Source organism: Propioniciclava sp. (assembly GCF_047602245.1).
Classification (GTDB): Bacteria; Actinomycetota; Actinomycetes; order Propionibacteriales; family Propionibacteriaceae; genus Propioniciclava.
Genome location: NZ_JASGHT010000001.1, coordinates 1,302,538 through 1,360,208, shown reverse-complemented (window position 1 = coordinate 1,360,208; position 57,671 = coordinate 1,302,538). Strand labels below are relative to the sequence as shown.

At 68.6% G+C, this 57,671-nt stretch carries 44 protein-coding genes, 1 tRNA gene and 2 pseudogenes (1 of these 47 running past the window's edge); 19 read left to right on the top strand and 28 right to left on the bottom strand.

The window, feature by feature from the left end:
- The 4 genes and pseudogenes from QM708_RS06610 to QM708_RS06595 form a co-directional block, all read right to left on the bottom strand.
- Nucleotides 1–899: the 5' portion of an amino acid ABC transporter ATP-binding/permease protein gene (locus QM708_RS06610; protein ID WP_415105722.1), read on the bottom strand. 844 nt of this gene lie to the left of the window's left edge; the window shows 899 of its 1,743 coding nt (coding positions 1–899); its start codon is at nt 897–899; the stop codon falls past the left edge of the window.
- Nucleotides 896–2,788, bottom strand: a complete 1,893-nt coding sequence (locus QM708_RS06605) for an ABC transporter ATP-binding protein/permease (RefSeq protein WP_415111328.1) — start codon at nt 2,786–2,788, stop codon at nt 896–898. Before QM708_RS06605 ends, QM708_RS06610 begins: the two co-directional genes overlap by 4 nt.
- A gap of 106 nt (nt 2,789–2,894) precedes the next feature.
- Nucleotides 2,895–3,954 (bottom strand): annotated as a pseudogene (gene cydB / locus QM708_RS06600) (cytochrome d ubiquinol oxidase subunit II).
- A 14-nt stretch (nt 3,955–3,968) separates the two neighbouring features.
- Entirely contained in the window at nt 3,969–5,465 is a 1,497-nt protein-coding gene (locus QM708_RS06595) for a cytochrome ubiquinol oxidase subunit I (RefSeq protein ID WP_415105719.1), read from the bottom strand.
- Between the two features lie 82 nt (nt 5,466–5,547).
- Here QM708_RS06595 and QM708_RS06590 point away from each other — a divergent pair, with 82 nt between their 5' ends.
- The gene (locus QM708_RS06590; RefSeq protein WP_415105716.1) at nt 5,548–5,874 is read left to right on the top strand and encodes a BlaI/MecI/CopY family transcriptional regulator; all 327 of its coding nucleotides are present in this window, start codon (nt 5,548–5,550) and stop codon (nt 5,872–5,874) included.
- A 93-nt stretch (nt 5,875–5,967) separates the two neighbouring features.
- Here QM708_RS06590 and QM708_RS06585 read toward each other — a convergent pair whose 3' ends face one another.
- Entirely contained in the window at nt 5,968–7,380 is a 1,413-nt protein-coding gene (locus QM708_RS06585) for an APC family permease (RefSeq protein ID WP_415105713.1), read from the bottom strand.
- Between the two features lie 193 nt (nt 7,381–7,573).
- On the opposite strand from QM708_RS06585, the gene QM708_RS06580 reads away from it, so the two are divergent.
- Nucleotides 7,574–8,338 carry a VIT family protein gene (locus QM708_RS06580; protein ID WP_415105711.1) on the top strand — a complete coding sequence of 255 codons (765 nt, stop codon included), beginning with the start codon at nt 7,574–7,576 and terminating at the stop codon, nt 8,336–8,338.
- 52 nt (nt 8,339–8,390) lie between these two features.
- Here the strand turns inward: QM708_RS06580 and QM708_RS06575 are convergent, their stop codons facing one another.
- The 3 genes from QM708_RS06575 to QM708_RS06565 are packed head-to-tail and all read right to left on the bottom strand — an operon-like array spanning nt 8,391 to nt 12,867.
- Entirely contained in the window at nt 8,391–10,397 is a 2,007-nt protein-coding gene (locus QM708_RS06575) for an ABC transporter ATP-binding protein (protein ID WP_415105708.1), read from the bottom strand.
- Nucleotides 10,394–12,127, bottom strand: coding sequence for an ABC transporter ATP-binding protein (locus QM708_RS06570; protein WP_415105706.1), 1,734 nt, complete (start codon nt 12,125–12,127; stop codon nt 10,394–10,396). Before QM708_RS06570 ends, QM708_RS06575 begins: the two co-directional genes overlap by 4 nt.
- The gene (locus tag QM708_RS06565; protein WP_415105703.1) at nt 12,127–12,867 is read right to left on the bottom strand and encodes a TetR/AcrR family transcriptional regulator; all 741 of its coding nucleotides are present in this window, start codon (nt 12,865–12,867) and stop codon (nt 12,127–12,129) included. Before QM708_RS06565 ends, QM708_RS06570 begins: the two co-directional genes overlap by 1 nt.
- Nucleotides 12,868–13,224: 357 nt before the next feature.
- Between QM708_RS06565 and QM708_RS06560 the strand changes: the two genes are divergently transcribed.
- Nucleotides 13,225–14,814, top strand: coding sequence for an AlkA N-terminal domain-containing protein (locus QM708_RS06560; protein WP_415105700.1), 1,590 nt, complete (start codon nt 13,225–13,227; stop codon nt 14,812–14,814).
- Complete coding sequence (locus tag QM708_RS06555; protein ID WP_415105697.1) at nt 14,811–15,296, top strand: methylated-DNA--[protein]-cysteine S-methyltransferase; 486 nt, start codon at nt 14,811–14,813, stop codon at nt 15,294–15,296. Before QM708_RS06560 ends, QM708_RS06555 begins: the two co-directional genes overlap by 4 nt.
- A 132-nt stretch (nt 15,297–15,428) precedes the next feature.
- Here the strand turns inward: QM708_RS06555 and QM708_RS06550 are convergent, their stop codons facing one another.
- Together QM708_RS06550 and QM708_RS06545 are read right to left on the bottom strand one after the other, a co-directional pair.
- Nucleotides 15,429–16,799 (bottom strand): glycoside hydrolase family 1 protein, encoded by a 1,371-nt coding sequence (locus QM708_RS06550; protein WP_415105694.1) that lies wholly within the window; start codon nt 16,797–16,799, stop codon nt 15,429–15,431.
- Between the two features lie 4 nt (nt 16,800–16,803).
- Nucleotides 16,804–18,126 carry a PTS sugar transporter subunit IIC gene (locus QM708_RS06545; RefSeq protein WP_415105691.1) on the bottom strand — a complete coding sequence of 441 codons (1,323 nt, stop codon included), beginning with the start codon at nt 18,124–18,126 and terminating at the stop codon, nt 16,804–16,806.
- 265 nt (nt 18,127–18,391) lie between these two features.
- Between QM708_RS06545 and QM708_RS06540 the strand changes: the two genes are divergently transcribed.
- From QM708_RS06540 to lysS, 4 genes are all read left to right on the top strand, one after another.
- Nucleotides 18,392–18,712 (top strand): PTS lactose/cellobiose transporter subunit IIA, encoded by a 321-nt coding sequence (locus QM708_RS06540; RefSeq protein WP_415105689.1) that lies wholly within the window; start codon nt 18,392–18,394, stop codon nt 18,710–18,712.
- Between the two features lie 79 nt (nt 18,713–18,791).
- Nucleotides 18,792–19,091 carry a PTS sugar transporter subunit IIB gene (locus QM708_RS06535; protein WP_415105686.1) on the top strand — a complete coding sequence of 100 codons (300 nt, stop codon included), beginning with the start codon at nt 18,792–18,794 and terminating at the stop codon, nt 19,089–19,091.
- A gap of 4 nt (nt 19,092–19,095) precedes the next feature.
- On the top strand, nt 19,096–21,006 hold the full coding sequence (locus QM708_RS06530) for a BglG family transcription antiterminator (RefSeq protein ID WP_415105683.1): 1,911 nt from the start codon (nt 19,096–19,098) through the stop codon (nt 21,004–21,006).
- 147 nt (nt 21,007–21,153) lie between these two features.
- Nucleotides 21,154–22,620 carry a lysine--tRNA ligase gene (gene lysS / locus QM708_RS06525; RefSeq protein WP_415111325.1) on the top strand — a complete coding sequence of 489 codons (1,467 nt, stop codon included), beginning with the start codon at nt 21,154–21,156 and terminating at the stop codon, nt 22,618–22,620.
- A 138-nt stretch (nt 22,621–22,758) separates the two neighbouring features.
- Here the strand turns inward: lysS and QM708_RS06520 are convergent, their stop codons facing one another.
- Nucleotides 22,759–23,064, bottom strand: a complete 306-nt coding sequence (locus QM708_RS06520) for a cell division protein CrgA (RefSeq protein WP_415105680.1) — start codon at nt 23,062–23,064, stop codon at nt 22,759–22,761.
- Nucleotides 23,065–23,141: 77 nt separating this feature from the next.
- Between QM708_RS06520 and QM708_RS06515 the strand changes: the two genes are divergently transcribed.
- Together QM708_RS06515 and QM708_RS06510 are read left to right on the top strand one after the other, a co-directional pair.
- Nucleotides 23,142–23,900 (top strand): DUF881 domain-containing protein, encoded by a 759-nt coding sequence (locus QM708_RS06515; protein WP_415105678.1) that lies wholly within the window; start codon nt 23,142–23,144, stop codon nt 23,898–23,900.
- Nucleotides 23,901–23,921: 21 nt separating this feature from the next.
- A complete protein-coding gene (locus QM708_RS06510) occupies nt 23,922–24,554 on the top strand; it encodes an aminodeoxychorismate/anthranilate synthase component II (protein WP_415105675.1) in 633 nt (210 codons plus the stop codon).
- A 101-nt stretch (nt 24,555–24,655) separates the two neighbouring features.
- Here the strand turns inward: QM708_RS06510 and pknB are convergent, their stop codons facing one another.
- From pknB to treY, 8 genes are read right to left on the bottom strand one after another with little or no spacing between them, the layout of a single operon-like run.
- A complete protein-coding gene (gene pknB, locus QM708_RS06505) occupies nt 24,656–26,470 on the bottom strand; it encodes a Stk1 family PASTA domain-containing Ser/Thr kinase (RefSeq protein ID WP_415105672.1) in 1,815 nt (604 codons plus the stop codon).
- A 59-nt stretch (nt 26,471–26,529) separates the two neighbouring features.
- Nucleotides 26,530–27,966: a peptidoglycan D,D-transpeptidase FtsI family protein gene (locus QM708_RS06500; RefSeq protein ID WP_415105669.1), complete on the bottom strand. Its 1,437-nt coding sequence runs from the start codon at nt 27,964–27,966 to the stop codon at nt 26,530–26,532.
- Nucleotides 27,963–29,507 carry an FtsW/RodA/SpoVE family cell cycle protein gene (locus QM708_RS06495; protein WP_415105667.1) on the bottom strand — a complete coding sequence of 515 codons (1,545 nt, stop codon included), beginning with the start codon at nt 29,505–29,507 and terminating at the stop codon, nt 27,963–27,965. The genes QM708_RS06500 and QM708_RS06495 overlap by 4 nt, the downstream gene beginning before the upstream one ends.
- Nucleotide 29,508: 1 nt before the next feature.
- Nucleotides 29,509–30,951 carry a protein phosphatase 2C domain-containing protein gene (locus QM708_RS06490; RefSeq protein ID WP_415105664.1) on the bottom strand — a complete coding sequence of 481 codons (1,443 nt, stop codon included), beginning with the start codon at nt 30,949–30,951 and terminating at the stop codon, nt 29,509–29,511.
- 3 nt (nt 30,952–30,954) lie between these two features.
- Nucleotides 30,955–31,443: an FHA domain-containing protein gene (locus QM708_RS06485; protein ID WP_415105661.1), complete on the bottom strand. Its 489-nt coding sequence runs from the start codon at nt 31,441–31,443 to the stop codon at nt 30,955–30,957.
- Nucleotides 31,436–32,143 (bottom strand): FhaA domain-containing protein, encoded by a 708-nt coding sequence (locus tag QM708_RS06480; protein ID WP_415105658.1) that lies wholly within the window; start codon nt 32,141–32,143, stop codon nt 31,436–31,438. The genes QM708_RS06485 and QM708_RS06480 overlap by 8 nt, the downstream gene beginning before the upstream one ends.
- 45 nt (nt 32,144–32,188) lie before the next feature.
- Nucleotides 32,189–34,069 (bottom strand): malto-oligosyltrehalose trehalohydrolase, encoded by a 1,881-nt coding sequence (treZ, locus tag QM708_RS06475; RefSeq protein WP_415105655.1) that lies wholly within the window; start codon nt 34,067–34,069, stop codon nt 32,189–32,191.
- A complete protein-coding gene (treY, locus tag QM708_RS06470) occupies nt 34,062–36,836 on the bottom strand; it encodes a malto-oligosyltrehalose synthase (protein WP_415105652.1) in 2,775 nt (924 codons plus the stop codon). Before treY ends, treZ begins: the two co-directional genes overlap by 8 nt.
- Before the next feature lie 208 nt (nt 36,837–37,044).
- Here treY and QM708_RS06465 point away from each other — a divergent pair.
- The 4 genes from QM708_RS06465 (at nt 37,045) to QM708_RS06450 (ending at nt 42,307) form a co-directional block, all read left to right on the top strand.
- Nucleotides 37,045–37,127, top strand: a tRNA-Leu gene (locus QM708_RS06465).
- A gap of 943 nt (nt 37,128–38,070) precedes the next feature.
- The gene (locus QM708_RS06460; RefSeq protein ID WP_415105649.1) at nt 38,071–39,510 is read left to right on the top strand and encodes a nitronate monooxygenase; all 1,440 of its coding nucleotides are present in this window, start codon (nt 38,071–38,073) and stop codon (nt 39,508–39,510) included.
- A 154-nt stretch (nt 39,511–39,664) separates the two neighbouring features.
- Nucleotides 39,665–40,912 (top strand): M20 family metallopeptidase, encoded by a 1,248-nt coding sequence (locus tag QM708_RS06455; RefSeq protein WP_415105646.1) that lies wholly within the window; start codon nt 39,665–39,667, stop codon nt 40,910–40,912.
- A gap of 45 nt (nt 40,913–40,957) precedes the next feature.
- Nucleotides 40,958–42,307, top strand: coding sequence for a DUF3100 domain-containing protein (locus QM708_RS06450; RefSeq protein WP_415105644.1), 1,350 nt, complete (start codon nt 40,958–40,960; stop codon nt 42,305–42,307).
- A 286-nt stretch (nt 42,308–42,593) separates the two neighbouring features.
- On the opposite strand, the gene QM708_RS06445 is transcribed toward QM708_RS06450, so the two are convergent.
- The 3 genes from QM708_RS06445 to QM708_RS06435 form a co-directional block, all read right to left on the bottom strand.
- A complete protein-coding gene (locus QM708_RS06445) occupies nt 42,594–43,040 on the bottom strand; it encodes a PAS domain-containing protein (protein ID WP_415105641.1) in 447 nt (148 codons plus the stop codon).
- A 220-nt stretch (nt 43,041–43,260) separates the two neighbouring features.
- Nucleotides 43,261–43,455: a hypothetical protein gene (locus QM708_RS06440; protein ID WP_415105638.1), complete on the bottom strand. Its 195-nt coding sequence runs from the start codon at nt 43,453–43,455 to the stop codon at nt 43,261–43,263.
- A gap of 888 nt (nt 43,456–44,343) precedes the next feature.
- Nucleotides 44,344–45,252: a siderophore-interacting protein gene (locus QM708_RS06435; RefSeq protein ID WP_415105635.1), complete on the bottom strand. Its 909-nt coding sequence runs from the start codon at nt 45,250–45,252 to the stop codon at nt 44,344–44,346.
- 228 nt (nt 45,253–45,480) lie between these two features.
- On the opposite strand from QM708_RS06435, the gene QM708_RS06430 reads away from it, so the two are divergent.
- Nucleotides 45,481–45,729, top strand: a complete 249-nt coding sequence (locus QM708_RS06430; RefSeq protein ID WP_415105633.1) for a hypothetical protein — start codon at nt 45,481–45,483, stop codon at nt 45,727–45,729.
- A gap of 134 nt (nt 45,730–45,863) precedes the next feature.
- On the opposite strand, the gene QM708_RS06425 is transcribed toward QM708_RS06430, so the two are convergent.
- The 6 genes and pseudogenes from QM708_RS06425 to QM708_RS06400 form a co-directional block, all read right to left on the bottom strand.
- Nucleotides 45,864–46,706 carry a sugar phosphate isomerase/epimerase family protein gene (locus QM708_RS06425; protein WP_415111322.1) on the bottom strand — a complete coding sequence of 281 codons (843 nt, stop codon included), beginning with the start codon at nt 46,704–46,706 and terminating at the stop codon, nt 45,864–45,866.
- A 281-nt stretch (nt 46,707–46,987) separates the two neighbouring features.
- A complete protein-coding gene (locus QM708_RS06420; protein ID WP_415105630.1) occupies nt 46,988–48,358 on the bottom strand; it encodes a 2-carboxy-D-arabinitol-1-phosphatase in 1,371 nt (456 codons plus the stop codon).
- A gap of 11 nt (nt 48,359–48,369) precedes the next feature.
- Entirely contained in the window at nt 48,370–49,557 is a 1,188-nt protein-coding gene (locus tag QM708_RS06415; protein WP_415111319.1) for a Gfo/Idh/MocA family protein, read from the bottom strand.
- A gap of 11 nt (nt 49,558–49,568) precedes the next feature.
- Nucleotides 49,569–49,919, bottom strand: a complete 351-nt coding sequence (locus QM708_RS06410) for a Gfo/Idh/MocA family oxidoreductase (RefSeq protein WP_415111316.1) — start codon at nt 49,917–49,919, stop codon at nt 49,569–49,571.
- Between the two features lie 115 nt (nt 49,920–50,034).
- Nucleotides 50,035–50,556 (bottom strand): annotated as a pseudogene (locus tag QM708_RS06405) (Gfo/Idh/MocA family oxidoreductase); the annotation flags it as partial.
- Between the two features lie 129 nt (nt 50,557–50,685).
- Entirely contained in the window at nt 50,686–52,137 is a 1,452-nt protein-coding gene (locus QM708_RS06400; RefSeq protein WP_415105627.1) for a sugar porter family MFS transporter, read from the bottom strand.
- A 436-nt stretch (nt 52,138–52,573) separates the two neighbouring features.
- Here QM708_RS06400 and QM708_RS06395 point away from each other — a divergent pair, with 436 nt between their 5' ends.
- The 4 genes from QM708_RS06395 to QM708_RS06380 all read left to right on the top strand — a co-directional run bounded on the left by QM708_RS06395 (nt 52,574) and on the right by QM708_RS06380 (nt 57,570).
- Nucleotides 52,574–54,067, top strand: a complete 1,494-nt coding sequence (locus tag QM708_RS06395) for a CoA-acylating methylmalonate-semialdehyde dehydrogenase (RefSeq protein WP_415105625.1) — start codon at nt 52,574–52,576, stop codon at nt 54,065–54,067.
- Nucleotides 54,068–54,271: 204 nt separating this feature from the next.
- Entirely contained in the window at nt 54,272–55,204 is a 933-nt protein-coding gene (locus QM708_RS06390; RefSeq protein ID WP_415105622.1) for a sugar phosphate isomerase/epimerase family protein, read from the top strand.
- A 33-nt stretch (nt 55,205–55,237) separates the two neighbouring features.
- A complete protein-coding gene (locus QM708_RS06385) occupies nt 55,238–56,245 on the top strand; it encodes a Gfo/Idh/MocA family protein (protein WP_415105619.1) in 1,008 nt (335 codons plus the stop codon).
- 215 nt (nt 56,246–56,460) lie between these two features.
- Nucleotides 56,461–57,570 carry a zinc-binding dehydrogenase gene (locus QM708_RS06380; protein ID WP_415105616.1) on the top strand — a complete coding sequence of 370 codons (1,110 nt, stop codon included), beginning with the start codon at nt 56,461–56,463 and terminating at the stop codon, nt 57,568–57,570.
- The last annotated feature ends 101 nt before the right edge of the window (nt 57,571–57,671 follow it).

Sequence of the window (57,671 nt, the reverse complement as noted above, 5' to 3'; positions counted from 1 at the left end):
GTCTGGGCCGATTTGGTGAAGTCGGCGAACACCTCGTGCAACGCCAAGGGGGTGAGCGCGAGGACGGCCAGCATCGGGCGCTCCAGCACTCCGGCGCGGACGGCGTCCGCGCCCAGGATGAGCCCGGCCAGCACCGCGACGCCCGCCGCCACGACTTGGAGGGCGGTGGCGAGGCCGCGGGTCCAGGCGGCACGGTCGTCGGCCTCGCGCAGCGCGGCATCGGCGGACGCGAGCCGGCCGAGCGCGGCGGCGTCGGCGCCGTAAGCGACCAGGTCGGGTGCGGTCCGGCTGATCTCGTGGGTGATGTCGGCGAGGGCACCGCGCAAGGGAATGGCCGCCGCGTCCTGCCGCGCCGACAGCCGCGAGGCCAGCCAGGGTGCGAGCACCCCGGCGACGAGCGCGGTGCCGAGGATCGCGAGCGCGGCCGGCCACGAGAACGCCCCGAGAATCAGCGTTGCGACCAGCAGCACGAACAGCCCGGACGCGAACGGCAGCAGCACCCGCACCACCAGATCGAGCACGGCTTCGACGTCCGCGACGACCCGGGTGAGCAGGTCGCCGCGGCGGCGTCCGAGCAGGGTGGTGCGGGCGAGTTTGTCGTAGGTCTCCAGCCGCAGCGCGGATTGCACGCGCAGCCCGATGTCGTGCCCGACGAGCCGTTCGAGGTAGCGGAACGCGCCCCGCCCGATCCCGAACGCGCGGACGCCGACCGCCGCGGCCGTCAGGTACATCACCGGCGGATGCTCGGCCGCCCGCGACAGCAGCCACCCCGACACGCCCATCAGTGCGACCGATGCCCCGGACGCCCCGAACGCGAGCGCGACGGCGAGTACCAACCGCGCCCACCCGCGTGGAGTGGAGGAGACAAGACGGCGAAGCAGAGCCAGCGGACTGGTCACGGGGCACCGCCGATCGTGACGATCCGGTCGGCCTCGGCGAGCACGGCGGGGCGATGCGACACGACGACGGCGGCGACGCCGGTCGCGCGCAGGCTGCGCAACAGGGTGGCCTCGGCGTCCGCATCGAGCCCGGCGGTGGGCTCGTCGAGCAACAACAACTGCGCGCCGGCGTCGATCCGGACGAGCGCTCGCGCGGTCGCGACCCGGCGCCGTTCGCCCGCGGACAGCCCTTCGCCGTCGTCCCCGACCGAGCGTGAGGCATCCATGCCGGACGCCCCCGCGCGCGCGAGTGCTTCTGCGACGGCGGCATCGGATGCCGAGGGATCACCCAGGCGCACGTTGTCGGCGATGGTTCCGGCGATCATGCCCGGGTTCTGCCCGACGTAAGCGATGGCCCCCCGCGGAGGAACGGTCACTGCCCCGGAGGTGGGCACCAGGAACCCGATCAGCGCGTTGAGCACGGTGGTCTTGCCGCCCCCCGACGGCCCGGTCAGCGCGACGAACTCGCCGCCCCCGACCTCGAAGGAAACCCCGGACACCGCGGGCCGAGTGCCCCCGGGATACACATGCCCGACCCCGGCAACCCGCACGAGCGGGCCGGCGGAATGAGAGGAAGAACCAGGCGAAGGGCTGCGGCCGGGGAAGCGCCCGGCCTGAGCGTCGCCGCCCTCGGCGATGGTGGGCGAGGTGACCAGAGCTCCAGTCACGGACGAGCCCGCCACTTCCGAAACTGTGCTCTCCTGGCGAAGGATGCCTCTGCCGCGAACTCCCTCGCCTCCACCACCCGAGGCGGAAGGTTGATCGGCATCAGGGGAGGAGGTGGGCTGGGGGTCGCGCGCAGGCGCACTACGAAGCCCCTCGTTCCCATGGGGCGGCCCGACAGCGGAACGCGAGAAAACCGAGGAGCCGGCCGCCCCGTGGGAACGAGAAGCGACAGCGACAAGCGCGACCCCCAGCCCACCTCCGGACGTACCAGCGGCATCGATCAATGCGAACGCCTCGTCCGCGGCCGCCATGCCGTCGGCGGCGTCGTGGTAGTGCACTCCGACTTGGCGGACGGGCAGGTACACCTCGGGCGCGAGGATGAGCACGAACAGGGCGGTGGCGAGGTCGAGGTCGTGGTGCACAACGCGGAATCCGACGGTGACGGCGACGACGGCCACCGACAAGGTGGCCAGCAACTCGAGCACGAGCGCGGACAGGAACGAGATCCGCAGGGTGTCGGTGGTTTGCCGGCGGTGGGCGTCCTCGGTCTTGCGGAGCCCGATGGATTGGGCGCGGGCGCGTCCGAACACCTGCAGGGTGGGCAGGCCGGTGACCAGGTCGGCGAAGTGCCGGGCGAGGCGTTGCTGCATGGCCCAGCGTTTTTGGGTGCGGGCTTCGGTGGCCCAGCCGACGAGCGCCATGAAGACGGGGATCAGCGGGACGGTGAGGGCGACGATGATCGCCGAGGTGACGTCGGCGGTGAGAATGGCGCCGCCGACGATGACGGGCACGGTGACGGCGAGCAGCAGTTGCGGCAGGTATTTGGCGTAGAACCCGTCCAGGGCGTCCAGGCCGACGGTGACGAGGGTGACGAGTCCGGCGGTGGAGGCGCGTTCGTCGAGGGGACGGGCGAGGCGGGCGGCGACGACGTCGCGGCGCAGTTGTGATTTGACGGACGCCGCGGCGCGCTGCGCGAGCAGCGTATTGGTCCAGGCCAGCAGGGCTTTGCCGCCGAAGATCGCAGCCAGCAGCGCGACCGGCCAGACCAGGTCGGGCCACTGCCCGCTGCCCGGGGTGTGGGTGAGGTATTCGAATCCGGGCGCCGCGTCGAACACGGCGGTGATCGCCCGCGACAGCACCCACGCCTGCGCGACGGTGAGCACGGCGGTGATGATCCCGATCAGGACGCCTGTGGCCAGGTAGCGCCGGGTGGCGGCGGCCCGCCGGACCAGGCGCGGGTCGAGTGGACCGCGCCGCGCCGTCCGCTTTGTCTCAGCCATCCGGTCCAGGCTACGCGACCGCCGGGACGTCGTCGGGGATGTTCTTGGTGCTGATCCGCTTGCGGAACACCCAGATCGAACCAGGCCTGGTAGGCCAGCACGATCGGCACGAACACGACGGCGGCGCCGGTCATGATGCTCAGGGTCAGTTCGGTGGACGCCGCGGTCACCCGGTCGAGCGGAACGGTCGAGCCGGAGTTGTCGAAGCCGAGGTTGGGCCACATCCGGATGAAGATCCACACCGCGACGAACAGGATGGTGAGCGTGGTGGTGACGAACGCCCAGCCGTCGCGTCCGGCCCGCACCGAGAGCCAGCTGGCGATCAGTCCGACCGCGGCGACCAGGGCGAGCACCCAGCCGAGCGCGCCGTAGCCGTAGGCGAGGTTGGCCCAGACCAGGTAGATCGCGCCGCCCGCGATGGCCAGCAGGCCGATCTTGGCGCCGAAGGCGACGGCGCGGTCATGCACGACGCCCTTGGTCTTGAGCGCGAGGAAGTTGGCGCCGTGGAACAGGAACAGCACCACCAGCACCACACCGCCGAGCAGGGCGAACGGGCTGAACAGGCTCCAGAAGCCGCCGGTGAAGACGTGCAGGTGGTTGCTGCCTTCGGCGAGCGCCACCGGCAGGCCGATGATGAAGTTGGCGAAGCCGACACCGAACACGAGGGTGACGATGAACGAGCCGGTGACCGCCATCTGGTCGAAGGCGGTGCGCCAGCGGGCGTCTGGGTGCTTGGCGCGGTATTCGAAGGAGACGCCGCGGATGATCAGCCCGAACAGGATCAGGAACAGCGGCAGGTAGAGCCCCGAGAACAAGGTGGCGTACCAGCCGGGGAACGCCGCGAAGGTCGCACCGCCGGCGGTGAGCAGCCAGACCTCGTTGCCGTCCCACAGCGGTCCGACGGTGTTGACGATGACGCGGCGTTCCTTCTCGGTCTTGCCGAGGAAGGGGATGAGCATGGCGACGCCGTAGTCGAAGCCTTCGAGGATGAGGTAGCCGGTCCACAGGACGGCGATGAGGCAGAACCAGACGATCTGCAGGGTGGTGGGTTCGACGGCCAAAGGAAGCATCAGTCCACTCCTGTTCAGTACGCGAAGGAGAGGACGTCGTCCTCACCCTTGATTTCGACGGGCGGGACTTCGGCGGGCAGGCCCAGCCGGATGTATTTCAGCATCAGTCCGACTTCGAGGACGGCCAGGGCGCCGTAGATCAGCGTGTAGAGGATCATCGTGGCGAGCACTTCGCCCGCGCTCACCCCTGGTGACACGGCGGACGCGGTGGGCAGCACGCCGGCGACGATCCACGGTTGGCGTCCGACTTCGGTGAAGATCCAGCCGAAACTGTTGCCGAACAGCGGGGCGAGGAAGGCGGCCCCCATCAGCGTGCTCCACACCAGTCCTGACTTCGGCAAACGCCCCTTGCGTAGCACCCACAGCGAGTAGGCGCCGATCGCGATGCCGATGAAGCCGAGCGTCATCATGGCGCGGAAGGTCCAGTAGCTGGCCGGTACGAAGGGGGTGTAGTCGTTGATGCCGACGGTGCGCAGCTTCTCGGCGTAGGCCTTCTGGAGCGCATTGTCCTCGCTGAGCTGGGCGCCCTGGCGGTAGGCGTCCTGCAGTTCGGTGATGCCGGGTACTTCGGCGTACGGGTCGCCCATGGCGAGCATGCCGAGGACGCCGGGCACCTTGATCGACCAGATCTCCTTGGTGCCGTCGAGGGAGCCGATCGTGACCAGGGAGAACTCGGCCATTTCACCGTTGCCGCCCTCGGTGTGGTAGAGCGCCTCGGCGGCGGCCATCTTCATCGGCTGCACCTGGTACATGACCTTGCCCTGGAAATCGCCGCTGATCACGACGGCCGCGCCGGCGATGAGCAGCACCCAGGCACCGAGCTTGGCCGACCAGCGGTAGGCGCCGGCGTCCTGGTCTTCTTGCTCGGTGCGATCGGCCTTGTTGAGCCGGGCCAGGTGCCAGCCGGACACCGCGAGCAGGAATCCGCCGCCGGTGAGCCAGGCCCCGGCGATGACGTGGGGGAAGGTGACCAGGAAGACCGGGTTGGTGAGCAGGGCGAGGAAGTCGGTCATCTCGGCCCGGTCGGTGAGTGGGTTGTAGGTGGCGCCGACCGGGTTCTGCATGAACGAGTTGGCGGCCAGGATGAAGACCGCGCTCAGCATGGTGCCGATGGACGCCAGCCAGATGGTGGACAGGTGGACCTTCTTGGGCAGCTTGTCCCAGCCGAAGATCCACAGGCCGAGGAAGGTGGACTCCAGGAAGAAGGCCAGCAGCGCCTCGAGCGCGAGCGGTGCGCCGAAGATGTCACCGACGAAGCGGGAGTACTCCGACCAGTTCATCCCGAACTGGAACTCCTGGACGATGCCGGTGACCACGCCCATCGCGAAGTTGATCAGGAAGAGCTTGCCGAAGAACTTGGTCAGCCGCAGGTACTTGTCTTCGCCGGTGCGGTACCACCGGGTCTGGATGATGGCGACCAGCATCGACAGGGCGATGGTGACCGGAACGAAGAAATAATGGTAGACAGTCGTGATCCCGAACTGCCATCGCGCAAGAGCTACCTCACTCATGGCGGGCAATCTACTACGCGGCGACGTACAGAAAGTACTACTTGCTGTCGTAGTGGGCCGAGTCTGTGACTAAGATGACCTCATGCCCATCCTCGGAGACCTCGAACACGCGGTCATGGACGTCCTGTGGGCCGCCCAGGCGCCCACGTCCGTGCGTGACGTGCACGAGGAACTCGTCAGCAGTCGTTCGATCGCCTACACCACCGTCATGACCGTCCTCGACCGCCTCGCGAAGAAGGGGATCGTCGACCGTTCACTCGACGGCCGCGCCTGGCTGTACCGCCCCGCCCGCTCGCGTCTCGACCTGCATGTCGAGACCGTCAACGAGTCCCTGGCTGGCCTGTCGGCCGAGGATCGCGCCGAGGTGCTGCGCAGGGTCGCGGCCGGCGAGGCGTCCTCGGCCAGCTGACCGGACGCCCACGCCCGCCCCACGTGGTCCGCGCGTCGTGATGGTGTGCCCTGGCCGGCGGACGCCGTGGGACCCACGGCGTCCGGAATGCGATCAGTTCCGGGGGCCTGGGGAGTCCAGGTATTCCTCGTGGGTGACCGCGGTGCGGCGGTGCCGGATCTGCCGGTTGATCAGGAAGGTGACCACGCCCAGCACGGCGCCGATCCCGATCAGCACCAGGGCGATGCCGAACTGTTCCATCGGACGCCCCGTCCACGGCCCGACCAGGTAGAAGGTGCACACCCCGGCCACGATCGGGATCCAGGTGGGTGTGCGGAAGTGCTCGTGCTCCACCTTGTCCTTGCGCAGCACCAGGACGGCCACATTGGTTAGGGTGAACACCGCGAGCAGCAGCAGCGCGGTCGTGCCGCCGAGCTGGGAGACCTGGCCCACGAACAGGATCAGCAGCGCCGCGAGCGCAGAGGTGAACAGGATCGAGAACCACGGCGTCCGGCGCACCGCCAGCACCTTGCCGAAGGCGGGCGGCAGGATGTCCTGGCGGGCCATGCCGTAGAGCAGCCGCGAGGCCATCAGCATGTTGATCAGCGCGGTATTGGCGACCGCGAACATCGAGATGAACGGGAAGATCGCCGCGAACGGCAGCCCGGGCGCGCCCATCTGGACGACCGTGAGCAGCGGGGTGGCGCCGGTCTTGGTGAGTTCGCCGACCGGCACGATCGCGACCGCGGTCAGCGAGACCAGCACGTAGATGACGCCGGTGATGCCCAGGCCGGTCAGCATGATCTTGGGGAAGATGCGGGAGGGATCCTTGGTCTCCTCGGCCATGTTGACCGAGTCCTCGAAGCCGACCATCGCGAAGAACGCCACCGAGGTGGCGGCCGACACGGCGAGGAAGACGCTCTTGTCACCGGGGGTTTCGAAGACCATCGTCCGGCTGAAGTCGGCGCGGCCGTTGCTCATCGCGATGAAGCCGACCGCGATCACGATGAGCAGGCCGGACAGTTCGATCAAAGTGAGCACGATGTTGGCCTTCACCGACTCGCCCACACCCCACAGGTTGACCGCGGTGACGAGCGCGATGAAGCCGAGAGCGAGCAGCGTGACCAGGACGCCGTTGTCGCCGAGCCCGAAGCCCTTCATGAAGTTCTCGGCGAAGGCACGGGACGCGGTCGCCGCCGACGTGATGCCCGAGGCCATCACGGTGAACGCGACCATGAACGTCAAGAAGCCGATCTTGAACGCCTTGTTCGTATACACCGCAGCCCCGCCCGCGTGCGGATACTTGGTGACCAGTTCCAGGTAGGCGAAGGCGGTCATCACCGCGACCGTGAAGGCGAGCAGGAACGGCAGCCAGACCGCTCCGCCCACCTCCTTGGCGACGGTGCCGGTGAGGGCGTAGATGCCGGTGCCGAGGATGTCGCCGATGATGAACAGCAACAGCAGGCCTGGTCCCATCACACGCTTGAGTTCGTGCTGATCTTCGGAGTGGGATGTCGCGTCGGACATGCGGATTCGCCTCCTGGGGTCGATGGCGGGTGCCGCCCCATAGCGTCCCTCACCTCCGCGGGCCTGTACAGCGAAATCCCGCTGCTGTTGTCGTGCTGTAACACGGACGGCCAGTGCCCCGGGGTGGCTTCCGGACCGCCAGGCGAGGCTATCCTTGCTTGTCAGACGGGATTTGAAGGAGCATTCTCGAGGCATGACCGATCTCGTCGACTCGACCGCGGTGGGTGCTGCGGACGGCCTCCGCGCACCGGCTGCCCCCGCCCCGGATGTGCATGACGCGGGCGCGCATGCGTCGATGCTCAACCGTCTGCGGGCTGCGGTGCTCGGCGCGAACGACGGCATCATCTCGACCGCGGGTCTGGTGATGGGGGTCGCGGGCGCGACGACGGATTCGTTCGCCCTGGCCGCGGCCGGGATCGCCGGCCTGGTGGCGGGTGCGCTGTCGATGGCGGCCGGTGAGTACGTCTCGGTGTCGGCCCAGCGCGACTCCGAGCGTGCGCTGCTGGCGCGCAAGGCGTCCGATCTGCGTGCGATGCCGGAGGCCGAGCTCGGTCAGCTCGCCCACCTGTTGCGGGGGAGGGGTTTGTCGGAGGCGACCGCGCACGAGGCGGCCGTCGAGCTCACCCGGCACGATGCTCTGGGTGCGCACGCCGAACTCGAACTCCGCCTCGACCCGGACGAGCTCACCTCGCCGTGGCAGGCCGCGGTCTCCTCGCTGCTCTCCTTCGCCGTCGGCGCCTTGATTCCGTTGCTCGCCATGGTGCTCGCTCCGTCCGGGGTGCGGGTGCCGGTGACCGGGATCGCGGTGGTGGCGGCGCTGTTCCTGACCGGATACCTGAGTGCCCGCGCGGGCGACGCCCCGGTGGCGCGGGCGATCGTCCGCAATATCGCCGGCGGCGTCCTGGCGATGACGATCACCTTCGCCGTCGGCACCCTGGTCGGCACCCAGATCGGCTGAAGTGCGCGTGAGTCACCCTGGGCGGACGCCGGTGCCGGCCGTGCGCGAGGGGTCAGGCGGCGTCCAGGTCGTCGGCGGCGCCGGCGAACTGGGACTGGTAGAGCCGCCAGTAGGCTCCCTGGGCGGCGAGCAGCTGCTCGTGGTTGCCCTGTTCAACGATGCTGCCGGACTCCATCACCAAGATCACGTCGGCGTCGCGGATGGTGGAGAGCCGGTGCGCGATCACGAAGGACGTCCGGTCGGCGCGCAGCGCGGTCATCGCGCGCTGCAGCAGCAACTCGGTGCGGGTGTCGACGCTCGAGGTGGCCTCATCCAGGATCAGCACCGCCGGATCGGACAGGAACGCCCGCGCGATGGTGATCAGCTGCTTCTCGCCGGCCGACACGTTCGAGCCCTCCTCGTCGATCACGGTGTCGTAGCCCTCGGGCAGGGCGTGCACGAAGCGGTCCACGTAGGTGGCGCGCGCGGCGGTGATGATCTCTTCCTCGGTGGCGCCGGGGCGTCCGTAGGCGATGTTGTCGCGGATCGTGCCGCCGAACAGCCAGGTGTCCTGCAGCACCATGCCCATCTGCGAGCGCAGGCCGGCGCGCGGCACGGACGCGATGTCGACCCCGTCGAGGGTGATCCGGCCGCCGTCGAGCTCGTAGAAGCGCATCAGCAGGTTGACCAGGGTCGTCTTGCCGGCGCCGGTCGGGCCGACGATCGCGACCGTCGAACCCGGACGGGCCTCGAACGACAGGTTCTCGATCAGCGGCTTGTCGGGGGAGTAGGAGAACGAGACGTCCTCGAACGCCACCGTGCCCACCACCGGCTCGGGCAGGGTGCCCGCGGCGTCCGGAACCTGCTCGTCGGCGTCCAGCACCTGGAACACCCGCTCGGCCGAGGCCACGCCCGACTGCAGCAGGTTCGCCATCGAGGCGACCTGGGTGATCGGCTGGGTGAACATCCGCGAGTACTGGATGAACGCCTGCACATCGCCCAGGCTCATCTGCCCCGACGCCACCCGCAGCCCGCCGACGACGGCGACGGCCACATACGACAGGTTCCCGATGAAGAACATCACCGGCATCATCAAGCCCGAGATGAACTGGGCCCCGAACGCCGAGGTGTAGAGCCGGTCGTTGGTGTGGGCGAACTCGGCCTCGACCTCGCGGGAGCGGTTGAACACCTTGACCAGGGCGTGGCCGGTGTAGGCCTCCTCGATCTGGGCGTTCAGTTCGCCGGTCGACTCCCACATGGTGGCGAACCGGCTTTGGGCCTTGCCGCCGATGAAGGTGGCGGCGGCCAGCGACAGCGGCACCGCGATGATCGCGATGACGGCCAGGATCGGCGACACCCAGAACATCATGAACAGGACGCCGACCAGCGTGAGCAGGTTCGACAACAGCTGCGACAGGGTCTGCTGCAGCGACTGGGCGATGTTGTCGATGTCGTTGGTGACCCGGCTGAGCAGTTCGCCGCGCGGCTGGCGGTCGAAGTAGGACAGCGGCAGCCGGTCCAGCTTGGCCTGCACCTGCTGGCGCATCCGGTATACCGAGCGTTGCACGATCTCGTTGAGCAGCCAGCCCGCACCCCACATCAGCAGCGCGCCGACCACGGCCAGGCCGAGGGCCAGCAGGCCGACGCGACCCACGGCGTCCCAGTCGACGCCCTGGCCGGGCACCACGTGCATGGCCGAGAGCATGTCGGCGAAGGTGTCCTCGCCGCTGGCGCGCAGGGCGGTGATCGCCTGGTCCAGGGTGGTGCCGGCGGGCATCACGTCGCCCAGGTGCTTGCCGAGCAGGCCCGCGAACAGCAGGTTGGTCATCTCGCCGAGGATCTTCGGGTTGACGACGTTGAACACCACCGACACCACGGTGAGCGCGACGACGAACCAGATCAGGGTCAGTTCGGGGCGCAGCGTGCCGAGCAGCCGCTTCAGCGACGGGACGAAGCTGATCGCCTTCTCGTTCGGCGCCTGCGACATCGGGCCGTGCCCGATCGTCTTGGGCCCGTGCTTGGGGCGCTCGGGTGCCTCGGTGATCTTGTCTTCGGGGGCGGGTTGTTCTGCGGCGCTCATGCGGCCTCCTCCACCTTGAACTGGGACTCGACGATCTCGGCGTACGTCGGGCTGATGGCCAGCAGTTCGTCGTGCGTGCCCACCGCCTCGATGCGCCCGGCGTCGAGGACGACGATCTTGTCCGCACCCGCGATGGTCGCGACGCGCTGGCCGACGATGACGACGGCCGCGTTCTCGGTCTCGGTGGCCAGCGCGGCCCGCAGGCGGGCGTCCGTGGCGACATCGAGGGCGGAGAAGCTGTCGTCGAACACATACACGTCCGGTTGGGCGACCAGGGCGCGGGCGATCGACAGCCGCTGGCGCTGGCCGCCGGACACGTTGGTGCCGCCCTGGGCGATCGGCGCCTCCAGCTGGGCGGGCATGGCTTCGACGAAGTCGCGGGCCTGGGCGACCTCGAGGGCGTGCCACAGATCCTCGTCGGTGGCGTCCGGGTTGCCGTAGCGCAGATTGGACGCGATGGTGCCGCTGAACAGGTAGGGCTTCTGCGGCACCAGGCCGATCGAGCTCCACAGCAGTTCCGGATCGAGTTCGCGGACGTCGACGCCGTCGACCAGCACCCGTCCCTGGGTGGCGTCGAACAGGCGCGGGATCAGGCTGACCAGGGTCGTCTTGCCCGACCCGGTCGAGCCGATGAACGCGATCGTCTCGCCGGGGGAGACGGTGAACGAGATGTCGTGCAGCACGGGTTCCTCGGCGCCGGGGTAGGCGAACGCGACGTTCTCGAAGCGCACCTCGCCGCGGGCGGTCAGCTCGCGGACGGGGTTGGCCGGCGGCACCACGGACGCCCGGGTGCGCAGCACCTCTTGGATGCGCACCGCACACACCTGGGCGCGCGGCGCGATCATCAGCATCATCGTCGACATCATCACGCTCATCAGGATCTGGATCAGGTACTGCAGGAAGGCGGTCAGCTGCCCGATCTGCATCTCGCCGGCGTCCACGCGCAGGCCGCCGAACCACATCACCCCCACGCTGGAGGCGCTCATCACGAACTGCACCACCGGGAAGAAGGTGAGCATCCGGCGTCCGACCCGTAGTGAGGTGTCGGTCAGCTCATGGTTGGCGGTGTTGAACCGGGACGCCTCGTGCGGCTCGCGCACGAACGCGCGGATCACCCGCAGGCCGCTGATCTGCTCGCGCAGCACCCGGTTGAGCGAATCGACCCGGGTCTGCATCTGCCTGAACAGCGGCAGCGCCTGCAACAGGATCGCGCCGATGATGGAGCCCATCACCACCACGGCGACGGCGATCAGCCAGGACAGGCCGATGTCTTCGCGCAAGGCCATGAATACCCCGCCCACCATCATGATCGGCGCCTGCACGATCATGAACGTGGTCATCATCACCAGCATCTGCACCTGCTGGACGTCGTTCGTGGTGCGGGTGATCAGGCTCGGCGCACCGAACTTGTTCACCTCGCGCGAGCTGAAGGTGAGTACCCGGTCGAAGATGGCCGCGCGCAGGTCGCGCCCGAAGCCCATCGCGGTGCGGGCGCCGTAGTAGATGGCGAACACCTGGCCGAAGATCTGCATCAGCGTGACGCCGAGCATGATCGCGCCGAGGTTCCAGATCGCGCCGGTGTCGCCCTGGGCGACCCCCTCGTCGATGATGCGCGCGTTCAGGGTGGGCAGGTAGAGCGACGCCGCGGTCGCGATCAGCTGCAGCAGCACCACCAGGGTGATGTTGAGCTTGTACGGCGCCAGATAGGTCTTGAGGGTCGACAGAAGCATCAGGCCTCCTTGAGTAGGCCGTGAAGCGCCAGATCAGCCAGCGCTTCGGGAGAGGAGAACGAAGGGTGCCCCGCGATCGGGTGCTGGGCGCCGAAGGTGAGCGCGATGACGACGGACGCCGCCTCCTGCGGTGTCGCGCGCAGCTGCGCCGTGTGCGGGGCGAGCGCCTGCGCGACCTGGTTCGAGATCCGTTCATGGATCAAGCGAGGGTCCGGGCGCGGGCAGCGCATCGGTCCCGACACGTCGGGATCGTGGTGTGGGGCGACTATGGTGTCGGCCTCGGTGTGGTCGGCGCCATGCTCGGAGTGTGCTGCCGCAAGCGCATCGGTGAGGTCGGGCCGGGCCTGGCCGTGTGAATCCTTGGTGGGGTCCGAGGCCTCCGTGTGGTGCGGTGCGTGCCAGTCGCGGCTGTGGAACAGCCCGACCAGGGTGCGCATCCGGGTCACCCGTTCGGTCAGCGCCGCCGCGATCGCGGTGACGGTGGTGGCGAGGTCGGCATCGGCCGGAAGCGCCGCGAGCGCTTCGCCCAGCCCGTCATGGGTGAGGGCGTCGGTGACCGCGGCATGTAGAAGATCGTCCTTGGAACCGAAGGCGCGGAAGATCGTGCCCTCGGCCACCCCGGCGGCTTCGGCGATCTGGCGCGTCGACACGTCGGCGCCGTGTTCCAGCAGCAGCGGGATGGTCGCCTCGATCAGCGCCCGCCGTCGCTGTTCGAGAGGTAGTGGCTTAGCTCGTGTCACGATGACTAATACTAGGTGAGTGAGTGCTCACTCACAAGGGTGGGCTGGTTTGGTCCCGATGCCCGGGGGTCGCCACCGATCGGGCTAGGAAATTGTCGTTTTCAGAGCGGTGCCGGCCTCTCGATTCGGGCTAGGGCCAAGGTGTGGTCGTTAAGAGGCCCTCCGGCCCCCGTCATAGCGACCACATCTTGGCCCTTACGGCGTAGTCCTCGATCGCCCCCGCTGAGAACGACAACTTCCTAGCCCGAACGGTCATGGTGTGGGTGAGGCCGGGTTGTTCGTGGGGAGAACGGTGAGGGCTGCTGCGATGTCGCATTCCTGCGAGAACCGGTGCTCCGGGTGGGGCACCATGGACGCATGATGCCGGAGCGGGAGACCTGCCTTGCCGCCGTCGCCGGGCGCGACGCGCGGTTCGACGGCACGTTCTTCACCGGCGTCACCAGTACCGGGATCTACTGCCGGCCGAGTTGCCCAGCACGGACGCCGCATCCCAGGCATTCCACCTTTCATCCGAGCGCGGCCGCGGCGCAGGCGGCGGGATTCCGTGCCTGCAAGCGGTGCCGCCCCGATGCGGCGCCCGGCTCACCCGAGTGGGATGTCCGTGCCGACGTCACCTCGCGCGCCATGCGGCTGATCGGTGACGGGGTTGTCGATCGGGAGGGAGTCGACGGTCTCGCCGCTCGGCTCGGCTATTCGGTGCGTCACCTGCAGCGGCTCACGCTCGCCGAGTTGGGCGCCCCACCGATCGCGCTCGCTCGCGCGCAGCGCGCCCACGCGGCACGGATTCTGTTGCAGACCACCACCCTGCCCTTGGCCGATGTCGCCTTCGCTGCCGGATTCGGCTCGGTCCGGTCCTTCAACGACACCATTCGCGCCGTCTACGGCACCACGCCGTCCGAGCTGCGTGGACGGACGACGCGCTCAGGTGCGAGCCGCGTCGAGGGGCGGCTCCCCGGGGTCCCCGCTGGCCGGCAGGCGATCGGCCGGGCTCGCGGCGCTGCCGGCGGGGCCTGCGAGATGGCGGCCGAGGATCCGTCAGGGGCCGGTCTCGCCCATGGATGTCTGCTCGAGATCTCGTTGCGACTGGCGTTCCGGCGTCCGTTCAACCCCTCGAACGTGTTCGGTCATCTCGCCGCGACCGCGGCCCCGGGCGTGGAGGAGTGGCGCGGCGGCGCCTACCGCCGGACGCTGCGACTGCCGCACGGGCCGGGTTTCGTGGCGCTCGCCCCGCGTGAGGATCACGTCGCGGCCACCCTGCACCTGAGCGATCCGCGCGATCTGACCCCGGCGATCGGGCGCTGCCGCCGGCTGCTCGACCTGGACGCCGACCCGGTCGCGGTCGACGCCGCGCTCGCGGGTGACCTGCTGCTGGCTCCGCTGATCGCCGCCGCGCCCGGACGCCGGGTGCCCCGCACCGTCGACCCGGACGAGTTCGCGATCCGGGCGGTGCTCGGCCAGCAGGTGTCGACGGCGGCGGCCCGGACGCACGCCGCCCGCCTCGTCGCCCGTTTCGGCGAGCCGGTCACCGATCCGGCCGGCGGCCTGACCCACCTGTTCCCCACGCCGGAGGCGCTCGCCGACCTGCCGCCGGACGCCCTGGCGGCCCCGGCGTCCCGTCTGGCCACCCTCACCGGACTCGCCGGCGCGCTGAGTTCGGGTGCGGTCGATCTGTCGTCCGGTGCCGACCGGGACGCCGCCCGCGCCGGGCTGGCCCGGTTGAAGGGCATCGGCCCCTGGACGCTGGAGATGATCGCGATGCGCTCCCTCGGCGACCCGGACGCCTTCCCGGCCGGCGATCTGGGCATGCGCCGGGCGTGCGCGCGGCTCGGCATCGAGCACCCCGAACCGGCATCGCGAGCCTGGCGTCCGTGGCGCGCCTACGCCACCCAATACCTGTGGGCGGTCGACGACCACCCGATCAACCATCTTCCCCAGGAGGACTCATGAAGCATCGCGTGATCGGCTCACCCGTCGGCCCGCTCACCCTGGTGGTCGACGACCGCGGAGTGCTGTGCGGGCTCTACACCGACGGCCACAAGCACTTCCCGGACGCCGCCGCGTTGGGCGTCCGGGACGACACCATCGCCGAGGACGCCGTCACCCAGCTGGGGGAGTACTTCGCCGGCGACCGCACCCGTTTCGATCTCGACCTCGCCCCGCGCGGCACCGAGTTCCAGCACGAGGTGTGGCGGGCGTTGTCGACGATCCCCGCCGGTGAGACCCGGACCTACGGCCAGGTCGCCGCCGGTCTTGGCCGTCCCGGGTCTTCGCGAGCGGTCGGCGCGGCCACCGGCCGCAACCCGATCAGCATCGTGGTGCCGTGCCACCGCCTGGTCGGCTCGACCGGCAGCCTCACCGGCTACGCCGGCGGCATCGAGCGAAAGCGCTGGTTGCTCGACCACGAGGCGGCGGGCTCGGCGGGGCGGTGAGGTCTGTGGCCGGTCGCGTCGGCGCATGACCCGCACAGGGTGCGGGCTCCAAAGGCGGCGGTCTGACCATGCGAAAAGGGCCGGCGCCGCATCGAGATGCGACACCGGCCCTTTCGGCTCAGCAGGCGATGCTCAGGAGAGATCCTCGCCGTGGGAGTCGATGACCTTGCGGTACCAGGCGAAGCTCTTCTTCTTGATCCGCGCGAGATCCAGCTCGGACTCGTTGTTGCGGTTCACGTAGATGAAGCCGTACCGCTTCAGGAACCCCTCCTGGGTGGAGATCAGGTCCATCACCGACCACGGGTGGTAGCCGATCACCGGGATGCCCGACTCGATCGCCACCTTCAGCTGCGTGATGTGATCGCGCAGGTACTCGATGCGGTAGTCGTCGTTCACCTCGCCGTCGACCAGTTCGTCCCGCGCGCCCAGACCGTTCTCGGTGACGATCATCGGCAGGCGGTAGCGGCCGTAGATCGCGTTGAGCGTGGTGCGGAACCCGAGCGGATCCAGCCACCAGCCGCTGAACTCGGTGCGGGTCAGGTGCGGGTTGTCGACCGGTTCGCCGGGGCCATGGATATTGCCGTCGGCGTCGACCAGCGTCTTGCCCTCGACGTACCCCACCGTGTCGGTGTTGTAGTAGTTGAAGGCGATGAAGTCCGGCTTGCCGTTGCGCATGATCGCGCGGTCCTCGTCGGTCACCTCGAGGGTGTAGCCCGCGTGCTTGATGTAGTCGAGCGCGACCGGGTTGTACTCACCGAACACGGCGGCGTCCAGGTAGAGCCAGCAACGGACGGCGTCCGCGTACTGGGCCGCGAGGACGTCGTTGGGATCGCTGGAGGCCGGATTGTTGATCGAGATGTTCGGCGCGGGGCCGATCTTGCACTCGGGCCGCACCTGGTGGCACACCGCCATCGCCTGGCTCTGGGCGACGAACATGTGATGGTTCGCCTGGTAGAGGGGGTACCCCTCCAGGCTGCCGCCCGCGGCGTCCTTGGCATGACCGGGGTGCAGCGTCATCACGTTCTGCTCGTTGATCGTCTGCCAGTAGGTGACGCGATCGCCGAACTCTTCGAAGCAGATCCGCGAGAAACGCACGAAGGCGTCGATCGTGGCGCGGTTGCCCCACCCGCCGCGCCGGGCGAGCGCGGCAGGCAGGTCGAAGTGGTAGACGGTCACGATCGGCTCGATGCCGTGCTTGATCAGCTCGTTGATGAGGTTGTTGTAGAACGCGATCCCGGCCGGGTTCGCCTCACCGTCGCCATCGGGCACGATCCGCGTCCAGGCGATCGAGAACCGGTAGGACGTCAGCCCCAGCTCGGCGAACAGCGCGACATCCTCCGCATAGCGGTCGTAGTGACCCGAGCACACCGTGAAATCCGGGGTGCCCGCGGGGGGCGTCTTGATGTCCTGGACGCTCGGGCCTTTGCCGTCGCGGTCCGAGGCGCCCTCGATCTGATAGGCGCTCGAGGACGCCCCCCAGAAGAAGTCGGCGGGGAAGCTCATGCCGCTACACTCCCGCGGACTCGTGCTCGGCTGCCGCCGCCTGCTCGTCGGCGTAGGCCAGCAGGTCGGCCTTGCGGGCGAACGGGTAGTAGATGGCCACCGACAGCACCAGGATCAATGCCTGGAACACGGCATGCTTCCAGCCGCCCACGATGAGGCCCGAGAGGATCGGTGGCGTCGTCCACGGCGCGATCACGCCCGCGAACAACGGCAGGATTCCGGTCGACATCGCGAAGTACAGCAGCGTGCTGGTGATCATCGGGGTCAGGAAGAACGGCACGAGCAGCAGCGGGTTCATCACGATCGGGGTACCGAACACGATGGGTTCGTTGATGTTGAACGCGGCCGGTGCACCACCCAGACGGCCCAGGGTCTTGAACTGTGCCGACTTGGCGAACACGAGCATGTAGACGACCAGGCCGATGGTGATGCCGGCACCGGTCATCGCGACATAGTTGTCGACGAACTGCTGGGTGACGATGCGGCCGCCGTTGGCGATGGTCAGCTCGACGCCGCTGTCGATCAGGGCCTGGTTGGCCTGCGCGTTCGACAGGGTGATCGGGGTCATGATGCCCGCCACGATGGACGAGCCGTGAACACCGAAGAACCACAGGAACGGGCCGGTGAAGCTGACGATCAGCATGCCGGCGAGGCTGTCGGAAACGCCCATCAGCGGGGTCTGGATCGCGTTGTAGATCGCCTCCACCATGCTGGTGTCGAAGATGCGGAAGAGGCCGTAGACGACCGCGATGAGGGTGAGGATGACGGTGCCCGGGATCAGCGAGGTGAAGGCGGTGGCGACATTCGGCGGCACACCGTCCGGCATCTTGATGGTGATGTTCTTCTTCAGGAACCAGCAGTACACGATCGAGACGAAGTAGGCGATCAGGATGCCGGCCAGCATGCCCTTCGAACTGGTCCAGTCGAGCGGGATCACGCCAGTCACCGGTTCGGTCGCGCCCTTGGGCAGCACGTGCAGCGGCAGCAGCATGACCATCGCACAGAACGACCACACGGCTGCAGGCAGGGCGTCGTAACCCTCGTTACGGACCCAGCTGTAGGTGATGCCGACGCAGGCCACCACGCCGAGCAGGTTGAAGGTGGCGGTGTAAACCTGCATGAAGACGTCGTAGATGCCGATCGTCTTCTGCCAGGCGACGAACTCCGGGATCGGGAAGTTGGCCAGCAGCAGGAAGATGGCGCCAACGATCGTCAGCGGCATCACGAACATCATGCCGTTCTTGAGCGCCGTGATGGGCTTGGTGTTGACGAATCTGAGAATCGGAGGAAGTACCTTCTCGTTGATGAAATCTCCAACTGAGGCCATCGCCTGAACTCCTTACTAGTGGTGGCGTCGGTGCCATGAAACCTGTGTCGCGGCTCAGCCGGCGCAACGGTGCGCGCTGAACTCAGCACTGGTCAGTGTGACCCAGCGGACGCCGCGCTGGCGACCCAGCTTCGCTTCCGCGATCGCGGAAGCACTCCGGGTGGGAGGGGACGGGTGGGGTGGGGAAGACTAACGTCCGCAAGAGTCAACGGTGACGATCGGCCGCTTCAGCGACGACGCGCCGAGAAATGAGGAGGATCAATCCATGGACCCCAAGGACTACGAGGGCGCCTTCCAGCTGATCGCGATGGCCGGCAACGCGAAGTCGCGCGCCATGATGGCCATCCGCGAGGCGCGCGAGGGCAACCTCGAGGAGGCGAAGAAGCTCCTGGTCGAGGCCGACGAGGATCTGCATGCCGCGCACGGCTCCCAGACCAAGATGCTCACCCAGGAAGCGCGCGGCAACGCGGTGCCGGTTAACATCATCCTCGTGCATGCTCAGGACCACCTGACCGGCGCGATGCTGGTCCGTGACCTCGCCGACGAGTTCATCGAGATCCACGCTGCGTTGGCGGCCAAAGCCTGAGCCAGGCACACGCGGCACTCCCGCCGCACCAACCGCGGCACTCCCGCCGCATTCAACGAAGAATTCGTGGAGGTTAGTCATGAAGGTTCTGCTCATCTGTGCCGCTGGCATGTCCACCAGCCTGCTCACCAACAACATGAAGAAGTTCGCCGAAGAGGGTGACGCGGTCGACGCTGTGCCGGTGGGCGAGCTCGAGGCCGTCATCGACCAGTACGACGTGATCCTGCTCGGCCCGCAGATCCGCTTCAAGGAGAAGGACGTCAAGAAGCTCGCCGATCCCAAGGGCATCCCGAGCGGCGTCATCGACATGCGCGCCTACGGCATGATGGACGGCAAGGCTGCCATGGATCAGGCGCGGAAGCTGCTCGCCAGCAAGTGACTTGATGAGGCCGGACAAGCGCCGCGCCTTGGTCGAGGCGCTGATGCGGGCTTCGCACCCGTTGTCCGGTGAGGAACTGGCCCGGCACTTGCACGTGTCGACCAGGAGCATCCGCACGTACGTCAGCGAACTCAACGCCCGCGGACCAGTGATCGTCGCCACGCATCGTGGCTACGCACTCGATCCGCGGGCACGAGCGCGGATGACTCCGGTGGAGGAGCATCGCGCGGCACTCGACACTCCTGATGGACGCCTGCGGTACGTCTGCCGGTTCCTCGCCGCCGCGAGCGAGCCGATCAGCATCTACGAGCTGGCCGAGCGCCTCTATGTGAGCGACTCGACGCTGGAGGCTGACCTGGGCCGGGTCCGTGAGGTGGTCCGCGACCATGATCTGGCGCTCCGCCGTGACCACGAGTTGATCTATCTGGACGGCTCCGAGCGTTCGCGGCGCCGCCTGGTGCGCCAGATGGTGCAGCAGGATGAGCAGGGCATCCTGCCGACCTGGCATGAGTTCAGCCGCGAGTACGCGCATCTGGATCTGGAGCGGATGCGCAGTTCGATCAGCCAGATCATCTCCGAGTCCGACTTGGAGCTGAACGAGTACGCGCTGACCGATCTGCTGCTGCACACCGCCATCACCGTGGAGCGGATCCGTTGCGGCAATACCCTGCCCGGCTCGGAGTGGCCGCTCGAACGCAAGGACGAGGTGGTCGACCGCGTCTGCGGGATCCTGGCCGCCACGATCGAAAATCAGTACGCCATCACGCTGCCGCCGTCCGAACTGGACGCCCTGTACGGCGTCCTCGCGGTGCGCGCGATACGGATGGGGGACCGTAGCGCCGCCGAGGCGGTGATCGACCCCGAACTGAAGCTGGTGGCCAGCAGCCTGCTGGACGACGTGGCCGCCAAATACATGCTGGGCCCGCCCGACCCAGCGATGCTGCTCAAACTGACCCTGCACGTGCAGAACCTGGTCGTCCGTGCGCGGTCGAACCTGTCCCTGCGCCATCCGCTCGGCACCACCTTCAAGAACAGCCATCCGTTCGTGCACGATCTGGCGCTCGACTACGCGCAGCGGCTGGAGGAGCACTTCGGCATTACCGTCGGCGAGGCGGAGATCGCCTATCTGGCCCTGCACATGGGCATGCAGTACCTGCGCTATCTGGAGCAGCGCCACCTGCTCACCATGACGCTGGTGGTCCCCGGCTACTACGACATGGCCGACACGATCGCCGGCAAACTGGAGTCGGCCCTGCGCGGCCGGGCGGTGATCGAGCGGGTCGAGACGACCCTGGATGTCGACTTCGGCGCGATCACCAGCGACCTGATCGTGTCGTGCGTGGTGCCCGCCATGCAGCCGAGCGCGCCCCTGGTGCACATCAGCCCGCTGCTGCCGGCGTCCGACCTGACCGCCGTCAACGAGGCGGTCGACGTCGAGCAGGCGCGCAATATGCGCCGGGTGATCCGCACCACCTTGGTGACCTTGATCGATCCCGCGCTGTTCATCCGCCTCGATGAGAGCCTCACCAAGGAGCAGGCGCTCAAGCTGATGTGCGGACGCCTGGTCGAGCAGGGCTACGTGGGCGAGAACTACCTTGAGGACGTGCTCGACCGCGAGCGCCGGTCCAGCACCTCGTTTGGGGGCGAGTTCGCGATCCCGCACTCGCTGCGGATGGACGCCACCACGACGGCGATCTCGGTGCTGGTCTCCGAGAAGGGCATTCCGTGGGGTTCGTCGTCGGTGCGGCTGGTGATGCTGTTCGCGCTGTCGCCGGACGGCCGCCAGATCTTCCGCGACGGGCTCGACCAGATCATCCGGCTGTTGTCGGAAACCGGGAACGTCAGCACGCTGCTGGAGCACGCCACGGACGCGGAGGCCTTCTTGGCGTCACTGCGCGGCTTGCTCGATCACTGAACCACGCCGTATCACGCACCCCGGTGCGCGCTCCTTTCCGGAGCCCGTGGGGGCTGATCGCGTGACCGAGCCCCACGGCGCGGACGATAGAATCCCCCGGTGACCGATACCAAGCAGCCCGTGCCACAGCCGTCCGTCTCCGAACAGGTGCAGGTGCGCCTCGGTAAGCGGGCGCGCATCCTGGCCGCGGGCGGGCAGGCGTATCCGGTCGAGGTGCCGCGCACCCATTCCCTCGGCGAGATCCGGGACGCCTACGCGCACCTGGAGGCCGGTCAGGAGACCGGCGACGTGGTCTCGGTGAGCGGCCGGATCATGTTCCAGCGCAACACCGGCAAGCTGTGCTTCGCGACGCTGGCCGACCAGTTCACCCCGGACGCCGATTCGGCCCGCCTGCAGGTGATGCTGAGCCTCGCCGAGGTCGGCCAGGAGTCGCTGGACGCCTGGAAGGCCGACATCGACCTGGGCGACTTCGTGTCAGTGACCGGGCGGGTGATCTCCAGCCGCCGCGGCGAGCTGTCGGTGATGGCGACCGGGTGGGCGCTGGCGTCCAAGGCGCTGCGCCCGCTGCCGACCCTGCACAAGGAGCTGTCCGAGGAGTCCCGCGTCCGGCAGCGCTACGCCGACATGGTGGTCCGTGACGAGGCGCGCGCCATGGTGCGCACCCGGGCGGCGATCACCCGGTCGATCCGCGAGACCCTGCACGGCTTCGGCTTCATCGAGGTGGAGACCCCGACGCTGCAGCTGATCCATGGCGGCGCGGCGGCGCGTCCGTTCCACACCCACCTGAACGCGTTCGACATCGACATGACGCTGCGCATCGCGTTGGAGCTGTACCTCAAGCGCGCCATGGTCGGCGGCACCGACAAGGTGTACGAGATGGGCCGCATCTTCCGCAACGAGGGCATCGACTCCTCGCACTCGGCCGAGTTCACCATGCTGGAGTCCTACCAGGCCTGGACCGACCAGAAGGGCATCGCCGACGTCACCCAGCAGATCATCGTGGACGCCGCCGACGCCCTCGGCTCGCGCCAGATCGAGACCGAGGCCGGCGTGATCGACCTGGATGGTGAGTGGCGCTGGCTGCCGCTGTACGACGGGCTATCCGAAGCCGTGGGCGAGACGATCTCGGTCGACACCCCGGTGGAGCGGCTGCAGGCGATCGCGGACGCCCGCGAGATCGAATACGACCCGGCCTGGGGTTCGGACAAGCTGGCCGTCGAACTGTTCGGCGAGATCGTCGAGCCCGGCCTGCTGCAGCCCACCTTCGTCTGTGACTACCCGGCGATCGCCCAGCCGCTGGCCCGCCCGCACCGGACCAAGCCCGGCCTGATCGAGGCGTGGGACCTGATCATCGGCGGCATGGAGCGCGCCACCGGCTTCAGCGAACTGATCGACCCCGTCATCCAGCGCGAACGGTTCACCGAACAGTCGCTGCTGGCCGCCAAGGGCGACCCCGAGGCGATGCAGCTCGACGAGGACTTCCTCAACGCCCTCGAATTCGGTGCCCCGCCGATGGGCGGCATGGGCATGGGCGTCGACCGCCTGGTGATGCTGTTCACCAACAAGGGCATCCGCGAGACCATCCTGTTCCCGCTGCTCAAGCCGTTGTCCTGACCCGGACGCCGCCCGGTGGTTGGAGCGGGTGGTGTTTCGCTGTCGCGCACGGGTTGCACCGTTGCCTACGAGATTTCGTGCGCATCGGTGCAACTCGTGCGCGTGAGCGTGGGGTCCGCGCCTCGGTGCTGGAAGGGGCTACTTCCAGAGGGTGGCGACCGCGAAGGAGGCGGCCATGGCGCCCATCGCGATCAGCAGGTTCCAGTTGCCCAGGTCGGACATGCCGGGGACGTACACGCCGGTGGATGCGGTGAGATACCACACCACCAGCCACAGGACGCCGAGCAGCATGAGCGTGACGAACGTCGGCACCACCCATCCGCGGCGGTCGGCGAGCCCGGCCTTCCTCAGGCGCTTCTGCTCCGCGCGCTCCTGGTCGGCGGCCGCCTTTCGCGCGGACTTCTTCTTCTCCGCGGCCTCCTTGCGGCCCTTGGATTCCGGCACCTGAACACTCCTGAACGTCTGATCTGCGGGGTCAGCCTACCCCGGCGGGCGCCTCGGCCCACACTAGGCTGGGTCCCGTGGGACCACGGGAGAGACTGCGCGAGGCGTGGCAGGCGGCGCGTGAGCGCCGGAACCCGCTGCGTCCGCTCACCGTGCTGGTCTGCGTGCTCGCCGGGGTGATGATGGCCGCGGGCGCGGTCGCCTCCCGCGGCAACGATCTGCGTCCGACCCGCACCACGGAACTGGCCGCCTTGGTGCGCGCCGAATCCGACCGTGCGGACCGGCTCGCTTCGCGCGCGTCCGGCCTGCGCGCCGAGGTGGACGAACTCACCCGCCAGCAGGCGGACGCCGCGGGCAGCGAGTCGGCCGCCGGCCTGGAGGACGCCGCCGAGGCGGCCGGCGCCCAGCCGGTGACCGGGCCCGCGGTGAGCGTGACGCTGACCGACGCCCCGGCCTCGGTGCAACCCGCCGGCGTGGACGCCGACCTGCTGGTCGTCCACCAACAAGACATCCAGGCCGTGGTCAATGCGCTGTGGGCCGGCGGGGCCGAGGCGATGACGATCCAGGGCCAACGCGTGGCCGCCCGCACCGGCATCAAGTGCGTCGGCAACACGGTGGTCATCCACGGCGTCCCCTACGCCCCGCCGTACGTGATCGTCGCGATCGGCGACCAGGCCTCCCTGGAGCGCTCCCTGCGCGAGGACGACTACCTCGTCCTCTACCGCCAATACGTGGACGCCTACCGGTTGGGCTACGAGGTGGCGCGCCGTCCCTCGGTGGCCATGCCCGCCTACTCGGGGCCGGCCGAATTCGTGCACGCGCGGGCCGTCCGCTGAGCGTGGGGGACAATGGTGCGCATGGCCCGCATCCTCGTGATCGACAACTACGACTCGTTCGTCTACAACATCGTCAGCTACCTCGCCCAGATCGGGGCCGAGGTGGACGTGTGGCGCAACGACGACCCCCGGTTCGCCGATCCGGATTGGGTGGCCGGCTACGACGGCGTCCTGCTCTCACCGGGGCCGGGGACGCCCGAGGCGGCGGGCGTGTGCATCGACGTCGTCCGTGACCAGGCTGGGCGGGTGCCGATCTTCGGCGTCTGCCTGGGCCTGCAGTCGATCGGCGTCGCCTACGGCGGTGTGGTCGGGCGGGCGCCCGAACTGCTGCACGGCAAGACCAGCCTGATCCACCATGACGGACGCGGCGTGTTCGCCGGCCTGCCGAGCCCGCTGACCGCGACGCGCTACCACTCGCTGGCGATCGACCCCGCGACCATGCCTGATGATCTGGAGGTGTCGGCGCGTACCGACTCCGGCGTGATCATGGCGGTGCGGCACAAGACGCTCCCGGTGGAGTCGGTGCAGTTCCACCCCGAGTCGGTGCTCACCGAAGGCGGCTATCAGATGCTCGCCAACTGGCTGGCCGCCTGCGGCGACGCCGACGCTCCCCGTCGTGCGGCGGGGTTGGCGCCGCTGATGGCCGTCGAGTGACCGGCCCGGGGCGGACGCTCCGGCCGTAGCCCGGGACGGTCAGCGCTCAGTCCGGTTCCGGTCGAGCGCGGACGCCGGCCGAGACGGGTTCGGCGCTCGGCTCAGTCCTCTTCGCCGGTCGCCGACGGTGTGGCACTCCCGCTGGGTGGAGGCGTGGTCTTCGGCGTGGCGGACGGTGTGGGCGTCGAGCCACTGCTCAGCACGATCGTCAGCCGGGCCGTCCGGTCGGCGAGTTCACCCGTCTCCGGACGGGTGCTGATCACGACCCCCGAACTGGCCGACGGCTCGAAGACGTAGTTCTTGAACCCGGCCCGTTCGACCTCGATCTTGGCCTCCTCCCGGGTCAGCCCCTGCAACGACGGCACCGGGGACTGGCCGGTCGCGACGCGGAGCGTGATCGGCGTGGTGACGCTCACCGGCTCGCCACCGGGCGGCGGATCGACCGACAGCACCTCGCCCGCCTTCGCGGTGAGCGGTTCGTCGGTGGCCTCCACCGCGCGCACGTTCGTGAAGCCCAGCCCGCCTGAGCCCGTGCCGAGGAGTCGCTTGGCGTCGTCCTCGAGCATGCCCACCACACTGGCGGGGATGCTCTTCATGTCGGGGCCCTGGTTGACCGTGATCACCACCGTCGAACCGGTGGGCACCGGCGTGCCGGCGACGGGATCAGTCTTGAGCACCCGCCCGAGCATGGACGGATCGTCGACCTTGTCGTACTCCACCCGCGGGACGAGCTTCGCCTCGGTCAGAAGGTCGCGCGCCTCCTGCTCGGTCGTCCGGAACAGGACGGGCACGGCGACCTGCTTGGGGTCGGAGGATTTCTGGCTGTTGATCAGCGTGATCGCGGCGATGACGCCGACGACGAGGAGCGCGACGATCGCGAGCGTCCACCACAGCCGGGACCGGTTCTTCTGGGCGGACTCGGGCAGCGTGTCGGTCACCACACCCGTCGCGGCGGTCTGCTCGGCGGTCGGCGGATCGGCGGACAGCATCGCGGTCGCAGGCGCCGGCGCCTGCGGGGTGGCCACGAGCGGGGGCACGGGGGGTGGCAGCGTCGCCTCGACGCGCTGCCCGCCCAGAATGCGCTGGACGTCGTCGCGCATCTCCGCGGCGCTGGCGTAGCGGTCGTCGGGATCCTTGGCCAGCGCCTTGAGCACGACCGCGTCCATCGGGGCGGTGACTTCGGCGTCCAGCGTCGACGGCGGCACCGGCTGCTCGCGGACATGCTGGTAGGCCACCGACACCGGCGAATCGCCCTGGAACGGCGGGCGTCCGACCAGCAGCTCGTACATCAGGCAGCCGGCCGAATAGATGTCGGAGCGGGAATCGACCCGCTCGCCGCGCGCCTGCTCGGGCGACAGATACTGCGCGGTGCCGATCACCGCAGCGGTCTGGGTCATCGTCGAGGAGGTGTCGGACACCGCGCGCGCGATGCCGAAGTCCATCACCTTGATGGTCCCCGACGAGGTCAGCATGACGTTGGCCGGCTTGATGTCGCGGTGCACGATGCCGGCGCGGTGGCTGTAGGCGAGCGCGTCCAGGACGCCGACGGTGAACTCGAGGGCGCGCCGCGGCAGGATCGGACGCCCCTCGCGCAGGATCTCGCGCAGCGTCCGGCCCTCGACGAGCTCCATCACGATGTACGGCACGGAGGTCTGCGACACCGGGTCGACCTCTTCGCCGGTGTCGTAGACGCTGACGATGTTGGGGTGGTTCAGCCGGGCCGCCGACTGCGCTTCACGGCGGAACCGTTCCTGGAACGTGGAGTCGCCGGCCAGGTCGACCCGCAATTCCTTGACGGCGACATCCCGGCCCAGGCGCAGATCGCGGGCGCGGCTGACCAGCGCCATGCCGCCGCGGCCGATCACCTGGCCGAGCTGGTATCGGCCGCCCAAGATGCGTGGCTGCTGGTCAGTCATGGTGTCCTCCGGAACGTCCCGCGGGCCGGGGGTGGCCGGGCGGGGAGTGGGCTCGTCTGTCATCGCATCGACTCGATTACTGCTTGGGCGATCGGTGCGGCGTAGCGGCCGCCCGAGATCTCGGAGCCGTCCACCCCGGCGTCCTGCACGAACACGGCCACCGCGATCGCGGGATCGTCGGCGAAGGCGACGAACCACGCGTACGGCACCCGGCCGGAGCTGTCACCCGATGAGGAGGTGAGCGCTGTGCCGGTCTTGCCGCCGACGCGGACGCCGGAGATCTGCGCGCGGCGACCGGTGCCGTTCTCGACCACGTCGACCATCATGTCCTGCAGCGCCCGCGCGTTCGCCGGGGCCAAGGCCAGCGACAGCTGGTTGGGCCGGCGGGTGGAGGTCACGTTCAGGTCGGGACCGCGCATCTGTTCCACCAGGTACGGCTCGAACAGGACGCCGTCATTGGCGATCGCGGCGGCCACCATCGCCATCTGCAACGGGGACGCCGCGACATCGAAGCCGCCGATCGAGGACAGCATGGTCTGGGCGGCGTCCGGGTTGGACGGGAACCGGCTGGCCACGCCGGAGAGTTCGGGGAGCTGGGTTGAGCCGAATCCGAACCGTTGCGCCTGCGCGCGGAGCGCGTCGTCGCCGAGGGTGCTGCCCAGGTTCGCGAACGCCGTATTGCACGACACCCGCAGCGCCTGCTTGAGGGTGATCTGCTCGCCGCCACACGAGCCGGTCATCTGGAAGGTCGAACCGGGCAGCGTCAAGGAGGCGGGGGAATCGACCATCGAGTCAGGCGTCATCCCCGACTCCAGCGCCGCGGCCGACACGACCAGCTTGAAGGTTGATCCCGGCGGGTAGATCTCGCGTACCGCACGATTCGCCATCGGCTTGGCCGGGTCTTCGGTCAGCTTCTTCCACGCCGCACGCGACACGTTCAGGTCGTGCGAGGCCAGGTCGTTGGGGTCGAACGACGGCGTGCTGACCAGGGCCTTCACCGCGCCGGTCGTGTAGTCGAGCGCCACGACGGCGCCCGGACGGTTGCCGAGCGCCTGCGCGGCGGCGCGCTGGGCGCGGGCGTCCAGGGTCGTCTGCAGGCTGTCGCCCTGAGGACGCTTGCCGGTGGCGGTGTTGATCACGTTCTGCAGGAACTGGGAGTCGGCGGTGCCTGACAGGCGCGCCGAGTAGTACTGCTCCAGCCCGGAGCCGCCGTACTCGAAGGAGTAGAAGCCGGTGACAGGGGCGTACAGCGCCCCTTGCGCGTAGCCGCGCTGGAACGCGAACCGGGTATCCACCGGGGTCGAGGTGACCACCGGCGTGTTACCGACCAGGATGTCGCCGCGGTCGACGCCGAACTGCGCGTCGCGCACGCGCCGGTTGGCCGGATCGCGATTCAGCGAGTCCGTGCGGGCCAGGTAGGCGTAGGAGGAGTTGACCACCAGCGCCAGGAACATGAGCATCACCACGAGGGATACCCGCCTGATCGGGCCGTTCATCGCGTGCCCTCCCCTGCTGTGTCGATCGTCTCGGTCACGGCATCGGGAGGCTGCTGTGCGGCGTCCGTCACCGGGCCGGGAACGCGGGCACCGAAGTCGGCGGGATCGGGCCGCGGATCGGCGATCACCTGGTCGCGCACGGCGGGAATCGCCTGCGTCGCGTCGGCCGACAGCGAGATCACCTCACCGGCGTCGGCGAGTTCGACCTGCGGGCGCCGCACCTGATGGGTGATGGTGAGCATCAGGCCCACCAGCAGGTAGTTCGACACCAGCGAACTGCCGCCCTGGGAGACGAACGGCGTGGTCAGACCCGTCAGCGGCAGCAGCCGGGTGACGCCGCCGATGATCACGAACACCTGCAGGGCGAACACGAACGCCAGGCCGGTGGCCAGCAGCTTGCCGAACGGTTCGCTGGACGCCAGCGCCGCCTTGAGCACCCGGGAGACCATCAGCGCAAACAGCACCACGATCGCCACCAGGCCGTAGAGGCCCAATTCCTCGCCCAGCGCTGCCGCGATGAAGTCGTTCTTCGCCAGCGGCGTCAGGTTCGGACGCCCCATGCCCCAGCCGGTGCCGAACAGGCCACCCCACGCGAAACCGAACTGGGCGCTGATCACCTGCAGGTTGCGGTCGTAGTCGCTGAACGGGTTGAGCCATGAGGAGAAGCGGGTCTGCACGTGGTCGAAGAACGCGTAGCCGAGACCGCCCAGCACGACGACCATGCCGATGCCCAGGATCGCCCAGCTGGGCCGTTCGGTGGCGACATAGAGCATCATCACGAACAGGCCGAAGAAGAGCAGCATCGTGCCCAGGTCGCGCTGGAAGACGAGCACCACCATGGCGAGTCCCCAGGCGATCAGGATCGGCCCGAGGTCGCGCGGGCGCGGGAAATCGATGCCGGCGAAGCGGCGTCCGGCCATCGCCAGCACGTCGCGCCTCTCGACCAGGTAGGAGGCGAAGGCGATCGACAGCACGATCTTGGCGATCTCGGCGGGCTGGAAGCTGAACGGGCCGAGCTCGATCCAGATCCGGGCGCCGTGATTGGCCTTGCCGATCACCGGCAGCAGCGGCGACAGCAGCAGGATCACCCCGGCCAGGAACCACACGTAGGTGAACCGCTGTAGCCGGCGGTGATCTTTCAGCAGGACCACCACGGCACTGAACCCGAGGATCGCCAGGACGAGCCAGAACAATTGCAGCTCGGCGCTGTGCAGGCTGTCGGCCTGGTCGAGCCGGTAGATCATCGAGATGCCCAGGCCGTTGAGCAGGAACACCAGCGGCAGGATCAGCGGGTCGGCGTACGGCAGCCGCCAGCGGGTGACGGCCCAGGCGAGGCCACCGATCGCGAACCAGCCGGCGACGCCGGCATACCAAGGCCCGCCGAACTGCCACGGCCCGAACGACATGATCCAGTCGGCCGGGAACGTGCCCGTCTGGTTGAGCGCCACCAGCAGATAGCCGCCCGCACCAATGGCGAGAGCGAGCAGCATCATCAGCGCCGACGAGACGGTGCGCTTGCGGTGCACGACGACCTCGGGCATCTCAGCACTCCTCGGGCGCGACGACCGGGGTGGGGGACGGGGTGGGCGAGGCGGTGGTCTCCTCGGGCGCGGGGGTGCTCGACGGGGCACCCGGATCGCCGCTGGCCCTCGCCGCGCGCTGGGTGATGCACTGGTCGGCCTTCTGCCGTAGCGTCGCCAGCGTCGACCGTCCCGCATCGATGCTGGCGACCTCGATGGTGGCCCGCACCTGTTCGGCGTAGTACGGCGGAAGATCGGCGATGCGCGTGCTGTCGGTCTCGATGACATGGGACAGGTCTTGGCCGAGGATGCGGTCGGGGATGCCCCGGTAGAGCGCCACATTCGCCTGCGCGGGACCGATGAAGTAGCGGGTCTGGGTGTACTGGTAAAAGCCGAAGCCACCGCCGACCAGTGCGACGGCGGGCACCAGGACGCCGATGGCCAGTTTGACCCAGGACCGGCGTTTCCGGCGGCCGTGCAGCGCGTAGCGTGCGGCCTCGGCCTGGGTGACGGCCCGCTCCTGGGCTTCGAGCTCGCCGATCGCCGCCGACGGCAGGGCCGCGAAGGACGCCGTGCGCTCCGGCCCGTCCGGCATCGCGACCGTGGCCGCCGAACCGAGGGTGGCCACCGGCCCGAGCGGCCCGTCGGTCTCGACGTCGGCGACGATGAGGGTGATGTTGTCGTAGCCGCCCGCCTCGTGAGCCAGGGCGACCAGGCCGTCGATGGTCTCCTGGCGCGGCAGCCCGGCGGCGGCGACCGCGGCGATGGCGGCGTCCGTCATCAGGCCGCACAGGCCGTCGGAGCACACCAGCAGCCGGTCGCCCGGCGCGATGCCGACCCAGCCGAGATCGGGCTCGTATTGCGGGGAGCCGTTCAGCACCCGCAGCACCAGGGAGCGGTGCGGGTGCTCGAGCGCCTCCTCCTCGGTGATCCGGCCCTCGTCGACCAGGGTCTGCACCCAGCTGTGATCGTGGGTGACCCGGTGCAACTGGCCGTCGCGGATCAGGTAGGCGCGCGAGTCGCCGATGTTGACCACGGCGAGCCGGTCCTGCGCCAGCACGAAGCCGCACACGGTGGTGCCCATCCCGGCCAGTTCGGGATCGTCCTCGACCAGCTCGATCAGCTTTTCGTTGGCGCGGGCGAGGGTGAGCGCCATCACGGTGAGCAGGTCCACCATGTCGCTGGGATGATCCTCGTCCTCGTCCGCGGCCTCGCGCTGGTCGGGAGGGATGTCGGCCTCGTCGGCCAGCCGTGCGGCGCGCACCTCGGCGATGCGGACGTCCAGGGCCTCATCGGTGGCGCGCAACTCCCAGGTGGCGACGGCGGAGGCCAGGTCGCCGGCGGCGGCACCGCCCATGCCGTCGGCCACCATCAGCATGCGCGGGCTGGTGTAGGCCGAGTCCTGGTTGTTGGTGCGGACGAGCCCGATCTCGGAATGCGCGTCGTAGGAGAGCGTCAGCGCCACGGCTCAGACCTCCACGGTGAGCAGGGTCCGCCCGATGCGTAGCGTGTCGGTGGGGGTGAACGGCGCCGGTGCGCTCAACCGCTCCTGGTTGAGGTAGGTGCCGTTGGTGGAGCCGAGATCTTCGACCATGTAGCCGGTCGTGGTCCGGTAGATGCGCGCGTGCCGCGTCGACACATAGTCGTCGTCGAGGATCAACTGGCAGTCGGCGCTACGGCCGATCTTGAGGTGGTCGCCGAGCGTCATGGTCAGCCCGGCCTGCTTGCCCTGGCTGATCCGTAGCGTGGTCGGCATCCGTTTGGCCGCCCGGCGCTCGGCCCAGCTCTTCTTGGCCGGGCCGGACGCCGCAGGCACCTCGGCCGGGACCGGGGCGGCGGCGGTCCGGACGCGGCGTCCGAACAGGTCGGAGCGGATCACGGCACCGACGAACCACACGAACACCCACAGCAGGGCGAGGAAGGCGAACTTGAACCCGAAGACGAGGATCTCAGACATCGCTCACCGGTGATCTGACGAGCATGCGGGTATTGCCCAGTTCGACGCGCGAGCCGTCCTGCAATGCGGCCTGCTGCACGCGGCGTCCGTCGACGATGATGCCGTTGGTGGAACCCATGTCTTCGATGGTCACCGAGGGATGCTCGGTGTCGCCGGAGACGCTGATCCGGGCGTGCAGCCGGGAGATGCCGGGGTCGTTGATGCGCACGTCGGCGTCCGTGCCGCGGCCCAGCGTGAAGCCGGGGGCGCTCAGCGGATGCCGGATGCCGTTCACCTCCAGGACGAGACTGGCGCGGCGGATCGCGGTCGCGGTCGCCGAGGACGCCGCAGCGGCGACGGCCTCGCTGGTCACGGTGAAACGGCCCACGGGAAGGTTCTCGTCGAGTTCGTAGACGATGGTGACCGGCCCGTTGAACACATAACCGGCCGTCGCGGCGTACTCGCGCAACTGCGGGATGATGTCGGAGTTGAGGGTGCGGCTGTAGGGCACCAGGCGGTCGTAGTCGTGGTGGGACAACCCGATGGTGAACTCGTTGGGCACGAGCTTGCGGTCGCGGGCCAGCAGACGGGCCTCGGCGTCCAGCTCCTTCTGCAGCCGGGCGGTGATTTCGACGGGCTGCACATCACCCTTGAAGGCCCGCGCGAAGGCGCCGTTGACCACCCCTTCGAGCTTGCGCTCAAGGTTGTCGAACACTCCCACGGGACCTCCTTTCTCGTGCTTGCAGGCCAGATCGCCGGGACAAGACTAGCCGCTGACCCTGAGCGGGAGGTGAGGAGTACTCAGAGAACCGAGTACAACTACCGCCGGTGCGGCTAGGTGAAGCTCCGATCCGGCGATGCGGACGTCCCCGTGCCGGGCCAGGAACGAGGGCTCGCCGAGCCCCAGCAACCCCAGATCGGCGCGGCCGTCGGTATGCGGGGAGGCCACCACGGTCAGGGGCCCGTGGGTCAACGCAAACCACCCCTCGCCGTGGCGGGCACGGACCGGCAGCCTCCCCTGGTGGGACTCGCCCAACCCGTACTCACGCCGCAATTCGATCAGCCTGCGATACCAGTCGAGCATGGCCGTATGCCCCACCTCGCCGAGCTCGGCCCAGTCCAGCACACAGCCGGCGCAGGTGTCTGGCGACTGCGGATCGGGGATGGCGGCCTGGGGGCCGTAGAGCTGCTCCCAGCCGTGTTCGGCGAACTCCTTGGTGCGGCCCTGGGTGACGAGCTGGCCCAGGTCGGCGTCGTGGTCGCAGAAGAAGCGGAACGGACGCCGCGTGCCCCACTCCTGGCCCTGGAACAGCAGCGGAGTGAACGGGGACAGCAGCAACAAGGCGGCTCCGGCGGCGGCCTGGCCGGGGCTGAGCCGCTCGTCAGGGCGGTCGCCGAGGCCCCGGTTGCCGACCTGGTCGTGGTTCTGGGTGAAGGTGACGAACCGGCGGCGGTCCACGGCGTCCGGCACCGGGGCGCCCCAGTCGCTGCCGCGGAACGACGAGTAGCCGCCGTCGTGCACGAACACGCGCTCGAAGGCGTGCGCGAGCGTCTCGGCGGAGCCGAAGTCGCCGTAGTAGCCGAACCGCTCCCCGGTCAGCCAGGCGTGCAGCGCGTGATGGACGTCGTCGGCCCACTGGCCGTCCATGCCGCGGCCGTCCGGGGTGCCGGCCAGCGCCGGATCTCCGGTGTCGCCGGGGTGCGCGGCGGTCGGCGCGATCATCGCGACCTGGTTCAGGTCGGATTCGGCGATCAGCGTGGCCCGCCGGCCGCTCGCCTGCTCGAAGTCCGCGACGGCGTCCGCGAGCTCGGCCAGGATGTGCCGGGGCGAGTCGTCGTGCAGGGCGTGCACGGCGTCCAGGCGGAGCGCATCGATGTGGAAGTCGCGCAGCCAGCGCAGCGCGTTGTCGACGATGAAGGCCCGGACGCCGCCGGCATGCGCGTCGTCGAGGTTGATCGCCGCGCCCCACGGCGTGTGGTGCTTCTGGGTGAAGTACGGGCCGAAGGCTGGCGCATAGTTCCCGGCCGGGCCGAAATGGTTGTAGACCACGTCCAGGCAGACGGCCAGGCCGTGGGCATGCGCGGCGTCCACGAAGCGCTGCAACGCTGCCGGGCCGCCGTAGTGCTCGTGCACCGCGTACAGCTCGACGCCGTCGTAGCCCCAGCCGCGCTCGCCCGGGAACGGCGCGAGCGGCATCAACTCGATCGTGTCGATCCCGAGCTCGACGAGATGGCCGAGCCGGCCGATCGCGGCGTCCAGAGTGCCCTCGGGGGTGAAGGTGCCCACGTGCAGCTCGTAGAACACCCCGCCCAGCACGTCGCGCCCGGGCCAATCGACGTCCGCCCAGGCGTAGGCGGCGCTGTCGAAGACCCGGCTCGGGCCGTGGACGCCGAACGGCTGCCACGCACTGCGCGGATCGGGCCGCGGCTCACCCCCGTCCACGCTGAGCAGATAGTCGGTGCCCACGGGCAGATCGATGCTCCAGTACCCATCACCATCGGGGGTGAGTGGATGCTCGGTCAGGCCGTCCGTGCCCGGGCGCGACGGAACCAGGACCGCGTGGACGGATGAGGCCAGCGGCGCCCAGACCCGGACGGGCAGGGTGTGTGCCGGGGACGGGCTGTTCATCGTGGCCGGGTCAGCCATGGCCGTTGCCGTTCCGCTCATCCCGGGTGCCGTTTCCGTGGTGGTCGCCTTGGGTCGTGTCGGGATGGGTGCGCTCGAAGAAGCGTCGGCTCAACCAGCCGAGCAGGCCCGTGGTCGTCTCCTCGGTGGCTTCGGTGGGGATCGATGCCGGGACCGGGCGGCCATCGGGTCCGAGCCGGGGACCGGGGCGGAACAGGGCGTCGCCACCGCTGGCCTGGGGCAGCAGCGCGTCCGCCTGCTGTCCGGCGTCCGTACCACCGGGACCAGCGATCTTCTCCAGCACCGCGCACGGGTAGGTGCGCAGCAACTCGGCGAGCGGGACCGAGCCGCCGGCGTACTCCGCCTCGGTGAGCACATCGCGCCAGGTGCCTTCGGGCAGGACGACGATGTGCTCGGTGAACCCCTCCTGCTTGGCGGTCGTGCGGTGCAGGCGCGCGGCGATGGTGACCACGCGCGGGTCGCGCCCGCGGGCGAAGCACAGCGCGTTGCCGGTGCTGCTCGGCAGCGGACGGTAGGCGGCGTCCGGGCCGACGAAGGCGCCGGGCAGGCGTCGGCGGAGGCGCAGCACGGCGCGGGTGAGCAGCAGCTTCTCTTCGGCGAGCGTGAGCGGCGCCCGGCGGTCGAGATAGCTGGCCAGATCGGCGAGGTGGGCGAAGTCGGCCGGACGCCGGTTGTCGGGGTCGACCAGATAGTTCTGCACGGTCTCGCAGGACTGGTAGGTGTCGGCCACGCCCAGGCAGGTCAGCTGGACGGCCTTGTGCGCCAGGATCGCCGCCCGCGCCGAGGCGGCGGTGAACTGGTGCCAGTCGGCGAACGCGCCCATCAGCCCACCGTCGTCGTAGATCCGCCCGACGAACGCGGCCAGTTCGGCCTCGCCCTCGGCGTCCGGCTGCGTCCACGACGTCCAGAGCTTCTGCTCGCGCGCCGCCTTGAGCAGGTAGGCCTCCATCCGTTCCCGCTCGATCGGGCCCTCATCGGTCCAGGTGCCGGCCAGGATCTGCCAGAACAGGTTCTCGGTGTGGCCTTCGATGCCCTCGGCATAGGGGTGCAGCTTGCCGACCAGCGCGCGCCATTCGGGCGCGTACTGCGACAGGACGCCGATCCGGCAGCGGACGTCCTCGGAGCGCTTCATGTCGTGGGTGGTGCCGCAGGTCATCGTCACCGGCCAGCGTTGCGCCATCGCCGAGCACCAGCGGTGGAAGTCATCGGGGTTCAGCCCCCACGTCTCGGGCGAGCCGCCGACCTCGTTCATCGAGACCAGATGGGTCCAGCGGTAGAAGGCGGTGTCCTCGACACCCTTCGCGGTCACCGCGCCGCAGACCTGCTGGAACCGGACCACCAGTTCGTCCCGCATCGCCCGCTGGGCGTGGCTCGCCGAGCCGACCTCGCGTCCGAGCACCAGATCGACCACCACCGACATGGTCTCGCGCAGCTCTTCGTCGAGCCGCTCCGACGCCTCCCGCGCCGCCTGGTTGATCAGCGCCACCGACTGCTCGGGAGCCTCCTCACCGGGAACGATGTAGGCGCGGTAGCGGTCGAAGGCGATCACGAGTTCGGTGATGCAACGGCCGATCCAATTGAAGGTGTGGTCGCGCAGCATGATGTCGGCGCGGCAGATCGCGTGCGCGAGGGTGGCGATCCGGTACACCTCGGCGTACAGGCTGGTCGTGGTGATCTCGCGCTTGGAGTCGGTGATCACCTCCGGCAGCGAACCGGGGGTGTCGCCGGCGACCGCGTGCGCGACGGCGGCCAGATCGCCCAACCCGGACGGCGCGCAGTGCAGCGCCCCGATGCGCCAGGCCGCGTCGTAGCCGGTGGTGCCCGCGACCGGCCAGTCCTCGGGCATGTCCTCGTCGCCTTCGAGGATCTTCTCCGCGGCGATCCAGGCGCCGTCCGTGGCCGCCGACAGCCGGCGCATGTACCCGCGCGGGTCGGCCAATCCGTCAGGATGATCGATCCGGAACGCGTCGATGTGGCCGGCGCGGAACAACTCCAGCAGCAGGGCGTGGGTGGCGTCGAAGACGTCCGGATCCTCCACCCGCAGCGCGACCAGGGTGTCGACGTCGAAGAAGCGGCGGAAGTTCAGCTCCTCATCAGCCACCTTCCAATAAGCCAGCCGGTAGTGCTGGGCCTGCACACACAACGGCAGCGGCAGATGCTCGGTGCCGGCGCGCACCGGGAAGACATGCTCGAAATAGACCAGCACCGGCTGCTCGCCGTCCGCCTCGTGACCGGGCAGGGTGCGGTAGTCGAGGGTGATCTCACCGGCGGTGAGCACCGTGCCGATCCGGGCGCCCAGCACGGGCATCAGGAACGGATCGTCCTCGTCGGCGTCCGTACCGTCGAACCAGGCGGCATAGGGAGACTGCCGGCCCTGCTTCAGCACCGACCACAGCGCCTTGTTGTGATAGATCGGCGTCGGCGCGCCCATATGGTTCGGCACCACGTCGACCACGATCCCCATCCCGCGCGCGTGCGTCGCCTCGGCGAGCCGCTCGAAGGCCGCACGCCCGCCCATCACCTCCGAGATCCGGGTGTGGTCGACCACGTCGTAGCCGTGCGTGCTGCCCGGCGCCGCCTGCAGGATCGGGCTGAGATACAGATCGGTGACGCCGAGATCGTCCAGGTAGGGCAACTGCGCCGCAGCCTGGTCGAAGCTCAGATCGGGGCCGAGTTGCAGCCGGTAGGTGGACACCGGAGTGCGGCGTCCGGCCGACGGCAGATGGTGGCGCGGCGTCTCGACGGCTGCTGCCTGAGTCTGGGTCATCGCGATCCTCACGCTCGGTTGCGGGTGGTTTTCCACCCTAGCGGCGGCCTCCGACAGTCTTCGAGGGATTCGGGGACGTCGTCCGCCCGGGGGCAACACCGCTGCGGAGCCGGGGTGGCACCGGTCCCCAGCGACATGGAGGACCTCGAATAGGAGGACGCGGCCGGAGTGTGCTACCTTGTTCTGGCTGTCCCCGCGAGGGGGCGACGCGCGAGTGGCGGAATGGCAGACGCGCACGGTTCAGGTCCGTGTGTCCGAAAGGACGTGGAGGTTCAACTCCTCTCTCGCGCACGTTGAGGCCAAGTCCTTCGGGACTTGGCCTTTTTCGTGCCCGCGGGCGCACCGGGTCCGCTGTCCTGGCGCCACCGAGTCGGCCTCGCTGGCGGCGCCGACCTCGCACCTGCGCCGTCGTGGTCGCTTCTCGTCCCGTCCGTCGTGGTCGCTTCTCGTTGCGGTGTCCCAGCGCGGGATTTTGGTCTGTACTTAGACCACGATCCCGCACCAGGACAATCCCGCCCTCAGGGCGCGCTGGATCTGCGGCAGCACCACCACCGGGGAACAGGATGCTCCCGCGAATGAGTTCACCCGGACGCCTGTCTTCGAGAGGTGTTTGGTGGGCCTGTGTCGACCGCGGGCGCCGGGGCGCGTGCCCCGGTCACTTGGCGCGTGCGACTGTCGTCGTGCGCATGCTTCAACTCCACGAAGGTGTCGGTGTCATCAATGCAAAGTTGTGGTGCGTCTACTCGCCACATCTCTACATTGGCGGCGCTCGCGACTCACCGGCCAGAGGGTGAGCGGCATCGACATCGGTCTCAGGCGCCGGCGGTGTTGGATGTGCACCGTGATGTGAGAAGGAACGGGTTTGAGTACCGACCCGGTTCCTCTCATATGACCCGGCTCGTCGAAGATTCAGCGGATGACACCACCGCCAGGGATTTGACCGGCGTCCTTGCGCACGAGTTGCACCGTTGCGCACGAAATCTCGTCGGCAACGGTGCAACTCGTGCGCGCGAGTGAAGCGTCGGTGTCGGAGAGGTGGCTGCCGGGGTGTTGGCGCTCAGGTCATCCGGGCGGCAGGTCTCGATCGTGGCCCGACCGAGTTCTCGTGCTCAAATCGGCAGCGTCGAAGTGGGCGCGGGCTCGCCTGGGTGAGCACGATCGCCCCAACCTACGGTACCGTAGGTGTTGAACGCTGCCCCGGGAGGTGGCGTCCCCCGGCACGTGAAGGACCACCATGGCGAAGCAGCACCCGATCATCATCCAGGGAGGCATGGGCGTCGCCGTGTCCTCATGGCAACTCGCGCGCGCGGTCGCGAAGACCGGGCATCTGGGGGTCGTGTCGGGGACGGCGCTCGACGGGGTTCTCGCCCGCGTGCTGCAGGACGGCGATCCGGGCGGGCATGCCCGCCGGGCGCTCGCCCATTTCCCGTCTCCCGCGATGGCGCAGCGGGTGCTCGATGCCTACTTCCTCGAAGGCGGACGCCCCGCGGGGCAGCCTTATCGTCCGCACCCGATGCTGACGATCTCTCCTCGCCGCTCCGCGATCGAGTTGTCGCTGGCCGGCAACTTCGTCGAGGTGTGGCTGGCCAAGGAAGGGCACGACGGCGTCGTCGGGATCAACTTCCTGGAGAAGATCCAGACCGCCACGCTCTCGGCGGTGCTCGGCGCGATGCTCGCCGGCGTCGATTACGTGCTGATGGGGGCGGGCATCCCGAAGGAGATGCCCCGGGTGCTGACCGATATCGCTCACGGACGCCCCGCGCACCTCGACATCGCCGTCACCAACCAGTCCCGCACGCATGTCGCGGCGCTGAACCCGCACACCTATCTCGGCGACGAACTGCCGCCGTTGCGGCGTCCGATCTTCTTGGCGATCATCTCGCTGCATGTGCTGGGCGGCTATCTGGCGCGCGACCCCGAGATCCGTCCCGACGGGTTCGTGGTCGAGGGTCCGGTCGCCGGCGGGCACAGCGCCCCGCCGCGCGGCACGATGCGGCTGGATGAGACCGGCCAGCCGGTCTATTCGGCCAAGGACGAGGCGGATCTCACCAAGATGGCGGCCCTCGGCCTGCCGTTCTGGCTGGCCGGTGCTTGGAGCACGCCGGAGAAGGTCGCCGCCGCGCGCGCGGCGGGAGCCGAGGGCGTCCAGTGCGGCACGGTGTTCGCGCTGGCGTCCGATTCGGGGCTGACCGATGAGCTGCGCGGACGCCTCCTCGACGAACTCCGTGCCGGCACGCTGGTGGTGCGCAACGATCCGCTCGCCTCCCCGACCGGGTTCCCGTTCAAGGTGGCCGAGCTGTCCGGGACGATGGCCGAACCCGAACGCTACGAGGCGCGCAACCGCATCTGCGACCTCGGTTACCTGCGTGCGCCGGTGGAGAAACCCGACGGCACGATCATCTACCGGTGCGCCTCCGAACCGGTGCACATGTTCGTCAAGAAGGGCGGCGACATCGCCGAGACGGTGGGCCGCAAATGCCTGTGCAATGCGTTGTTCGCCAATATCGGCATGCCGCAGCTGCGCAAGGATTCCTACGCCGAAGAACCGGCGATCACCTTGGGCCAGGATCTCGAGGGCGCCGAAGGGCTGCTGCGGGCCTACCCCGGCGGCTGGGACGCCACCCAGGCCGTCGAATGGCTGCTCAGCGCCGTCGAGCAGCCGAGCGCCGAGTAACCGGTGCCGGGGCATCGCGGGGCATCACATCCCTGTGTTCAGCTTTGTTTAAGACTCTGTTAACGATCTGAACTCGATCGGTGCCACGGAGAGTTCCTCGGCAATAGGCTGTCCCGCGGTGGAGGCGAGGCCTTCGGAGAAGAGGAACAAAGGCATGGCGCAGTCGGTGTCCCCAGACGGTCGGGTGGCGGTCAAGGAGCAGGTGACCAACGAGATCGAGGGGCTGCGCCCGCAGTTGCTGGACCTCAGCCACACCATCCACGCCAACCCGGAACTGTCCTGGGAGGAGCACGAAGCCGCCGCCCTGGTCGCGAAGACGATGGGCGAGGCCGGGTTCCAGGTCGAGGTGGGCGCCTACGGTGTGGAGACCGCCGTCGAGGCCGTCTACGGCGACGGTGATCTCACCGTCGTCATCTGCGCCGAATACGATGCGCTGCCCGGGGTGGGGCACGCCTGCGGTCACAATCTGATCTGCGCCGCGGGCGTCGGCGCCGCACTCGGGCTGGCGACGGTGGCCGAGCAGGCCGGCCTGCGCGTGGTGCTGCTGGGCACCCCGGCCGAGGAGCACGGCGGCGGCAAGGTCTCGCTGCTGGAGGCGGGCGCCTTCGAGGACGCCGACCTCTCCCTAATGGTGCACGGCCTCACCGCGACGCCCGGCATGACCGCGGACAGCCACAGCGCCAGCGGCATCCTGTTCACCGCGGTGGACCGGTTCCAGGTGATCTACACCGGACGCACCTCGCATGCGGCCGCCGCGCCCGAACTGGGTATCAACGCCTCCAACGCGGCGGTGCTCGCGCTGAACGCCTTCGCGATGCTGCGCCAGCAACTGCCGAAGAGCACCAACCTGAACGCGTTCATCTCCCATGGCGGTGACGCGACCAACATCATTCCCGACCGCACGGTCGTCCAGGTCGAACTGCGCGCCTACGACCTTGACGTGTGGCGCGATATGAAGCAGAAGGTGCTGCGCTGCTTCGAGGCGGGCGCCATCGCGACCGGCTGCACCTGGGAGTGGGAATCGACCGAACACCCCTACCTGCCGGTGAAGAGCGACGAGACGCTGTCGCGGCTGTGGGACGTCAACTTCGCCGCGCGCGGCCGGACGATCGACCCGGGCATCCACCAGGGCGGCGGGTCGACCGACATGGGCAACGTGTCCCAGGTCGTCCCCGCCATTCACCCGCTGGTCACCATCCGCGGGCATCAGGCGCCGCCGCACAACCCGGCCTTCACCGCGGTGGCGGCCAGCCCCGAGGCCGACGACACCCTTATCGACGGCGCGGTCAGCATGGCCGCCACCGTCCTCGATGTCGCGCTGACCCCCGGCCTGCGCGCCGATTTCAAGGCCCGCAAGGCCGCCCGCCCCGCCGGGGCCACCCAGGCGAAGTTCATCGCCTGATCCGACTGGCCCGCCTCGACGACCCACCCAACCGAAAGGTCCCTCATGGCCTCATCATCCGGCGCGAGCGAGGCGGTCACCGCCGCCCCGCAGCGCGAATTCAACATCTCCCTCAAAGACAAGGGCTTGTGGGCGCTGGTCGGCCTCATGGTCATCATCGCCTCGATCGCCCAGTTCATCGGTCCGCTCAACATCCCCTTCGGCAATGCCTCGATCATGCTGCTGCCGATGATCTGGGCGCTGCTGATGGGCGTCCTCATTTCGGGCCAGCGGTTCCGCCCGCTCTCGGTCGACCTGCAGCACACCGCGAACGCCATCATGAGCGTCGCCGTGCTGGTGCTGTGCGGACGCCTCTCGCTCACCCTCGGCCAGCAGATCCCGGCACTCATCTCCGCTGGGCCCGCGCTGCTGCTGCAGGAACTGGGCAACGTGTTCGGCTCGCTGCTGCTCGCCCTGCCGCTGGCCGTCCTGCTGCGAATGGGCCCGGCCACCGTCGGCGCGACGTTCTCGATCGACCGTGAGCCGTCCTTCGCGATGGTGACCTCCCGGTTCGGCTCGGACTCCCCGCAGTACCGCGGCGTGCTGTCGATGTACGTCTTCGGCTCGATCTTCGGCGCGATCATCGTCAGCCTGGTGGCCTCGGTCATCTCCTCGCTGGGCATCTTCCGCTGGGAGGCCCTCGCGATGGGCTCCGGCGTCGGTTCGGGCTCGATGATGGCCGCGGGCATCGCCTCGGTCAGCGCCGCGCACCCCGAGAACGCGGACACGATCGCGGCCTACGCCACCACGGCCAACCTGATCGCGAGCCTGGCCGGCGTCCCGCTGGCGCTGTGGATCTCGCTGCCGCTGGCGGACCGGTTCTACAAGTTCCTCACCCGCCGCCAGAAGGAAACCGGCAACAGCGAGGTGGCCGGCAAGATCAGCGCACTGGCCAAGGTGCTGGATGTGCCGAAGGTGAACCTGCATCCCGGCGCGAGCCTGCTGATCATGAGCATCGGCGGCCTGGTCACCGCCAGCATCGTGAAGAAGGGCTTCTCCTTCGACATGGTGCTCACCTACGCCCTGATGTCGGCGATGGTGGCGCTCGGCCTGTGGCTGGCCTCGGTCACCAAAGGCAAGGTGCCCGCGCTGATCGTGGTCATCGTCGTCGGTGCCTACATCACTTCGCCCTACTTCCCGGGTGCGGAGCGGGTGCTGGCGACCGCCGCGTCGGTCGACTTCCTCTCGGTGATCACCTTGATGCTGGCCATCGCCGGTCTGAGCATCGGCAAGGATCTGCCGATGCTGCGCCAGATCGGCTGGAAGATCCTGCCCGTCGGCTTCGTCGTCATCGGCGCGACCTTCCTCGCCTCGACCGTCATCGCCGAGGTGGTGCTCGCGATCCTGCACCGGTGATGCCGCTCCCGGCCTGATCACGGCTTGATACGTCGCCCGCCCTGGGGTTCCCGGGGCGGGCGACATCTGTTTGGTTTGGCGAGGTAGTCCGCCCGCGCCGCCCGGTGCGTTCACGTTTGCCCGGGTTAAGTGCAGTCGCCCGGGTTAAGCACAGTCGCCCGCCACGTCGCCCGGTGTACTCACCGTCGCCCGGGTAGGAAACCGGGCGAATGCTCGGGAGCCGGGCGACAGGTGCGACCAGGTCGCCGAAGGTGGGGCTGAGTGTGGACAAATCGCCGATCAGTCATTACTGGGAGTCCCTGGCGGGTGCCCCCACGGCAGCCGGACGCGGTTCGTGGCGTGGTTCGCGGATCCACTCCCGGGCCATGGCGACCGACCCGATCGCCGCACCCGCGGCGTCCGACACCACGGCGAAGCTCATCGTCACGTAGATGGTCTCGCCGCCCGGCCCGGCAGCCTTGGTGTGCCGCGGGCGTCCGTCGGAATGCAGATGACCGGACGCCATCGCGGCGAAGAAACCGCGATCGTGCGAGGAGCGCAGGCGCTCGGGGATCATGATCTTCACGTCCTGGCCGATCGTCTGCTCCGCCGTCCAGCCGAACAGCCGCTGGGCGGCGGAGTTCCAGACGCGAATGATGCCCTCACGGTCGATCACGATGACCGCATCGCCGGCGCAATCAAGAGCGGCGGCCTTGAGGTGCAGAAGGTAGTCCGTCGTTGGATCAGTCAGCATGCCCCATTGTGCGCCAGAGGCCCGCAGATTCGCTCATCGCGTGGGGGTGCGTTGGTGGTGATCCTGTGTGATTCGGGACCGTTGATCGCTGCCGCGGTGCGTACCGACACCCATCTATCGCTCGTGTGGCATGCGCCGACGCTGATCCTTCTTCCGGAACGAGACTAGCCAACCTCCGCCCGGGCGTTTTGCCTCCGGGCGGAGGTTGGCTAGATCGCGTTTACTTGCTGGGGGCCGGCGTACCCATCGTGAGCCAGCCGATCGACGATCCGAGCACCATGGCGACGAGGCCTCCGGTGATCGCGATGCCTGCCGCGGCGGTGGCGGAGCCGGCGACGGCCGTCAGCAGGGCGACGGTCAGCAGGGCGTACAGGACCTTGAGGGTGTGATCGTGGGTGACGGTGGCGGTACTCATGGGAGTGCTCTCTTTCATGGGTGGCGTGCAGGAACACTCGCCTTGCTCCCGCACGATGTGCGCACCCGAACCGGGCGCTACATCAATTGTCCGCCTCCCGGTTGGCAAGAGCAAAGGAAGGCGCCCTATGTCCACTACGCGAAACAAATCTGTCCAGAACCACGTCTTGGCCCGCAAATGTGTGCCCGTTTGCCGGTCGGGACGGGGTGAGCGGGTCAAGTGGAGCGTGGGTTCCGTCGCCTGGCGTAGGACGTTGTCACCGCTGGTTCGTCGAGGAGCCCGGTGCCGAGCGGTGACGCGAGAGGAATCGGGTTGGTAGCCAGACCCGTTTCTTCTCACGTCACTGCGCAGGTCCGAACCGTTGGCGTCGGAGACCTCGTCTCAGGGTGCGGGTGGTGTCGTCGCCGTACTGGTCGAAGGCGACCTTGTTGAGGATGGCCCGCGGCGGACGAACGTGGTCATGACGGAGCGTAGGTTCCGTCGCCTGGCGTAGGACGTTGTCACCGCGCGGGTGCTGCAGCATGTGCGCGACGACGGTTGGATGCGCCGAGCGACCGAGCCTGCGCTCCGTCGCCTGTGGTCGCCGCCGGTGCTGTCAATGTAGAGGTGTGGCGAGTAGACGCACCACGACTTTGCATTGAGGACGCGGACGCCCTCGTGAGGGCGCGGCCTTACCTGCTTGCCGGCTCAGCCGCTGGCGGTGGTGCCCTGGTGTGTCGACTGGTGCGGCATGGTGTCGCAATTCATACCTTGCCGGGTATGTAATGCAGCACCAGACTGCACAGCCGAGGTGGATCGTCCGGTTGGCCGGGATGTGAGGCGCGCGTCGTCGCCGGAGAGGGGGGCCGTCAGCAGTAGCATCTCCGGCGCGATGCCTGCGGTGGTGGCTCAGCCGGCGGCGGCGGTGCCCTGGCGCCAGTAGCCCATGAACGCGACCTGGCGGCGGCTCAGCCCCAGGTCGCGGACGAGGTGGCGGCGCAGGGTGGTGACCACGCCGCTCTCGCCGGCCACCCACACGTACAGTCCGGGGACGCCGGCGTCGTCGCGGATCTCTTCGCCCGCACCCGAATAGGTGGGGGTCTCCCACACCGGGAACTCCGAATCGTCGTCGTGGACGCCTTCGCGCTGGCGTCCGCCAAGGTGTTCGAGCACCGACGGGATGAGCCGGGATCCGAATGAGGCGCCGTCGCGGGGAAGCCAGCGCACCTCGAATCCGGGCACATCCGGCAGCGGCAGTGCGTCGCCGGCGTCCGGCACCTCGATGAACGCGATGCCGCGGGGCCCGGGCTTCAGGTCGAGCAGGATGCGTGCGATGGCCGGGGCCGCGGTCTCGTCGCCGGCGAGCAGGATCGTCGACGCATCGCCGGGGCGGAACTCGACTCCGCCGTTCACTACCCCGCGGCGCGGCCCGACCAGCAGCACCCGGTCGCCGGGGGTGGCGGCGTTCGCCCAGGCGGACGCCGGACCGGTGGCCCCGTCGGCGAGGTGCAGCACGAAGTCGATGACCAGGCGGGTGTCGTCGCCCTCGCCCTCGATGTCGCGGATCGAATAGGTGCGCATCGCACCGCGCTCGCCCGCCTGCAGCGCTTGCCAGCGGGGCCACCAGTCGTCTCCGTCGCCGAGATCGGGCAGCAGCCCCGAGGGGCCGGGCAGCACCACCTTGATCCGCTGGTCGTAGATCTGCCCGGGCGTGCCGAACTCGCTCAACCCGGGGCCGGTGAACCACACCCGGACGAAGGTGGGCGAGACCCGTGCGACGTGGTCGACGGTGGCGGTGACGACGAGGCTGGGCGGCATGATCGGCGACGCTATCAATGAGCGCACGAGGGGGTTGTCTATTGCCGGCGGACGGACGTGCTGGCCTGCTCGAGGGGTGGTGTGACGGGATCGTGAGGTTGAACGGACGACCATTTGCAGTTTGTAGTCTTTGTTACTACAATTGAGCACGTACCCCGGTTGGGGGTGCACACAGCCGTGCAGGGCACGGTCAGTGTTCCTGCACATCACATGTCAAGGAGCACTCATATGACCATCACCGCCGTCGCCCGCACCGCTGCCCACGAAGCCGCCGAGGCTGCCGCGTCCGTTCGTCCCGCCGCCCGCAACCGTGTCAGCGACGTGATTCTCGGGATCATGTCCATCACCTTCGTCGTCGCCGTCTACGGTGCGGTCACCCTGTCGGCCCCGGTCCTGCTGACCGCCGGTGTCGCCACCGCCCTGCTGGGGCTGTCCTTCGCCCTGTTCTCGCCGGTCGTTCCCACGAGCGGCAAGTGAGCGCTCGGGGCTCTCGGCGGCCGCGATGTCGCCGGGGAGCGGCCGGGCTGGTCCCACGGCCACCGTTTGAGTAAGAGGGGCGGACACCCACAGGTGCCGCCCCTCTTTCCTTGTCTTTGGGTCGTATGCCCGCCTCAGTTTGCGGGGAACTCCGCCCTCAGGCGTTCGAGGACCCGCCGGTTGGCGTCGTCGGCACGCTCGTGCCAGCCGAAGATGCACACCGAGAACACCCCGTCGAAGCCCACCTTCCGCAGCGAGTCGAACAGCGTCTCCCATGGCACCTCGCCCAGGCCGACCTCGTTGTGCTGGTGGACGCGGGCGTCCACCCCGGGCGGGTTGATGATGTAGCGGTTGCCGTCGTTGGCGAGGTGGTTGAAGGCGTCCGCCACGTGCACCTCGCGCAGCCACGGCGCGGACGAGGTGATCATCCGGTCGACATCGCCGGCCCCTTCGGACAGGTGGAAGGTGTGCGGCCCGCAGAACTCGTAGCCCATCCACGGCTTGTTGACGCCGCGGATCAGGCTGATCGCCTCGTCGTGGGTCTCGATGAAGTCGTAGGGGTGGGCCTCCATGGTGAGCCGGATGCCGTAGCCCTCGAAGGCCGGGATGAGTTCCTCCATCGAGCGGTACCACTGCGCCTCGCACTCGCGCGGCGTGTTCGGGTTGCCCGAGAACTCCGAGACGATCTCGCGGACGCCGAGTTGGTCGGCCAGTTCCAGCAGCCGCCGCCAGTTGCGCACCTGCGCCTGGCGTTCGGTCTCATCGGTGGAGGACCAGTTGAACACCGGGTTCAGCGTGCGAATCGGGATGCCCGACTCCTGGGACGCCTTCTTCAGGCCCGCGACGAAGCCGTCGTCGGCCTTCGGGTAGCGGTGCCAGAAGTGGAACTCGGTGTTGGGGGAGAGTTCCACTCCGTCGAAGCCCAGTTCCTTGGCCTTGAACAAGGTGTCGGCGGTCGACATCGACCGGTAGTACATGTTGGGATCCAAGACAATCTCGACCACAGTTCACAACCCTCTCCGGAGGCGTCGCCTCCGCTCGCCTTACGTCTGTTTGGTCAGTTCCCGACCGCGCCCGGACTCAAGGACATGACGGAGATCTCCTCGCTTCGTTGCGGTGGGTGTGACGTCACCGTCGAGTTTGTCACCTACCCGAAGGCCTGTCAACGGATTTGATAGGACATAGTTGGACGGGGTGGTGAGCGGTTCGTGGGGTCCGCTCGCCACCCCGGTTGACCGACGGAGGGAGCCGTATCCGGCTACGGCTCGATCTCGGTCATGCCGCCGACCTTGAACTGGTTGCTCTTGTAGGTCAGCTTGAGCACCTGCGCCTTGTCCGACACCGGCACCCGGTAGTCCGGGAAGAACGCGTTGAGGTAACTCTTGATCAGGTACGGGTGCGTGAAGACGACGACCTTGCCCTCGGAGGCCTGATACCTGAGAGCGATGTCCTTCAGCATGGACTGGAGGCGCCCGGCCGCGAGCATCGGGTACTCGCCCTCACCCTCGCGCGGGGTGAGGCGGAGGATGCCGTCGGGGGAGCGCAGCAACGCGAGATCCGCAGCGGCGCTGTTCTGCAGGGTCGCGATCTTCTCGCCTTCCCAGTACCCGAGGAACAACTCGTTGAGCCGGGCGTCCTCGACCGCGTCCTTGGCCTGATCCGGGTAGGCGATCGCGCGGGCCGCGCGCGAACGTCCCTGGTCGCTGCTGTAGATCGCGGCCGGGGTGCCACCGACGGCGTCCGGAATCTTGGCGGCCGCCTTCTCGCCGGCCTCGACCAGGTTGGAGTCCACGCCGCCCTCGATCAGGTTCTTGCCCTGCAGCAGGGTCTGCGGCGAGGTCACCAGGTGGATCTCCAGATCCTTCTTCGCACCGTAGAGCTTCTCGCCGTTCTCCATGAAGGAGGTGATGCCCTCCTCGACGAGGGAGAACTTGCCGTCCTTGTACTCGACGATGGTCACGCTCGTGTTGGGGACGCCGTGCGGGTCGGCGCCGGTGAACTTGGTGGCGTAGAACCCGATGGTCGAGTGCGACGCGACCAGGATGTTCCCCTTCTTGCCCTGGTGCTGCGAGGCGATGTTCTTCAGCCCTTCCTCATAGCGCTGCGCGAACTGATAGGTCGTCTCCGCGCCCTCGACCGGTGAGACGAAGTCCTTCTGGTCCACCTTGCCCAGGAAGTAGTTGTAGTCGTTCCCCTCGTGCCCATAGCGCTCCGGGTACTCCTCCGGGTAGGCCGCCTCCATGACGCCCCAGTTGATGTCGCGCACGTTCTCCTCGACCGTGATCGGCATCTGGACGCCGAGGCCGGCCAGCAGGTATTCGGCCGTCTCGTGGGTGCGGTTGAGCGGGCTGGAATACGTCGCCAGGAACTCGACCTTCTCCTGCGCCAGTCCGAGTCCGGCGTAGTAGGCGAAGGCGCGGCCCTTCTCGGTCAGCGGGGCGCTGCCCGCCGACGCGATGCTCATCTCCTTGATGTTGGTGTAGGTCTGGCCGTGCCGGACCAGGTAGAAGCGCAGATCGGTGGCATCGCCGGCCGAGGGCTCGTTCGGCGCGGGCGGCGTGCAGGCCGTGGCGAAGACCAGCACCAGCACGCACAGGATCGCGGACCATGCCGACTTCAGGATTCTCATGACTTTCCTTATCAAGCGTCGTAGGTGAGAAGGCCCGAGACCTCGGGCACTGGCTGCCAGATCCCCAGCGCGGCCGAGCGCAGGGCCGCCTCGTTGACCTCGGCGGCCGACCAGCAGTCGGCGACCGAGGGGGCGATCTGGCGTCCGGTCAGCACAGACTCGATGAACTGGGCGGCCTCGATCGTCTTCATGTCGTCGTAGCCCATCGAGGTGCCGGGGCTGGGCTGGAACCTGCTGAAGTGCGGGAAGTTGGCCCCCGCCATCACCCGGGTGTACCCGGGGAACTCGTTGCCGCGGCCCAGGCACAGCTCGAGGTCGTTCATGAACTCGAAGTTCCACCGCAGCGAACCCTCGCTGCCGTACACCTCGACGACGTACTCGGCCCGCGGGCCCACCGCGACCCGGCTCGCCTCGAAACTGGCGGGGATGCCGCCGTCGAGACGGGCGAGCATGCCGAGGTAGTCCTCGTTCTCGACCGGTCCCTTCTCGTCGGAGAGTTCGTAGCCGGAATGGCCGACACCCACCTTCGCCGGGATCGGCCGTTCGGTGATGAACTGGCCGGTGTTCGCCATCACCGACTCCACTCGGCCGACCAGGTATTGCACCAGGTCGACGCCGTGGCTCATCAGGTCGCCGATGACGCCGCTGCCGCCGGTGGTGCGGCTGTCCCGCCAGGTCAGCGGGCCGTCGGGGGAGGCCGCGTAGTCGGCGATCAGCCAGCAGCGGACGTGGTAGAGCCGGCCGAGGCGTCCGGCGCGGATCACCTCGCGCGCCTTCTCGATCGCGGGGGTGTGCCGGTAGTTGAAGCCGACCGAGGTGATCAGGCCCGCCTGCTCGGCGGCCAGGGCGATGTCGCGGGACTGGGCCGCATTGACGCCCATCGGCTTCTCGATCCAGAACGGCTTGCCCGCGGCGGCGGCCGCCAGAGCGACCTCGCGATGCAGGAAGTTGGGCGAGCAGATGGACACCACGTCCACCTCCGGGTCTTCGATCAGCGCGCGATAGTCCTCGACCGCGCGCGCGAAGCCCATCTCACCGACGGCCGCCTCGCGCGTGGCGGGCACCGTGTCGCAGGCGCTGACCAGGCGAACACGGGCGTCCAGTTCGGGGAAGTGTTCGCGGATTCCCCGGTATCCGCGTGAGTGCAGGCGTCCCATCCATCCCAGACTGACGACTCCGACTCCGATGTCGCGAGGCATAACTGTTCCTTTCATGAGTAGTTGATGGTTTCGCTGGCGCCCGAGGCCAGGCTGCGGACCGCGGCCTCGGCGATGGCTTGGGCCTTCCAGCCGTCGTCGAGGCTGGGCTCGATCGGGGCCCCTGTCTGCAGCAGCCGGACGAAATGGGCCAGGGCGAGCGCGTAGGTGGGGCGGGCCCGGTCGAACCAGCCCTCGGGCATGCCGCCGGTCACGGCGTGGCCCGCGCCGTAGCGGGTGACGGCACGGACGCGGTGACGCATGGACTCGACCAGCCCGGACGAGCCGAGCACCTCGATCCGTTCGTCGTAGCCATAGCCGGTGCGGCGGGCGCAGTCGACCTGGACGAGCGCGCCGCCGGGCAGGGTGAGAGTGCAGACGCTGGTGTCGACATCGCCGTACTCGGCCAGGCGCGGATCGGCCAGCGCGAGAGCCGGCCGCGAACATCGCTACGGGGTCGGCGCCGGCGATCCACCGGGCCAGGTCGAAGAAGTGCACCGCCTGGTCACGGAACTGGCCGCCGGAGACCTTGATGTAGTCGAGCGGCGGCACGGCCGGTCCGCGACTGGTCAGCTGGATCAGTTCGACGCCGCCCACGGCCCCGTCGTCGACGAGGCGCTTCAACTCGGCGTGGTCGGGGTCGAATCTGCGATTGAAGTTCATCATCACCCGGGCGCCGCGGGCGTGGGCGACGACCTCGCGGGCGCGCTCGATGTCCAGGTCGATCGGCTTCTCACACAGGACGGCCACGCCGGCGTCCACGGCCGCGGTGAGGTGACCGGCGTGCGCGTCGGTGGAGGAGGCGATGAAGACCGCATCGACACCGTCGAGGGCCTCCTCGACACACGCCGCGGCGCGAACGCCGTACCGGTCCGCGATGACCGCGGTCCGCTCGGGCGAGGTGTCATGGACCGACACGAAGGCGACGTCGGGGTTCTCGGCCAGGTTCCGGGCGTGCACCGAACCGATGAATCCGGCGCCGAGCAGGGCGAAACGCTGCATGGTTCTTTCCTTTGGGCAGGGAGGTGGGGGAGTCCCATCCGGACGCCGGCGGCGCCGGGCGCGGCTTGGGGGTGAAAGCAGCGCGGGCCGCTCCCGGGTGTGGGAACGGCCCGCCTGCTTGAGGGTGAATCAGCTGAGCTTCTGCTTGAAGACGTCCTCGAGCTCTTCGAGGGTGTGGCCGCTCGTCTCGGGAACCTTGAAGTAGATGAACGCGATGGCCAGCAGCCCGACTCCGAAGAAGACGAAGAAGGTGCCGAAGCTGATCGCCTCGGTCAGCATCGGGAAGAACTGGCCGACCAGCATGTTCGTGACCCACAGCAGGAACACGGTGACGCCGATCATCGCGCCACGGGACTTCAGCGGGTAGATCTCGGAGACCATCAGCCACACCAGCGGGCCGATCGTGGCCTGCATGATGAATACGAACGTCACGATGATGATCAGCAGAACCCAGCGCCGGGCCTCGCTCGACTCGGGAATCAGCGTGCCCGCCAGGCCGGCGAGGAGGTGGGCCGTGGTCGTACCGACGAAGCCGAACAGCAGGATGCCACGACGGCTGAACCGGTCGATGACCCACTTCAGCGCGATCAGCATCGCCGACACCGAAGCGACGCCGTTGAAGACGTTCACGATCAGCGCGACCTGGTGGGAGAAGCCGGCGTCCTGCAGCACGAGCTCGCCGTAGTACATCATCGAGTTGATACCGGTGAGTTGCTGGAACACGCCCAGGCCGATTCCGATGAACAGCAGCCGGCGCATCCAGCGGGTCGCCATCACCTCGCGGAGGCTGCCTTCTTGCTCGGCCGCGGCCTCGGCCGCGAGCGCGCGGACCTCAGTCATCTCGGCTTGGGCTCGCTCTTCGCTGCGGACCTGGCGGAGCACGTTGAGCGCCTCGTCGTCGCGGCCCTTCAGCACCAGCCAGCGCGGGCTCTCGGGCATGCGGAGCATCCCGAAGAACAGTGCGACCGCCGGCAGCACGGCGATGGTCATCATGTAGCGCCAGGTGAACGGGTTGGCTTCGAGGACGTTGCCGATGATGGCGTTGATCAGGAAGGCCGCGAACTGGCCGGTGACGATCATCAGCTCGTTGCGGCTGACGATGGAGCCGCGGTGCTCGAACGGGGCGACCTCGCCCAGGTAGACGGGCACCGTCACGGACGCGCCACCAACCGCGAGGCCGAGCAGGAAGCGGCAGGTGAGCAGGATCGGGAAGGTCGGTGAGAACACGACGCCCATCGCCGCGAAGAAGAAGATGACCGCGAGGATCAAGATGAGCTTACGGCGTCCGAGCGCGTCGGAGAGGCGTCCGCCCACCATGGCGCCGATGGCGCAGCCCGCGAGCAGGATCGAGGTGATCAGGCCGACCTGGAAGGCGGTCAGCTCCGGCGCGCCTCCGGTGAGGCCTTGATCGACGCGCATGAAGCCGATGGCGCCGTTCAGGACGCCGGTGTCGTAGCCGAAGAGGAGGCCGCCGAAGGTGGCGACGACCGCTACGAGGCCGAGCCGCTTGTTATAAGGACCGTCACCGAGGGGTGGCAGCTTGCCCCCGATGGGTTGAACTGACTGGTGTGACACACTCATCTCCTTCGATTTGTGGGTCGGCGTTGTACCGGGGCGCCTAGCTCGCGCGGGCCCTTCGGTGGAACCCCGCGGTCGCGGTTGTCGACGCAGTGTCGGGTGGCGGCGCCCTCTCAAGCTATTCATATGTCAGTAGCATGTCAACAGAAACCCATCAAAAGTTCGCTCAAATCATGTCCATGTTTGACGTAAGGGGTTGCGCCCTCCGGGGCGATCCGCCCTAGTGTGCGGCCTGTCCGTGTGTGGAGGGGGTGCTCCAAGGCAATCTCCCGCGATGTGGGGCGTGTGAACGAGGCGTTGCCGACAGTTGCGACGAAGTCTTGTCATGACAAGAAGGGCTCGCGCGGGTTACCCTGGCGAACATGCCCGGGAGCATTCGCCTCAGCCGGGCGGGGCCGGACCCATCAACGACGACACGGCGACAAGGAGTAACCAGACGATGAAGACGATCGAACACTGGGTGGACGGAGCTTTCTACACGGGCTCACCGACGGGACGCATCGGCGTGGAGAACCCCGCCACCGGCGAGATCGAGGCCGAACTGCTGCAGGCGTCCGCGGCCGACCTCGACCATGCCGTCGAGGTGGCCCGCCGCGCGCAGCAGGAGTGGGCCAAGGTCCCGCTGGCCAAGCGCGTCGACATCATGTTCAAGATGCGGCAGCTGGTCCTGGATCACTCCGACGAACTGGCCCGCTCCATCGTGGCCGAGCACGGCAAGAACTACTCTGACGCCATCGGTGAGCTGCAGCGCGGTCGCGAGACCCTGGACTTCGCCTGCGGTATCAACGCGGCACTGAAGGGCGAGCACTCCTTCGACATCTCCCGCGGTGTCGACATCCACACCCTCCGCCAGCCGGTCGGCGTGGTGGCCGGCATCTGCCCGTTCAACTTCCCGGCCATGGTGCCGATGTGGATGCACCCGGTTGCCATTGCGACCGGTAACGCCTTCATCCTGAAGCCGGCCTCGCCGACGCCGACCGCGAGCCTACTGACCGCCGAGCTGTACAAGCAGGCGGGCTTGCCCGACGGCGTCTTCAACGTGGTCTCCGGCGATCGCACCACCGTGGAGAAGATCCTGGAGCACCCGGGCATCGACGCCATCTCCTTCGTCGGCTCGACCCCGGTCGCGCACATCGTGCAGAACGTCGGAGTGACCCACGGTAAGCGGGTTCAGGCGCTCGGCGGTGCCAACAACCACGCGATCGTGCTTCCGGACGCCGACCTCGACTTCGCGGCCGGACACATCTCGGCGGCGGCCTTCGGCGCGGCCGGCGAGCGCTGCATGGCGCTGCCCGTCGTGGTCGCCGTCGGCGGCGTCGGCCCGATTCTGGCCGAGAAGGTCAAGGCGCATGCCGAGCAGATCAAGGTCGGCCCGGGCATGGAGGACGGCGTCCAGATGGGGCCGGTGATCAGCGCCGCCGCCAAGAAGCGCATCGTCGGGCTGATCGACGATGCCGAGTCCCGCGGTGCGAGCGTCGTCCTCGACGGCCGCTCGCTGGTGATCGAGGGGCATGAGAACGGTCACTTCCTCGGGCCGACGGTGCTCGACGGCGTCCCGCTCGAAGCGCCGGTGTACTACGAGGAGGTCTTCGGGCCGGTGCTCACCATCGTGCACGCCGACAGCTACGCCCAGGCGATCGAGATCGTGAACGCCTCCGAGTTCGGCAACGGCGCGGCAATCTTCACCAACGACGGCGGCATGGCGCGGCGCTTCACCCTCGACGTCGAGGCGGGCATGGTCGGCGTCAACGTGCCGATCCCGACCCCGGTGGCCTACTACTCGTTCGGCGGCTGGAAGGAGTCGCTGCTGGGCGACCACCACATCCACGGCCCCGAGGGCGTCCGGTTCTACACCCGCGGCAAGGCGATCACGTCGCGGTGGCCGTCCGAGCGCACCTACGCGGCCACGATGTCGTTCCAGCGCGAGGACTGACCCTCACTCACGCCAGGGGGCCGTCGCATGCATGCCGTGCGGCGGCCCCTTTGTCGTGCCCGGCGGCGTCCGTGCTGGGTGGCCGGATGGGTGCCGAGAAATTTGTCAGAGAGCCGATCTCATTTGACTGCACAAAGCTGGGGCCGGCGCTAGCATGGAAGCAATCTCCATCACGGAGTCTTCAACGACGAGGAGGCAAGGCTCATGCCCTCGAAGGCACGCAATATCAACGACCCGAAGTACTCGAAGCTCTCGATCGGTGTCTGCCCTGATCAGTGGGGCGTCTGGTTCCCCGAGGATGAGAAGCAGATGGATCCCCGCCGGGCCATGCAGGAGATGGCCGAGGCCGGCTTCGAGATCATCGAGACCGGGCCGTTCGGCTACTTCCCGAAGGATCCCAAGGAACTGGAGCGCTGGACGAAGGAGTTCGGGCTGAAGGTCGTCGCGGGTACCGGCTGGGGCATCCTGCACAAGGCCGAGGCCTGGGCGGAGACAGAGAAGACGTTCCGCGCCATCGCCGAGACTCATGCCGCGGTCGGCGCCGAGTACATCGTCCATCTGCCGCCGCTGTACCGCGACGACAAGACCTGGGAGTGGACCGACGACCGCGTCCTGTCGCCCGAGGCGTGGAATCTCTACGTCGAGAACGCCAACCGTCTCGGCACCATGCTGCTCGACGAGTACGGGCTGAAGATGGTGCTGCACCCGCACGGCGACTCCCACATCGAGACGCCCGAAGAGATCGCCCGCATCTTCGACGCGACCGACCCCAAGTACGTCAACCTGTGCCTGGACTCCGGCCACGTCGTCTACGGCGGCGGCGACCCGGTCGAACTGGTCCGGCAGTACCCCGAGCGCATCACCTATGTGCACATCAAGGCCTTCGACGAGGACATCACCCGTGAGGCGCACGAGAAGGACTGGCCGTTCGGCGAGGCCGTCGCCAAGGGCGCCTCGGTCTGCCCGCCGGCAGGCCTGCCCGAGATGCACGCCTTCATCGACGCGCTCGCGGCCCTCGACAAGGACATCTACTGCATCTGCGAGCAGGACTGCTACCCCTGCGAGCCGACCTTCCCCAAGCAGAACGCCATCAACATGCGCAACTACCTGGCCGAGTGCGGTCTCGGTCTGGCCTGACGCCTCTCACTCCTGAAGGAAAGGAACCCCTCCATGACACTCCGTATCGGACTCATCGGCGCCGGCGGCATGGGCCGTGCGCACGTCGAGCGCATCGAGAACGAACTCGCCGGTGCTCGCGTCGTCGCGATCGCCGACATCAATCTGGACGGCGCCAAGGCCGTCGCCGAGCCGCTGGGCGCGAAGGCCTACGGGTCCGGTGCAGAACTGATCGCCGATCCCGACGTGGACGCCGTGGTGATCGCCACCTTCGGCAAGGTGCACGCGCCAGACCTGCTGGCCTGCATCGAGGCCGGCAAGTACGTGCTGTGCGAGAAGCCGATGACCACCACCGCCGAGGACGGACTGGCGATCCTCGAGGCCGAGCAGCGGGTCGGCAAGAAGCTGGTCACGGTCGGCTTCATGCGCCGCTTCGACGCCGGCTACCAGGAGATGCGCAAGGCGCTGGAGAGTGGCGAGTTCGGCTACGCGACGCTGGTGCACTGCCGCCACCGCAACCCCTCGGTGCCCGAGAACTACACCACGCGCAATATGATCGACGACACCGCGATCCACGAGATCGACATCTGCCGTTACCTGCTGGGCGAGGAGATCGTGAAGGTGCGGGTGGACGCCCCGCGCGCCACCTCCAAGCGCTTCCCGCATCTGCAGGATCCGCTGGTGCTGGTCGCGACCACCGAGTCCGGCGTCCTCATCGACGACGAGGTCAACGTCAACATCCAGTTCGGCTACTCGATCGAGTGCGAACTGGTGATGGAGGCGGGCACCATCCGCCTCGGCGACCAGGAGAAGACGGTGATCCGGGACGGCCACGGCAACCGCAACGCCATCTGCGGCAGCCACATCGACCGCTTCCACGCCGCCTTCAACCAGGAGTTCCAGCAGTGGATTCGCGCCGTCGAGCGTGACGAGCACACGGGGTCGTCGGCCTGGGACGGCTATGCCGCCACCTGTGTCGTGGACGCGGGCCTCGAGTCGCTGGAGAACGGCGGACGTGAGGTCGAGGTCTCGATGATCGCCAAGCCGGCGTTCTACGCCTGATCCTCAGTCAAGCACCCGCCCGATCGCTCAGGGGCGCGCCGCAGCACGCGGCGCGCCCCTGAGGCGTCCTCAGGCCCAAGCTTCGGAATATTTGTCAGGACAAATAGATGTCACTGGCTCACTTTCTCGGTACGATGGGGCCATGCACTTGCGTGCAGCAAGCTGCGTCGGAAGGCATGGAGGCCCCATAAATGACAGCACAAATACCATCCACGATGAAGGCTGCGGTCCTGCGCGATAGCGAGCGCGGACTGGAGATCGAGCAGATCCGTACCCCCCGCCCGCGCGCCGGCGAGGTGCTGGTCAAGGTCAGCGCCTGCGGCCTGTGTCACTCCGACCTGCACGTCATCGGCGGAGCCATCGCCTTCCCGCTGCCGTGCGTCCTCGGTCATGAGGTGGCCGGCGAGATCGTCGAGGTCGGCCCGGGCGTCGAACACACCGGGCTCGCGGTGGGGCAGCGGGTGGCCGGCGCCTTCCTGATGCCGTGCGGCCAGTGCCCGGCTTGCGCGCAGGGCCGCGACGACCTGTGCGGGCCCTTCTTCGACATGAACCGGCTCAACGGCACCCTCTACGACGGCGAGACCCGGCTGGCGGACCTCGACGGTGCGCCGATCGCGATGTACTCGATGGGCGGGCTCGCCGAATACTGCGTGATCCCGGCCACCTCGGTCGCGCCGGTGCCGGACTCGATCGACCCGGTCGCCGGTGCCGTCCTCGGCTGCGCGGCGATGACCGCCTACGGCGCGGTCCGCCGCGTCGCCGACCTGCGCTACGGCGAGACGGTCGCGGTGGTCGCCACCGGCGGCGTGGGCTCGAACATCATCCAGATCGCCCGGGCCTTCGGCGCCCGCCAGGTGATCGCGATCGACGTGGCCGACGACAAACTGGACGCCGCCCGCGAACTGGGCGCCACCGACGTGGTCAACTCGATGACCCAGGACGTCCGCGAGACCGTCTTCGGCCTCACCGGCGGCCGCGGCGTCGATGTCGCCTTCGAGGCGCTCGGGCGTCCGCAGACCTGGAACAGCGCGCTCAACGCGCTGCGCGACGGCGGCCGGATGGTGCCGATCGGCCTGGGCGCGGGCGTCCAGACGGCCGAGGTCGAGATCAACCGCACCGTCCGCCGTTCCCAGTCGATCCTCGGCAGCTACGGCGCCCGCACCCGGCAGGACCTGCCCGAGGTGATCCGGATGGCCGCCGACGGCACGATCCGCTACCAGGAGATCGTCACCCGGCGCTTCAGCCTCGATGAGGTCGCCGAGGGCTACGCACTGCTGCGCCGCGGCGAGGTGCGCGGACGCGGCGTGGTCGACATGTCGCTGTGAGCCGCGCGAGCGGCCGCTGACCAGGCCGGGGTGCCCCCTCTGATCTCTGCTGGGAGGGGGCGCCCCTTTTGGTGCGCCCACGAGCACCGAGCGCCGGTGCG

Bases quoted from the DNA above. Each gene is read 5' to 3' on its own strand.
- QM708_RS06595 (WP_415105719.1), bottom strand. From the start codon at position 5,465: ATGAGTGAGGTAGCTCTTGCGCGATGGCAGTTCGGGATCACGACTGTC.
- QM708_RS06590 (WP_415105716.1), top strand. From the start codon at position 5,548: ATGCCCATCCTCGGAGACCTCGAACACGCGGTCATGGACGTCCTGTGG.
- QM708_RS06585 (WP_415105713.1), bottom strand. From the start codon at position 7,380: ATGTCCGACGCGACATCCCACTCCGAAGATCAGCACGAACTCAAGCGT.
- QM708_RS06580 (WP_415105711.1), top strand. From the start codon at position 7,574: ATGACCGATCTCGTCGACTCGACCGCGGTGGGTGCTGCGGACGGCCTC.
- QM708_RS06575 (WP_415105708.1), bottom strand. From the start codon at position 10,397: ATGAGCGCCGCAGAACAACCCGCCCCCGAAGACAAGATCACCGAGGCA.
- QM708_RS06570 (WP_415105706.1), bottom strand. From the start codon at position 12,127: ATGCTTCTGTCGACCCTCAAGACCTATCTGGCGCCGTACAAGCTCAAC.
- QM708_RS06560 (WP_415105700.1), top strand. From the start codon at position 13,225: ATGATGCCGGAGCGGGAGACCTGCCTTGCCGCCGTCGCCGGGCGCGAC.
- QM708_RS06555 (WP_415105697.1), top strand. From the start codon at position 14,811: ATGAAGCATCGCGTGATCGGCTCACCCGTCGGCCCGCTCACCCTGGTG.
- QM708_RS06550 (WP_415105694.1), bottom strand. From the start codon at position 16,799: ATGAGCTTCCCCGCCGACTTCTTCTGGGGGGCGTCCTCGAGCGCCTAT.
- QM708_RS06545 (WP_415105691.1), bottom strand. From the start codon at position 18,126: ATGGCCTCAGTTGGAGATTTCATCAACGAGAAGGTACTTCCTCCGATT.
- QM708_RS06540 (WP_415105689.1), top strand. From the start codon at position 18,392: ATGGACCCCAAGGACTACGAGGGCGCCTTCCAGCTGATCGCGATGGCC.
- QM708_RS06535 (WP_415105686.1), top strand. From the start codon at position 18,792: ATGAAGGTTCTGCTCATCTGTGCCGCTGGCATGTCCACCAGCCTGCTC.
- QM708_RS06530 (WP_415105683.1), top strand. From the start codon at position 19,096: ATGAGGCCGGACAAGCGCCGCGCCTTGGTCGAGGCGCTGATGCGGGCT.
- QM708_RS06510 (WP_415105675.1), top strand. From the start codon at position 23,922: ATGGCCCGCATCCTCGTGATCGACAACTACGACTCGTTCGTCTACAAC.
- pknB (WP_415105672.1), bottom strand. From the start codon at position 26,470: ATGACTGACCAGCAGCCACGCATCTTGGGCGGCCGATACCAGCTCGGC.
- QM708_RS06500 (WP_415105669.1), bottom strand. From the start codon at position 27,966: ATGAACGGCCCGATCAGGCGGGTATCCCTCGTGGTGATGCTCATGTTC.
- QM708_RS06495 (WP_415105667.1), bottom strand. From the start codon at position 29,507: ATGCCCGAGGTCGTCGTGCACCGCAAGCGCACCGTCTCGTCGGCGCTG.
- QM708_RS06485 (WP_415105661.1), bottom strand. From the start codon at position 31,443: ATGTCTGAGATCCTCGTCTTCGGGTTCAAGTTCGCCTTCCTCGCCCTG.
- treZ (WP_415105655.1), bottom strand. From the start codon at position 34,069: ATGGCTGACCCGGCCACGATGAACAGCCCGTCCCCGGCACACACCCTG.
- treY (WP_415105652.1), bottom strand. From the start codon at position 36,836: ATGACCCAGACTCAGGCAGCAGCCGTCGAGACGCCGCGCCACCATCTG.
- QM708_RS06460 (WP_415105649.1), top strand. From the start codon at position 38,071: ATGGCGAAGCAGCACCCGATCATCATCCAGGGAGGCATGGGCGTCGCC.
- QM708_RS06455 (WP_415105646.1), top strand. From the start codon at position 39,665: ATGGCGCAGTCGGTGTCCCCAGACGGTCGGGTGGCGGTCAAGGAGCAG.
- QM708_RS06450 (WP_415105644.1), top strand. From the start codon at position 40,958: ATGGCCTCATCATCCGGCGCGAGCGAGGCGGTCACCGCCGCCCCGCAG.
- QM708_RS06445 (WP_415105641.1), bottom strand. From the start codon at position 43,040: ATGCTGACTGATCCAACGACGGACTACCTTCTGCACCTCAAGGCCGCC.
- QM708_RS06440 (WP_415105638.1), bottom strand. From the start codon at position 43,455: ATGAGTACCGCCACCGTCACCCACGATCACACCCTCAAGGTCCTGTAC.
- QM708_RS06435 (WP_415105635.1), bottom strand. From the start codon at position 45,252: ATGCCGCCCAGCCTCGTCGTCACCGCCACCGTCGACCACGTCGCACGG.
- QM708_RS06430 (WP_415105633.1), top strand. From the start codon at position 45,481: ATGACCATCACCGCCGTCGCCCGCACCGCTGCCCACGAAGCCGCCGAG.
- QM708_RS06425 (WP_415111322.1), bottom strand. From the start codon at position 46,706: ATGTACTACCGGTCGATGTCGACCGCCGACACCTTGTTCAAGGCCAAG.
- QM708_RS06420 (WP_415105630.1), bottom strand. From the start codon at position 48,358: ATGAGAATCCTGAAGTCGGCATGGTCCGCGATCCTGTGCGTGCTGGTG.
- QM708_RS06415 (WP_415111319.1), bottom strand. From the start codon at position 49,557: ATGCCTCGCGACATCGGAGTCGGAGTCGTCAGTCTGGGATGGATGGGA.
- QM708_RS06400 (WP_415105627.1), bottom strand. From the start codon at position 52,137: ATGAGTGTGTCACACCAGTCAGTTCAACCCATCGGGGGCAAGCTGCCA.
- QM708_RS06395 (WP_415105625.1), top strand. From the start codon at position 52,574: ATGAAGACGATCGAACACTGGGTGGACGGAGCTTTCTACACGGGCTCA.
- QM708_RS06390 (WP_415105622.1), top strand. From the start codon at position 54,272: ATGCCCTCGAAGGCACGCAATATCAACGACCCGAAGTACTCGAAGCTC.
- QM708_RS06385 (WP_415105619.1), top strand. From the start codon at position 55,238: ATGACACTCCGTATCGGACTCATCGGCGCCGGCGGCATGGGCCGTGCG.
- QM708_RS06380 (WP_415105616.1), top strand. From the start codon at position 56,461: ATGAAGGCTGCGGTCCTGCGCGATAGCGAGCGCGGACTGGAGATCGAG.